The 57,671-nt window shown below is 60.9% G+C and carries 45 protein-coding genes, 4 tRNA genes and 1 pseudogene (2 of these 50 cut by a window edge); 31 read left to right on the forward strand and 19 right to left on the reverse strand.

Annotated elements, in window-relative coordinates; genetic code table 11:
* Positions 1-326: the start of a gamma-butyrobetaine dioxygenase gene (locus ACIQAL_RS28765; protein ID WP_401151480.1), read on the reverse strand. 829 nt of this gene lie to the left of the window's left edge; 326 of the gene's 1,155 nt are visible here — the first part of the coding sequence; its start codon is at positions 324-326; the stop codon falls past the left edge of the window.
* Between the two features lie 33 nt (positions 327-359).
* On the reverse strand, positions 360-1,331 hold the full coding sequence (locus ACIQAL_RS28770) for a DMT family transporter (RefSeq protein WP_401151483.1): 972 nt from the start codon (positions 1,329-1,331) through the stop codon (positions 360-362).
* Positions 1,332-1,639: 308 nt separating this feature from the next.
* On the opposite strand from ACIQAL_RS28770, the gene ACIQAL_RS28775 reads away from it, so the two are divergent.
* On the forward strand, positions 1,640-2,542 hold the full coding sequence (locus ACIQAL_RS28775; RefSeq protein ID WP_401151486.1) for a LysR substrate-binding domain-containing protein: 903 nt from the start codon (positions 1,640-1,642) through the stop codon (positions 2,540-2,542).
* A 6-nt stretch (positions 2,543-2,548) separates the two neighbouring features.
* Here the strand turns inward: ACIQAL_RS28775 and argC are convergent, their stop codons facing one another.
* Positions 2,549-3,472 (reverse strand): N-acetyl-gamma-glutamyl-phosphate reductase, encoded by a 924-nt coding sequence (argC, locus tag ACIQAL_RS28780; RefSeq protein ID WP_401151489.1) that lies wholly within the window; start codon positions 3,470-3,472, stop codon positions 2,549-2,551.
* A 113-nt stretch (positions 3,473-3,585) separates the two neighbouring features.
* Between argC and ACIQAL_RS28785 the strand changes: the two genes are divergently transcribed.
* Positions 3,586-4,470, forward strand: a complete 885-nt coding sequence (locus tag ACIQAL_RS28785) for a LysR family transcriptional regulator (RefSeq protein WP_401151492.1) — start codon at positions 3,586-3,588, stop codon at positions 4,468-4,470.
* 103 nt (positions 4,471-4,573) lie between these two features.
* Here ACIQAL_RS28785 and ACIQAL_RS28790 read toward each other — a convergent pair whose 3' ends face one another.
* On the reverse strand, positions 4,574-4,885 hold the full coding sequence (locus ACIQAL_RS28790; RefSeq protein ID WP_166598320.1) for a hypothetical protein: 312 nt from the start codon (positions 4,883-4,885) through the stop codon (positions 4,574-4,576).
* Between the two features lie 378 nt (positions 4,886-5,263).
* Between ACIQAL_RS28790 and yghX the strand changes: the two genes are divergently transcribed.
* The 6 genes from yghX (at position 5,264) to ACIQAL_RS28820 (ending at position 15,862) form a co-directional block, all read left to right on the forward strand.
* Entirely contained in the window at positions 5,264-6,151 is an 888-nt protein-coding gene (gene yghX, locus ACIQAL_RS28795) for a YghX family hydrolase (RefSeq protein WP_401151495.1), read from the forward strand.
* Positions 6,152-7,282: 1,131 nt separating this feature from the next.
* Positions 7,283-8,515 (forward strand): non-hydrolyzing UDP-N-acetylglucosamine 2-epimerase, encoded by a 1,233-nt coding sequence (gene wecB / locus ACIQAL_RS28800; protein WP_401151497.1) that lies wholly within the window; start codon positions 7,283-7,285, stop codon positions 8,513-8,515.
* A gap of 177 nt (positions 8,516-8,692) precedes the next feature.
* The gene (locus ACIQAL_RS28805) at positions 8,693-10,900 is read left to right on the forward strand and encodes a cellulose biosynthesis cyclic di-GMP-binding regulatory protein BcsB (RefSeq protein ID WP_401151500.1); all 2,208 of its coding nucleotides are present in this window, start codon (positions 8,693-8,695) and stop codon (positions 10,898-10,900) included.
* Between the two features lie 12 nt (positions 10,901-10,912).
* Positions 10,913-13,033, forward strand: a complete 2,121-nt coding sequence (locus ACIQAL_RS28810) for a glycosyl transferase family protein (protein ID WP_401151502.1) — start codon at positions 10,913-10,915, stop codon at positions 13,031-13,033.
* Positions 13,030-14,997, forward strand: a complete 1,968-nt coding sequence (locus tag ACIQAL_RS28815; RefSeq protein ID WP_401151505.1) for a tetratricopeptide repeat protein — start codon at positions 13,030-13,032, stop codon at positions 14,995-14,997. The genes ACIQAL_RS28810 and ACIQAL_RS28815 overlap by 4 nt, the downstream gene beginning before the upstream one ends.
* Before the next feature lie 19 nt (positions 14,998-15,016).
* Positions 15,017-15,862 (forward strand): hypothetical protein, encoded by an 846-nt coding sequence (locus ACIQAL_RS28820; RefSeq protein ID WP_401151507.1) that lies wholly within the window; start codon positions 15,017-15,019, stop codon positions 15,860-15,862.
* Between the two features lie 352 nt (positions 15,863-16,214).
* Here the strand turns inward: ACIQAL_RS28820 and ACIQAL_RS28825 are convergent, their stop codons facing one another.
* From ACIQAL_RS28825 to ACIQAL_RS28870, 10 genes are all read right to left on the reverse strand, one after another.
* On the reverse strand, positions 16,215-17,087 hold the full coding sequence (locus tag ACIQAL_RS28825) for an NAD(P)-dependent oxidoreductase (protein ID WP_401151510.1): 873 nt from the start codon (positions 17,085-17,087) through the stop codon (positions 16,215-16,217).
* Between the two features lie 70 nt (positions 17,088-17,157).
* A complete protein-coding gene (gene argE / locus ACIQAL_RS28830) occupies positions 17,158-18,306 on the reverse strand; it encodes an acetylornithine deacetylase (protein WP_401151513.1) in 1,149 nt (382 codons plus the stop codon).
* Positions 18,307-18,333: 27 nt separating this feature from the next.
* On the reverse strand, positions 18,334-19,008 hold the full coding sequence (locus ACIQAL_RS28835; RefSeq protein WP_401151516.1) for a DUF1028 domain-containing protein: 675 nt from the start codon (positions 19,006-19,008) through the stop codon (positions 18,334-18,336).
* 234 nt (positions 19,009-19,242) lie between these two features.
* Positions 19,243-20,115, reverse strand: a complete 873-nt coding sequence (locus ACIQAL_RS28840; RefSeq protein ID WP_401151519.1) for a phosphonopyruvate hydrolase — start codon at positions 20,113-20,115, stop codon at positions 19,243-19,245.
* A 163-nt stretch (positions 20,116-20,278) separates the two neighbouring features.
* A complete protein-coding gene (locus ACIQAL_RS28845) occupies positions 20,279-21,163 on the reverse strand; it encodes a LysR family transcriptional regulator (protein WP_401151522.1) in 885 nt (294 codons plus the stop codon).
* Between the two features lie 127 nt (positions 21,164-21,290).
* Positions 21,291-22,694 carry an MFS transporter gene (locus tag ACIQAL_RS28850; RefSeq protein WP_401151524.1) on the reverse strand — a complete coding sequence of 468 codons (1,404 nt, stop codon included), beginning with the start codon at positions 22,692-22,694 and terminating at the stop codon, positions 21,291-21,293.
* A 17-nt stretch (positions 22,695-22,711) separates the two neighbouring features.
* Positions 22,712-23,602: a DUF1932 domain-containing protein gene (locus ACIQAL_RS28855; RefSeq protein WP_341958810.1), complete on the reverse strand. Its 891-nt coding sequence runs from the start codon at positions 23,600-23,602 to the stop codon at positions 22,712-22,714.
* A 347-nt stretch (positions 23,603-23,949) separates the two neighbouring features.
* Positions 23,950-26,433: an EAL domain-containing protein gene (locus ACIQAL_RS28860; protein ID WP_401151527.1), complete on the reverse strand. Its 2,484-nt coding sequence runs from the start codon at positions 26,431-26,433 to the stop codon at positions 23,950-23,952.
* A 302-nt stretch (positions 26,434-26,735) separates the two neighbouring features.
* A complete protein-coding gene (locus ACIQAL_RS28865) occupies positions 26,736-28,223 on the reverse strand; it encodes a DHA2 family efflux MFS transporter permease subunit (RefSeq protein WP_401151617.1) in 1,488 nt (495 codons plus the stop codon).
* Between the two features lie 52 nt (positions 28,224-28,275).
* Positions 28,276-29,331: an HlyD family secretion protein gene (locus tag ACIQAL_RS28870; protein WP_401151530.1), complete on the reverse strand. Its 1,056-nt coding sequence runs from the start codon at positions 29,329-29,331 to the stop codon at positions 28,276-28,278.
* Between the two features lie 239 nt (positions 29,332-29,570).
* Here ACIQAL_RS28870 and gltX point away from each other — a divergent pair, with 239 nt between their 5' ends.
* From gltX to ACIQAL_RS28915, 9 genes are all read left to right on the forward strand, one after another.
* On the forward strand, positions 29,571-31,052 hold the full coding sequence (gene gltX, locus ACIQAL_RS28875) for a glutamate--tRNA ligase (RefSeq protein WP_166598337.1): 1,482 nt from the start codon (positions 29,571-29,573) through the stop codon (positions 31,050-31,052).
* A gap of 221 nt (positions 31,053-31,273) precedes the next feature.
* Positions 31,274-31,349, forward strand: a tRNA-Ala gene (locus tag ACIQAL_RS28880).
* Positions 31,350-31,435: 86 nt separating this feature from the next.
* Positions 31,436-31,511: transfer RNA gene (locus ACIQAL_RS28885), tRNA-Glu, on the forward strand.
* Positions 31,512-31,563: 52 nt separating this feature from the next.
* Positions 31,564-31,639, forward strand: a tRNA-Ala gene (locus ACIQAL_RS28890).
* Positions 31,640-31,691: 52 nt separating this feature from the next.
* Positions 31,692-31,767, forward strand: a tRNA-Glu gene (locus tag ACIQAL_RS28895).
* A 282-nt stretch (positions 31,768-32,049) separates the two neighbouring features.
* The gene (locus ACIQAL_RS28900; protein WP_401151534.1) at positions 32,050-32,589 is read left to right on the forward strand and encodes a TetR/AcrR family transcriptional regulator; all 540 of its coding nucleotides are present in this window, start codon (positions 32,050-32,052) and stop codon (positions 32,587-32,589) included.
* A gap of 83 nt (positions 32,590-32,672) precedes the next feature.
* A complete protein-coding gene (locus ACIQAL_RS28905) occupies positions 32,673-33,113 on the forward strand; it encodes an acyl-CoA thioesterase (RefSeq protein WP_401151536.1) in 441 nt (146 codons plus the stop codon).
* 66 nt (positions 33,114-33,179) lie between these two features.
* On the forward strand, positions 33,180-34,139 hold the full coding sequence (locus ACIQAL_RS28910) for a tRNA dihydrouridine synthase (RefSeq protein WP_401151538.1): 960 nt from the start codon (positions 33,180-33,182) through the stop codon (positions 34,137-34,139).
* Positions 34,140-34,253: 114 nt separating this feature from the next.
* A complete protein-coding gene (locus tag ACIQAL_RS28915) occupies positions 34,254-34,697 on the forward strand; it encodes an Hsp20 family protein (protein ID WP_401151541.1) in 444 nt (147 codons plus the stop codon).
* A gap of 623 nt (positions 34,698-35,320) precedes the next feature.
* Here ACIQAL_RS28915 and ACIQAL_RS28920 read toward each other — a convergent pair.
* Positions 35,321-37,417: pseudogene (locus ACIQAL_RS28920) on the reverse strand (putative bifunctional diguanylate cyclase/phosphodiesterase); the annotation flags it as partial.
* Positions 37,418-37,514: 97 nt separating this feature from the next.
* Positions 37,515-38,399, reverse strand: a complete 885-nt coding sequence (locus tag ACIQAL_RS28925; RefSeq protein ID WP_401151544.1) for a LysR family transcriptional regulator — start codon at positions 38,397-38,399, stop codon at positions 37,515-37,517.
* Between the two features lie 157 nt (positions 38,400-38,556).
* On the opposite strand from ACIQAL_RS28925, the gene leuC reads away from it, so the two are divergent.
* From leuC to asd, 4 genes are all read left to right on the forward strand, one after another.
* Positions 38,557-39,981, forward strand: a complete 1,425-nt coding sequence (leuC, locus tag ACIQAL_RS28930; protein ID WP_401151546.1) for a 3-isopropylmalate dehydratase large subunit — start codon at positions 38,557-38,559, stop codon at positions 39,979-39,981.
* Positions 39,982-39,991: 10 nt separating this feature from the next.
* Positions 39,992-40,630: a 3-isopropylmalate dehydratase small subunit gene (leuD, locus tag ACIQAL_RS28935; RefSeq protein WP_401151549.1), complete on the forward strand. Its 639-nt coding sequence runs from the start codon at positions 39,992-39,994 to the stop codon at positions 40,628-40,630.
* Between the two features lie 141 nt (positions 40,631-40,771).
* A complete protein-coding gene (gene leuB, locus ACIQAL_RS28940; protein ID WP_341958797.1) occupies positions 40,772-41,854 on the forward strand; it encodes a 3-isopropylmalate dehydrogenase in 1,083 nt (360 codons plus the stop codon).
* A gap of 262 nt (positions 41,855-42,116) precedes the next feature.
* Complete coding sequence (gene asd / locus ACIQAL_RS28945) at positions 42,117-43,229, forward strand: aspartate-semialdehyde dehydrogenase (RefSeq protein WP_341958796.1); 1,113 nt, start codon at positions 42,117-42,119, stop codon at positions 43,227-43,229.
* 250 nt (positions 43,230-43,479) lie between these two features.
* On the opposite strand, the gene ACIQAL_RS28950 is transcribed toward asd, so the two are convergent.
* A complete protein-coding gene (locus ACIQAL_RS28950; RefSeq protein ID WP_401151553.1) occupies positions 43,480-44,643 on the reverse strand; it encodes an acyltransferase family protein in 1,164 nt (387 codons plus the stop codon).
* Between the two features lie 364 nt (positions 44,644-45,007).
* On the opposite strand from ACIQAL_RS28950, the gene ACIQAL_RS28955 reads away from it, so the two are divergent.
* From ACIQAL_RS28955 to ACIQAL_RS28975, 5 genes are all read left to right on the forward strand, one after another.
* Complete coding sequence (locus ACIQAL_RS28955) at positions 45,008-46,024, forward strand: 2-dehydro-3-deoxygalactonokinase (protein ID WP_401151556.1); 1,017 nt, start codon at positions 45,008-45,010, stop codon at positions 46,022-46,024.
* Position 46,025: 1 nt separating this feature from the next.
* Positions 46,026-46,661 carry a 2-dehydro-3-deoxy-6-phosphogalactonate aldolase gene (locus ACIQAL_RS28960; protein ID WP_401151559.1) on the forward strand — a complete coding sequence of 212 codons (636 nt, stop codon included), beginning with the start codon at positions 46,026-46,028 and terminating at the stop codon, positions 46,659-46,661.
* A gap of 109 nt (positions 46,662-46,770) precedes the next feature.
* Positions 46,771-47,919, forward strand: a complete 1,149-nt coding sequence (dgoD, locus tag ACIQAL_RS28965; protein WP_074753428.1) for a galactonate dehydratase — start codon at positions 46,771-46,773, stop codon at positions 47,917-47,919.
* Between the two features lie 97 nt (positions 47,920-48,016).
* Positions 48,017-49,330 (forward strand): MFS transporter, encoded by a 1,314-nt coding sequence (locus ACIQAL_RS28970; RefSeq protein WP_401151563.1) that lies wholly within the window; start codon positions 48,017-48,019, stop codon positions 49,328-49,330.
* Positions 49,331-49,394: 64 nt separating this feature from the next.
* Positions 49,395-50,201, forward strand: a complete 807-nt coding sequence (locus ACIQAL_RS28975; protein WP_401151565.1) for an IclR family transcriptional regulator — start codon at positions 49,395-49,397, stop codon at positions 50,199-50,201.
* Positions 50,202-50,390: 189 nt separating this feature from the next.
* Here ACIQAL_RS28975 and ACIQAL_RS28980 read toward each other — a convergent pair whose 3' ends face one another.
* A complete protein-coding gene (locus ACIQAL_RS28980) occupies positions 50,391-51,443 on the reverse strand; it encodes an NAD(P)-dependent alcohol dehydrogenase (RefSeq protein WP_401151567.1) in 1,053 nt (350 codons plus the stop codon).
* A gap of 178 nt (positions 51,444-51,621) precedes the next feature.
* Here ACIQAL_RS28980 and ACIQAL_RS28985 point away from each other — a divergent pair, with 178 nt between their 5' ends.
* Complete coding sequence (locus tag ACIQAL_RS28985) at positions 51,622-52,527, forward strand: AraC family transcriptional regulator (RefSeq protein ID WP_341958788.1); 906 nt, start codon at positions 51,622-51,624, stop codon at positions 52,525-52,527.
* Between the two features lie 219 nt (positions 52,528-52,746).
* Here ACIQAL_RS28985 and ACIQAL_RS28990 read toward each other — a convergent pair whose 3' ends face one another.
* Entirely contained in the window at positions 52,747-54,411 is a 1,665-nt protein-coding gene (locus ACIQAL_RS28990; RefSeq protein WP_401151570.1) for an electron transfer flavoprotein-ubiquinone oxidoreductase, read from the reverse strand.
* 534 nt (positions 54,412-54,945) lie between these two features.
* On the opposite strand from ACIQAL_RS28990, the gene ACIQAL_RS28995 reads away from it, so the two are divergent.
* The 4 genes from ACIQAL_RS28995 to ACIQAL_RS29010 form a co-directional block, all read left to right on the forward strand.
* Positions 54,946-55,695, forward strand: coding sequence for an electron transfer flavoprotein subunit beta/FixA family protein (locus ACIQAL_RS28995; RefSeq protein ID WP_401151572.1), 750 nt, complete (start codon positions 54,946-54,948; stop codon positions 55,693-55,695).
* Entirely contained in the window at positions 55,695-56,624 is a 930-nt protein-coding gene (locus tag ACIQAL_RS29000; RefSeq protein ID WP_401151575.1) for an electron transfer flavoprotein subunit alpha/FixB family protein, read from the forward strand. The genes ACIQAL_RS28995 and ACIQAL_RS29000 overlap by 1 nt, the downstream gene beginning before the upstream one ends.
* A 141-nt stretch (positions 56,625-56,765) precedes the next feature.
* The gene (locus ACIQAL_RS29005) at positions 56,766-57,596 is read left to right on the forward strand and encodes a substrate-binding periplasmic protein (protein ID WP_401151578.1); all 831 of its coding nucleotides are present in this window, start codon (positions 56,766-56,768) and stop codon (positions 57,594-57,596) included.
* A gap of 22 nt (positions 57,597-57,618) precedes the next feature.
* Positions 57,619-57,671, forward strand: partial view of a DUF4398 domain-containing protein gene (locus tag ACIQAL_RS29010; RefSeq protein ID WP_401151620.1) — the beginning only. The gene runs 301 nt beyond the window's last position; only the first 53 of its 354 coding nucleotides appear in the window; the start codon lies at positions 57,619-57,621; its stop codon lies beyond the right edge, outside the window.

Genomic DNA, 57,671 nt, shown 5'->3' on the forward strand with positions numbered 1-57,671 from the left:
GCGTCGTCGTAGGCATGGGCACGCAGCCAGCCGGGGTCGAAGCGGCTTTCATGGCCGTCCTGCCACCGCACCCGCAGGGCGCCGAACTCATCGATGTCGGCAGCGCGCACCTCAAGGTCGAGCGGCACGTCGGCGATCTCGAACACCTGCTCGCGGGTGACGCTGTACACGCACGCCTCGCAGGGACAGTTATCCCGCAGCCACAGCAGGTGAAAGGGGCTGCGACGCTGGTCAGCCCACAGCACTTCAATCAGCTCGGGCGTGGCGGTGACGCTGAGCAGCGGGCTGATCAGCGGGTAGGTGCGATAGTCGGCGATGGCGTTCATGGACGAGGCTCCTTGGGCATGATGGGGCAAAGTTCAGGGCGTGGCGGGTTGTTCCGAGGCGAGGCGGGTGGGCGCGAGGATGACCCGGACGGCATACACAGTGCCGATCAGAATCAGCACCAGACCGACAGCTTCGGCCATGCTCGGCAAGCGCTCGTGGAACGCCAGGCCTAGCAGGCTGGCGAACAGCGATTCCAGTGCGATCAATTGCCCGGAGAGCACCATCGGCAGGCGTCGCGAGGCGAGGTTCCAGGCCCCGGCGCCGATCACCGACGACAGCAGCGCGATCAACGCGGCCCAGCCGTACAGGTGCAGGGCGTCGGGTGTGGTAGCCCCAAGAACCGGGAGACGCAACAGGTTCGCAGCCCACGCCAGCGGGGTCAGCGCGACGGCGGCAAGCCCTGCGCCAATGGTCATCAGGCAGGTCCACGCTGCCGTCGCCTGAGTGTGCAGATGCACCATCGCGGCCTGATTCACCACGCTGAACGCCAGCCACAACAGCACGGCACCGAAGGAAAAGGCCAGGCCGAGGCCCAACGGCGTCGGGCCGCGGGCGGATTCGTTCAACAGGTTTAGATTGATCGCTACCAACCCGAGGCACAGCACCATCACCGGCACGGCCAACTGACCCCAGCGCAGTGATCGCTGTGTCGCATTGCCGAGCAAGGCCTGCAACACCGGCACGGCACCGATGAACGCGGCGATCAGCAACGGCCCGCCGTAGATCACTCCACCCGCGATGCAACTGCTGTAGCCCAAATACCCCACCACACCGAGGCCCATGCCGGTCAGCCACTGCCGAGGGCGCAGGCCCCGCAACTGGGCACGGTAGAACGGCAGCACACAAACGCCGATCAGCCCGGCCATCATGAAACGCACGAGCATGAAGTCCTGAATGCTGTAACCCTGCAACACGTACGGCGAGATGAAATTGCTCGCCCAGCACAGCGTCGCCAGCACGGCGAAGGCGACGCCTTGGAGGAGGGTGGAGCGTGATGTGGGCATGGAAGCTCCTGTCGATGAAGGTCGCGTTTCTGCCGAAGGCGTAGGAGCTGTCTTGCCTGCGATCTGCCGGGCACCGGCAGTAAATCATGCGCATGCGGAGTGTCAGGCAAATCGGAGTCGCCAGATTTTGCTGTCGCTTCGCAACAGATCGCAGGCAAGCCAGCTCCTACGCCTTCGGGAGAAGCAGGCAGCGCTCCTACGGCCTTCGGCCAGAAGCGGGCACGCGTAAGTCCTGTTGAGCGCCATCTTGCCGATCCACCGCGCTGTGCTACAAATGATGTCTTCGTCGCGATGTATTACCTGAAATTATGAATAAGCTCGGCAAATCCCTCCCGCCACTGGCCAGTCTGTTGCCCTTTGAGGCGGCCGCTCGGCTGTTGAGTTTTTCCCGTGCCGCCGAGGAGCTGAACCTCACTCAGGCGGCGGTCAGTCGGCAGATTCGGGCCCTGGAAGACGATCTCGGTATCGCCCTGTTCCAGCGTCGCAACCGGGCCGTGTTTCTGACCGATGCGGGACGCGAGCTCAACCTCACGTTGGGTAATGCATTGCGCGACGTCGCCAGCACCTCGGACCGACTGCGCGGGGTGGCGGGGAAGAATGAAGTGGTGTTGCTGTGTCAGCCCTGCGAGGCGTTTCACTGGCTGATGCCGAGGCTGTCGAATTTCCATCAGCAGTACCCGGAAATCGAACTGAAGATGGTCACCTGGGCCAATCCACTGACCGACTTTCAGGGCTATTTCGACGTGGCGATGCAGAGCAGCAACCGCGACCACGGCCTGCACCCGTTGCTGTTCACGGCGGCCGACGACGTTTTCCCGGTGTGCAGCCCCGCCTACGCGAAAGGCCGAACGCTGCCCATCGCCCTCGACAATCTGCACGGCCACACGCTGCTGCACCACGATGCGCAGCCGGTCTATCAACTGGAATGGGACACCTGGCTGGCGACGTTCGGCGTTGACGTGCCGCGACAGTCGAGGGGGCTGGCGTTCGACAGCTACTCGCTGATGCTGCATGCGGCGGTCGAAGGGCATGGCCTGGCGATGGGTTGGCGACGCACGTCACAGCGCATGCTCGACAGCGGCGCCCTGATCGCGCCGTTCACCCAGAGCGTGCACCTGGACAACGCGCTGTCGGTCTACCGCCGCCACGGTCAGGCGCGCCGTGAGGAGGCGAGCCTGTTGGTGGCGTGGCTGAAGGCCGAATTGCGGTAGGGAAGGTCAGGCCCCGGTGAGCATCAGGTCGAGATTCTGCACCGCCGCCCCGGCCGCCCCTTTGCCCAAATTGTCGAAGACCGCCGCCAGCATCACGTGCCCGGCGTTTTCGAAGACCATCAAGCGCAATTTATCGGTGCCATTCAGCGCCCGTGGGTCCAGCCCGGACAGCGCTTTCGCCTCGTCCATGCCCATTACCTCGACAAACCCGCTGACTGCGTAATGCTGCGCGAGGCACGCGTGCAGCGCCGCGCCATCCACGCCCGGCGGCAACAAACGCACTTGCAGGGCGATGGTCAGCACGATGCCCTGACGAAACGAGCCGTAGGCCGGAATGAACACAGGCCGCTCGGACAACCCGCCGTACTGCTGAATCTCCGGCACGTGCTTGTGTGCCAGGCCCAACCCGTAAATCTGGAAGGGCGTCGCTTGGGCGGCATCCGGCCCTTCGAACTCCTCGACCCCGGCGCGCCCTTTGCCGGAATACCCCGACACCGCGTTGATCGTGATCGGGTAGTCGCGGGGCACCAGACCCGCGTCCAGCAGCGGCCGCAACAGGCCCACCGCGCCGGTGGGGTAGCACCCCGGATTGCTCACCCGCTTGGCCGTGGCGATGGCGGCCTGTTGCTCCGCGCTGATCTGCGCAAAGCCATACACCCATTCCGGGTCGGTGCGGTGCGCGGAGCTGGCGTCGATCACCCGCACGTTGGGGTTCTCGATGCTGGCAGCGGCGGCGCGAGCGGCGTCGTCCGGCAGGCACAGAATGGCGATGTCACAGGCGTTGATCGCGGCCAGGCGGCTTTGCGGATGCTTGCGCTGCTCGGCAGGCAAAGTGACCAGAGTCAGGTCGGTGCGCCCCTGTAGCCGCTGGTGTATCTGCAAGCCGGTGGTGCCTTGGTCTCCGTCGATGAAAACCACAGGAAGGGTCATGTCGGTGTCTCGCTGAATGCCGTTGATGGCAATCATCTTCCGACAGGGCGTAGGATAGAAAAAGTTGAATTTTATGACGCTGATCGTCAGCTTTTCTGAAGGATACATACGCCATGCGCGAAATCAGCCTCGACCGTTTGCGCACCTTGGTAGCGATTGCCGATCACGGCTCGTTTGCCGAAGCGGCGCGGGTGTTGAACCTGGCGCCGCCAACGGTCAGCCTGCACATCGCCGATCTGGAAGCGCGGGTAGGCGGCGCGTTACTCTCGCGCACCCGAGGCAAGGTGCAGCCTTCGGCCATCGGTGAAACCCTGATCGAACGGGCGCGGCGTCTGCTGGCCGATGCTGAACAGGCGCTCGAAGACGTGGAACGTCAGGTGTTGGGGCTGGCGGGCCGCGTACGCCTGGGGGCGTCCACCGGGGTGATCGCCCAGTTGATCCCTCAGGCGCTGGAAACCCTCGGCCACACTCACGGGGGCATCGATGTGCAAGTCGCCGTGCTGACGTCGCAGCAGACCCTGCAAAAACTCGTCGATGGTAGCCTCGACATCGGCGTGATCGCCTTACCGCAACCGCCCGTCAAAGGCCTGCGCATCACGCCGTGGCGGCGGGACCCGGTCATGGCGTTTTTGCCCGCGCGTTGGGACAGTCCCGAGGTGATCACGCCGTCGTGGCTGGCCGGGCAGGCGCTGATTCTCAACGACCCCTCGACCCGGCTTTCGCGTCAGGTGGGGGAGTGGTTCGCCAATGAAGGACCGCAGCCGACGCCGCGCATCCAGCTCAATTACAACGACGCGATCAAGAGCCTGGTGGCGGCAGGTTACGGCGCGACGTTGCTGCCCCACGAAGCGTCCACGCCGTTGCCGGACAGTCGCGTTGTCATGCGCCCGCTGCAACCGCCGTTGTCGCGGGAATTGGGGGTCGCGCACCGGGCCGGGGAGGTCGAGCGTTCGACCGGGCATGTGCTGGAGGTGTTGTGGGGCTTACAGGCGTGGTAGTGATGGCGGGTTTTGCTGGAGAGAGATTTGTCGGCGGCGATGCCTGAAGCGGTCATCGCCATCGACAGGTGCTGTTACGCGTAAAGACGTGCGTCAGCGGGTGTTAGCGTGGGTGGCATTCGCCGTCGTTCCACGCGGCCTTGTCCAGAGGAGTCAGCCCCGGAATCACGAACGCGCTGCAGGCGAATTTGCGGCCGCGAGCGGTGGTGGCGTCGTAAGTCAGCTTTTGTCCGCCGAGGGCGTTTTGCTTGGCGTACTGGATGTTGGTGACGGTGATCTCATCCGAGGATGCCAGGCCCAGGGTCTTGGCTGTGGCCGTTTGCACTTCGGTCATGTTGACCTGCGCAGAACCACACGCCGACAACAGCACACTCATCCCCGCGATCATCACGGCGCGCAATTTCCATGTAGTCATTTTCACTCTCCATCCCAAATAAAGTTCAGGCACGGGCGCACCTGAAATATCTACCGTGTTGTTCTTGATTTTGTTGAAAACCGACAGGGTTAAGCGCTCCGGCAGCTGTCGAGGCAGAGACGATAGGGGCATTGAGAGGGCTTCGCAACATAGAAGGGATCCAATAGCGTGACGCTGTTCTCATTTCTGAAACGGCTACTAGCACGTTGCCAGTAACTGTGATCGTCCAGATCGACGCTGCTGAACGTCTGCTGACAGGTCGATTCGTGGGGCAGCAAAGCGTCTGAAACGCTGCTTTAATGAGCGCTCATTGCAGCGCCGTCGCGCCGGTGGGTTCAGGTTCGGTGGCTATTCGACCATTGCTGAGGAAGTGCACAGATGACCCGTCTCACTGCCAAGGATTTCGCCCCCGAGTTGCTGGAGCTGTATGACTTCTACGTCCACGGCAAGATCAATCGCCGTGAGTTTCTCGACCGCGCGGCGGTCTTCACGCTGGGCGGCCTGACCGCCACGTCCATCCTTGCTTCGCTGACCCCTGATTACGCGCTCGCCGAGCAGGTGGCGTTCACCGACCCTGACATCGTGGCCGAGTACATCACGTACCCGTCGCCCAAGGGCAATGGCCAGGTGCGGGCCTATCTGGTGCGCCCGGCGAAAGCGTCGGCCAAGGTGCCTGCGGTGTTGGTGGTGCATGAAAACCGGGGCTTGAACCCCTATATCGAAGACGTGGCGCGGCGGGTGGCCAAGGCGGGTTTCGTGGCGCTGGCGCCGGACGGGTTGTCGTCGGTGGGCGGCTATCCCGGCAACGATGACATGGGCCGGGACCTGCAATTGAAGGTCGACCCGGAAAAGCTGATGAATGATTTCTTCGCGGGGATCGAGTGGTTGATGGGGCATCACGCGACAACGGGCAAGGTGGGGATCACCGGGTTCTGTTACGGCGGCGGGGTGGCGAACGCGGCGGCGGTGGCGTATCCGGAGTTGTCGGCGGCGGTGCCGTTTTACGGGCGGCAGCCTAAGGCGGAGGAGGTGAGCCGGATCAAGGCGCCGCTGTTGTTGCATTACGCGGAGTTGGACAAGCCGATTACGGATGGCTGGCCGGCGTATGAGCAGGCGTTGAAGGCGGCGGGGAGGACGTATGAGGCGCACATTTACAAGGGTGCGAATCATGGTTTTCACAATGATTCGACGCCTCGGTATGACGAGGCGGCGGCGAAGCTGGCGTGGGATCGGACGGTAGCGTGGTTTAACAAGTATTTGGTGTAACGGGGGCGGGATCTGGATCTGGATCTTGGATCTGGTGAATATCCATTCGCGGTGGTGTTGCTGATGTCGGTTCCGCTCTTACAGCGGGTCACTTTTGTAAGAGCGACAAAAGTAACCAAAAACGCCTGCTCCTGGTTTGGCCCTGACTTCGTCAGGGTTCCCTCTCTCCGGCGACGCTCCGTGGGCCCGCGCCGAACGGACATCCATGTCCTTGCGGCGCTCTCGCGGCATCCATGCCGCTCGGCCCACTCCGCGCCGCCTGCGTTCGGCCTGCACCCAAGTCGCGTTCTGCGGCGTCTGAACTATTGCGTAAGAAAATCAAAAGCTGCCTCGCTGGAGCTAACGCTCTTCGCGAGTGCGCAGATTTTTATGACACACCTCGATTCCCCTGTGGGAGCGAATTCATTCGCGAATGGGCGGTACAGCCGCCACATCTCCACCGCCAGATCCATTTTTCTTCGGAATACCGCCCACAATGTGGGCTGCTGTGTGGCCTGCGACTGCGGGTGTTCTGGCTGATATGTTCTTCAAACTTCCGCTCATCACAAAACAACACTTCCACGGCTGTTCCGTGTATCCTGCGAAACTTGTCGCCAAGTGCTCTAGAGACGATGTATACAATTTCTCTGTCACTTCTATGGCGTCAATGATTTGAAACTTGCCGGAGCCGGTCGTCTGTCTTTGGATCCCTGTTCGGTAATCACTGCTACATTGAACTGTAACTAACCTGTGGTGTTGGCAGATCCGCCCGCGACATTATTAATCCCCAATAAGTTCAACGCTTTACATTCAAGTGTGGACTGGCGCACACTCTTCCCTGTCCTGAAGTCCCCGCTGCACGGGTGATGGCGCAATGCCAAACCTTACATTGACCCTTCTTTTCGACAAAAGTTTAATCACTTCCTAAGTTGTTAAAAGCGTTATGAAACCTTTTGCAAAGTGTTTTTTATCTGCTAATAATCTGTCCTGTTTCGGGCACTAAGGACTGCTCCAGTTTCACAGTGAAGTGAACATCGAATTGATTTTCCGATTACCGCCGTCCGACCATTACTAGAACTTTCGAGCGACTTGAGCACTTTCGCTGCAAGTACGCTGCCGTGCGGCGCATGCAAATGCGCGGGAGGAATACGAATGGCTCGAGCTCACCCCAAACTCAAGGTGTTGTCGATTTTTGGCACACGCCCGGAGGCCATCAAGATGGCCCCGCTGGTCAAGGCGCTGGCTGCCGAACCTGGCATCGATTCGCAGATCTGCATCACTGGCCAGCATCAGAGCATGTTGCAGCAGGTGTTGGACATGTTCGAGCTCAAGGCCGATTACACCCTCGACGTGATGACGCCAGGGCAGACGCTGAACACCCTGACCGCCGCACTCTATGCGGCCATTGACCCGGTCCTCGACGCCGCCCGGCCTGACAAGGTGCTGGTGCATGGTGACACCACCTCGGCGATGGTTGCGGCGATGTCCGCGTTTCACCGGCGGATTCCGGTGGCGCACATTGAAGCGGGTCTGCGCACCGGTGATATTCATCAGCCGTGGCCGGAAGAGATGAACCGCCGCAGCATCGATCTGATTTCCGATCACCTGTTCACCCCCACGGCCCAGTCTCGCCGTAACGTGTTGGGCGAGCGGTTGCAGGGCACGTCGTTCGTCACGGGCAACACCGTGATCGACGCGCTGAAAATGACCGCTGAACGCATCGACAGCAACCGCCAGTTGCGCGTCGCCCTCGACCGTCAATTCAGCTTTCTCGACGCCAGTCGCAAGTTGCTGTTGGTGACCGGGCATCGTCGCGAGAACTTCGGTGACGGCTTCCTTGATATCTGCAAGGCGCTGCGCACGCTGGCCAGCCGCAACGATATTCAGATCGTCTACCCGGTTCACCTGAACCCCAACGTGCTGGGGCCGGTGACCGAGCATCTGGGCGATCTGCCCAATGTGCACCTGATCAAACCGCTGGACTATCTGTCCTTCGTGCGCCTGATGCAGCTGGCCCATGTGGTGCTGACTGACTCCGGCGGCGTGCAGGAAGAAGCGCCGTCCCTCGGCAAGCCAGTGTTGGTAATGCGTGACGTGACCGAACGCCCGGAAGCGGTGGCTGCTGGCACGGTCCGTTTGGTGGGCACTGACCCCGACACCATCGTGCGCGGCGTCTGCGCGCTGTATGACGATGAGCACCTGTGGCGCATGGCGTCGCAATCGGCCAACCCCTATGGCGACGGCAAGGCGTGCTCGCGCATCGTCGATGCGCTGATGGGCCGGCCGGTGGACGAGTTCGTCGTGGAGACGCCCGCTCGGCGATCCGAATCCGTCGAGGTGCAGCGCCCGCAGCCTCAGCTGCGTTCGGTGTCCAGTCTGCATTAGCGACGACACTGAGCGCCCGCTGAACGCCTGCCGTGGCGTTCAGCCTTCGGCGTAAAGCCCATAAAGAAAGCCCCGTGCCGCGAGCCCCGCGAAGAAGTCACGGCTGACCCTGTCGGCCGGGTCTTTCATGCGCCGGTCTCCCGTGTTTCGTCCGATTTTTGACCGAGATCTGCCTGAATGAAGTCTTCCGTTACCGTTCACTCGGGGGCGCTCAGTGCCCTTGCCTGCGGCATGAGCCTGCTGGCCGTCACGCCCGCCTTTGCCGCCGAGAGCCCGTTGAGTCAGGCCATCAGCCGCCTGGCCGCTGACACCCGTCAGCAGCGGGTCATTGACTTGAAGGACTTGGGCATCGACCGCCCGATCATCCTCAACGCCACGGACGCTCGCCGTGAGCTGTACCTACCCGTCCCTGCCGACGTGCCGCTGACCGATGCCACGCTGCATTTCGACGCGAGCTACCTGAACGGTGAATCCGGGCGCAACACGCTGCTGCTGTCCCTGGACGGTTACCCGGTGCGGGCCATGGGGCTGAACGAAGGGGAGGGCGACGCCAGCGCCACACTGGGGGTCGACAAGTCGCCCCGGGACAGCGGCTCGGTGCGTCTGGGCGTGGCGTGGTCGTCAATCATTTCCCGCATGCAATGCGAAGACGAACGCGCCATTGGCAACGTGCTGCGCATCGATCCTCACAGCCGTTTGAGCTACAGCTTCGACGCCAGCCAGTTGCAAGACGTCGGCGCCGCGTGGAATGCGCTGCCGGGCAAACCGGGGATTCTGGTTGCGCCGGGTGCGTTGTCCAGCGCCAGTTATGACGCCGCCTGGCGTCTCGGCGTGGCGCTTGAGCGCATCGGCAAGCAGGCGCGCATTGTGTCGTTCCCGTCGGTCAAGGACAGCATCGAGCTGGGCGACCTGAACATTCCGGCTGAACTCAAACAGATCCCCGCTTTCGCCAGCCTCGACGGCAAGGGGCTGCACACCCTCGACGACCCGGCGCAGATCGGCGCGCTGTTGGTGTTGGGCCAGACCCCGGCGCTCAATGCCGACCTGGCCATCAACGACCCTCAGTTGCTCAAGGCGGTGACCGAATCGCTGGACGCCTTGCAGGCACAGATTCAACGCCTCGACGCTTCGGCGGGCAGCGCGTTCACACAATGGCGCGACCGTCACGTCAACGGCGCGCTGGCTTCGGGCACCGACAACGTGCGCCTGGCCATGCTCGGCGCGCACCCCTTGCTGCTGATTAATCAGGACGCCGCTGGAAAAGCCATCGGCCTGTTCAGCGCCGCCTGGAACAAACTGGCCCGCACCCGCCAACTCACCGTCGGCGAAGAGGCGAACATGCCCCTGAGCGAAGACGGCCGCGTTGCGCTGTCCCGACTGGGCGGCAAGCCCGGCAGCGTCGATGTGCTGGCCAAGACCGACTGGAGCGCGAGCTTCCCGTTGGGCGCCGTGGCCTACGACGGGCGCGTGCCGGTCAGTGCGGCGGTGGACGTGTCCGCTGCACCTGGCGCTTCCGGCACGCCACCGATTGCCAGCCTGTTCCTCAACGACTATTTGATCGGCGCCAAACAGCTCGATGCCGATGGCCAGAAAGAACGCATCGAAGCGCGCATTCCGCGTTACGCCTTGGGTTCGCAGAACATTCTGCGTGTGTCGTTCCAGCGTCAGCCGGTCAGCGACCTGTGCCGTGAAACGCCGCAAGCGTTCCCGGTTGCGGTCCTGCCGAGCAGCCACATCACCCTGGACAAGGCGCCGCTGGACAGCGACTTCTCCGGCATGGCCGCGCGCTTCGCGGCGGGTGCTCAGGTCGTGGTCCCGCAAAGCTACCTCGACCGCCCGGCGGCCAGCCTGCCGCAGGTGATCCGCATCGCCAGCGCCAGTGGTGTGTCGCCGTTGCGTGCCGACTTCAAGGTCAGCAGCGACGCCAAGGCCGCGCTGTCGCCGGACAAATCGTTCCTCGCCTTCGAAGTGCCAGTCAAAGACAGCACGGAATCGGTACAGGTCAACGGCGAAGGCCACCTGCTGATCAACCAGAAGGAACAAACCCTGCTGGACCTGAAAACCCTCAATCACCTGGCCGCCCTGCAAGTGGTCGATTCGGGCAGTCAGCACGGCATGATCTACCGCACCCTCGGCGGACAGGCGCCGAACTTCGCTCGCCCGGTCCTGCTGGAGCGCGGCAACGTCACGGTGCTAGGTGACAACGGCCCGCTGACCACCTTCGACGCGAAGGACCCGACCGGCAGCCAGATGATCGACGACGAAGAACCGAAAGGCTTCGACGCCTGGCGTAAACCGTCGGCCCTGTGGCTGATTCCTGCGGCCGTGATCGCCTTCCTTCTGTTGTTGCTGGCCGGCCACCGCGCCCGTCGCAATCGCCAGTAAACGGGAGCCGCGATGACCTCGCTTTATTGGCCTTACTGGCTGGCCCATTACTACAGCGCGCTGGAAGTCGCGACCATCGTGGTCGCGGCGATCATCCTGATTTCCAGCCTGGACGATCTGTTCATCGACCTGTGGTACTGGGCGCGACGCCTCTACCGCAAGTTCACGGCCGAGCGCCGCTACCGTCCGTTGACCGCTGAACAGTTGATCGCCCGCGACGAGCAGCCGCTGGCGATCATGGTCCCGGCGTGGCTGGAATACGACGTCATCGCGCCGATGATCGAGAACATGGTCTCGACGCTGGACTACCAGAACTACGTGGTCTTCGTCGGCACCTACGTCAACGATCAGCGCACCATTGACGAAGTCGAGCGCATGCGCCGTCGCTACAAACAGCTGCACCGGGTGGAAGTGCCCCACGCGGGTCCGACCTGCAAGGCGGACTGTCTGAACTGGGTGATTCAGGCGATCTTTCTCTATGAAAAGACCCACGGCGTGAATTTCGCCGGGGTGGTGTTGCACGACAGCGAAGACGTGCTGCACCCGCTGGAAATGCGCCTGTTCAACTACCTGCTGCCGCGCAAGGACATGATCCAGCTGCCGGTGGTGTCGCTGGAGCGCAATTGGTACGAGTGGGTCGCAGGCACGTACATGGACGAGTTCGCCGAGTGGCACGGCAAGGACCTCGTGGTACGCGAAAGCATGACCGACAGCGTGCCATCGGCGGGCGTCGGCACCTGTTTCTCGCGTCGCGCCCTGCAAGTGTTGGCGGACGAAAACACCAACCAGCCGTTCAACACCGACAGCCTCACCGAAGACTACGACGTGGGTGCGCGACTGGCCCGTTACGGCATGAGCGCAATCTTCGTGCGCTTCCCGGTGCAGTACCGGGTGCTGCGCAAATCGTGGTTCCGTGAGCCGTACGAATCGACGCTGGAAATGCCGCTCTGCGTGCGGGAGTTCTTTCCCGACACCTTCCGCACGGCGTTCCGGCAGAAAGCCCGCTGGACGCTGGGCATCGGTTTGCAAGGCTGGGAACAGATGGGCTGGAGCGGTTCGTTGGCCAACCGCTATCTGCTGTTTCGCGACCGCAAGGGCATCGTGACGTCGTTCGTCAGCATCATCGCTTACCTGATCCTCGCGCAATTGCTGGCGCTGATCGTGCTGCGCGCCAGCGGCCTGTGGAACACCAGCTTCCCGACGCCGTTCGAGACCAACGGTTTCGTCGGTTTCCTGCTGGCGGCCAACGGCATCGCGCTGCTGTGGCGCATGGCGCACCGCTGCTACTTCACCACCATCATTTACGGCTGGCAGCACGGCCTGCTGTCGATGCCGCGCATGGTGGTGGGCAACTTCGTCAACTTCATGGCTGCCGCCCGGGCCTGGCGTCTGTTTCTGGTGGGCAAGGTGCTCAATCGCAAACTGGTCTGGGACAAGACCATGCACGATTTCCCCTCCACCGACCTGGTCGCCCGTGCGCCGCGCAAACTCGGCAGCGTGTTGCTGTCGTGGCAAGCGATCAACGACGAAAACCTGCAAAGCGCGCTGGACGAACAACAGACCCGGCAAATGCCGCTGGGCCGCATCCTGCTCAGCCACGGCTGGCTCGACGACGAAACCCTCGCCGAAGCCATCGCTTTCCAGAACGACCTGCCACGGGTGTTTGACCTCGCGGCCAAAGTGCAACCGCAGTCGGCGCTGGCGGATGAGTTCTGCCTGCGCTGGCGCGTTGTGCCTTTGGCGCTGGACATTGACGGCCGCCCTGAAGTCGCCGTGGCCAGCCCGCTGTCGGACGAAGGCGTGCAGCAGATCACCGAACAGATGGGCGCTGAGCCCGTGCAGCTGATTGCCCGGGAAAGCGAGATCGTCGAGCAATTGCGCCGTCTCGACGTGGTGGCGGGTCAGCCGTTGCCATCGGCCACGCCGCTGCTGGGCGACTTGCTGATCGAGCAAGGCCTGCTGGACCGGCAGACCTTCAACCGCGCCATGTTGCAGTACCGGCCCCATGTGCATGGCCGCATCGGCGATTACCTCGTCGACACCGGCGTGCTGTCGCGGGAAACCATCGAGCAGGCCGTGGCCCGGCAACACCGCCATTCCTCACCGGACGCCTCAACGGAGCAGCCCTCATGAGACTTCGACTTTTTCTGGGCCTGAGCGTCCTGCCTGCGCTGTGCCACGCCGAGTTCAACTCGACCACGCAACCGCAGATCCTGCCGCTGGCCCTGACCGGCCCGGCATTCGAGATCGCCAATCAGGCCTACGCCGCCTACAACGACAAGGATTACGACCTCGCCATCGCCAAGGCCCAGGAAGCCTTGCGTCAGCGCGCCGATGTTGACCGCTTGCGCAAACTGATTCTGCTGGCGGAGCGGGACAAGGATCGTCGCGATCACCCCGAGCGTTATCCCGGCAACAAGAAGGGCTTCCAGAACGGCGACCGCTCGTTGCGGGCCTACGCCAACGGCGATTACAACCGGGCAGCGGAGTTCGCCCGAAAAGCCATCGCCGAGTCGCCGAAGAACCCGGACTACCGGATGATGCTGATCGAAGCCCTGCAACGTCAGCAAAACCTGGACGGGGCCGAAGCCGCCATCAACGACGCCGTGGCCGTGCTGGGGGACTTGCCGCAACTGACCCGTCGTCGAGAGGCGCTGCACGAACAACGGGCAGTCAACATCGCCGCAGCGGGGTACGCCTCGCTGGCCCGTGGCGACAACGACGGCGCCGTCAGCTACGCCCGCGACGTGGTGCACCAGTACCCGCAGGAAATCGCCTACCGACGCCTGCTGGTCAGCGCGTTGATCGCTCAGGAGCAATACGCGGCAGCCCGTTCAGCCGCCACCGAAGCACTGGCCCTCAAAGGCAACGATGCGCCGCTGCTGGCCCAGCGCGGGCAGATGCGCATGCGCCTGGGCGACAAGCGCGGCGCGCAGCAGGATTTCAGCCAGGCGCTGGCCGTCGGCACCTTGCCGCTGCGTGATCAGTCGTCGCTGTATGCGGCGCTGGGTCAACCGAAAGAGGCCTTGGCGCGCATGCAACAGGCGCGGGCCAAGGGCGAGCTGAAGCGTGGCGACGAAGTGCAGATTGCCTACTTTCTGAGTCAGGCGGGGGATGATCGCGGCGCGCTGGCAGAATTCAAACGCGTGGACCGCACCCAGGGCCTGAGCCTCAAGGAAACCCAGGACGCCGCCTACAGCGCCATGCGTGCGCCGGACGATGTGCAGGCCATCGCCTATTTCAAGCGCGTGCTGGATTACCAGGAGACCGGCGATCTGAAGATGCCCGATCAACAGGTGTTCGACACCCGCCGCGCGGTGTCCGACCTGTCCCGCCTCTGGGGGGTGACCAACACCACGACCTATCGCGGCGCCAGCACCTCCAATGGTTTGAGCGGCGCACCAAGCAGCAGCAACGACAGCGTGCAGAACAGCACCGAAATTTTCTGGCGTCCTGAAGGCTATCGCGATGCGCGCTTCGTCGAGCTGTACGGTCGCGTGACCGACACGTTGTGGAACAAGGAAAGCGGCAACGATAAGGGCCTGGATGCCTTGCAAGGCGCGGTCGGGATTCGCGTCAAACCGTTCACCGAATACAACGTGATGGCTGCGTTCGAACGCACGTTCCCGTTGGCGGGCAGCAATGTCAGCGGCGACTGGCTGGTGCGTCTAGGCTACGGTTCGAGCATCGGCACGGACCTGCGGGTCGATGTGCCGAGCTGGTGGACCTCGCAGTTCTACGCCGAAGGCGGGCGCTACCTGCGGGACAAGCGCAACTACTTCAACAGCGAGTGGCAACTAGGGCGCAGTATTCGCCTGGACCGGGTCAGCCCGCGTCTGGTGATCTTCCCGCACGTCGTCCTCGCGGCGGATTACGACTCGAAAATGCACAGCTCGGTGGATGCCATGGGCCGCAACAAGACGTCCTCCGATAACGCGGGCGGTGCGGGTGTCGGGATTGGCGTGCGCTACTGGTTCCGCGAAACCAAACACAAGGCGCCGCAGTCCTACATCGACTTCTCCGTGCAATACCGGGAGAAGATTTTCGGGGACGACAGCGCGCAAGGGGTCTTTGCCCGCATGACCTATTCGTGGTGACGTTTTGCAAGGATCTGCCATGTCACGCCTGCTGAAAACCTCCCTCGCCGCGCTGTTGATCGGCGCGCTGGGCGTGGCCATCGATGCGCTCTACGAACTGGGGCAGGGCACGCGGCCGAACATCGTCGGCATCGTCTGGCAGCCGGACAACGCCACGGTCGGGATTCACGGGGACTGGCAAAAACTCGGCGTGCGCGAATTGCTGGTGCAGTGGACGGCAGTGGACGGGCAGGCGTTCGTGCCCGGTTCCGGCCTGCCTGAAGTGCCGGTGCTGCCGGACTGGGCGCGCATCGCCAAAGCGCCTTGGGCGCAGGACGCGATTGTCGGGTTGGCCGGGTTCTTCAGCGAAAACCGTTCGCGGGACAACATTGAAGAACTGGCGACGCTGTCCGAACGGCTGGCCAAGGTGAAGACGCCGCTGAACGTGACGGGCTGGTATTTTCCGGCGGAAGTCGACCCCAGCTGGAGCCGCGCCAAAGAACTGCCCGCGCTGCTGGCCCGCCTGCCGAGGCCGTTGTGGATCAGCGTCTACGACGGCGCCAACATCGGGCCCGAGGCGACGGCTGACTGGCTCAAGACCTGGCTGCCGGACGACATCGGCGTGTTCTTTCAAGATGGCGTCGGCGTATACGCCCGCACCGCGCCCGTGGCCCGAACCTATGCCGACGCCTTGCGCAAAAAACTCGGGAAACAGCGGGTGAAAATCATCGTCGAAGCCTTCCGCCCGCAAGTGGGCGGAGGGTTCCGACCGGCGACCGTCGATGAACTCAGGCCACAACTTGCTGCGTACCGGGGCTACCCGCTCTACCTGTTCGACGGCCCGCATTACGTCCCGCCGGACGTGGTGGAGGGGTTGGCGAGGTAGCGCCCGCGTTCCTTCAGACACACCGCGTATTCAGGGTTTACTGCCGCTGCGGTCGGACGCGACCCCGGGCTGATCGCAGGCAAGGTGGAGCGCCACCCCGGCAGCTCCTACGGCCTCCGGCCAGAATCAGAGACTGAGCCGTGCCTCAATCCGCTTCTGCCGAAGGCGTGGGAGCAAGCTTGCTCGCGATCTGTCGCGAAGCGGCAGCAAAATCAGACTCCCTCGGCTTCGTCAGACACACCGCATGCGCAGATTCTACTGCCGGTGCCCGGCAGATCGCAGGCAAGCCAGCTCCTACGGCCTTCGGCCAGAATCAGAATCGCTGTGACCTTTCACACCCTCCGCAATCCCATCACTGCGGATTACGCCGCTCTTCCACTTCAGCCAACACCGCCAAATCCATCTCCCCCTGACCGTGATCCACCGCGTCCTGCAAATTGTCGCGGACCCGCTCGGCGGTCGGCATCTCAACCGACACCTGCTGGGCCGCCGCCAGCACTAAATCCACGTCCTTCAACCCCAACACCGCCTTGAACGCTGCCGGCTCATACCGACGCTCACCGATCAACCCGCCATACCCCGCATACACCGGGCCGGGGAAGATGGTGTTGGAAATCAGGTCGACGAAGTCCTTCGACTCCAGACCATGCCGCGTCACCAGCACCGCCGCTTCGCTGACCGCCTGCACCGCAGACACGATCATGAAGTTGGCCGCCAGCTTCATCGCGTTCGCCGCCGACGCTTTCTCTCCAAGCGGCCAGGTTTTACGACCGATCAAATCGAACAGCGGCTGAACCTTGGCAATCGCCTGTTCAGGCCCTGCGGCCAGGATATTGAGCTGCGCCGCCGCTGCCACGTTCGGCCGACCCAACACCGGCGCCGCAATGTAATCCACGCCCTGCGCCTTGTGCCGTTCAGCCAGCTCATCGGCGAATTCCACCGAAATGGTCGCCATGTTGACGTGGATCAGCGGCCCTTTGAGCTGTTGCAGCAGCCCCGAATCCAGCAACACCGACCGCAACGCCTTGTCGTCGGCGAAGATGCTGAACGCCACGTCGACGGCGAACGCCTGAGCCGGGTCTGCTGCCGCCTTGGCGCCCAGTTCGACCAATGGCTCAGTGGCCTTCGGCGAGCGGTTCCAGACCACCAATTCGTGGCCGCCCTTCAACAGATTGGCCGCGATGGCCTGACCCATGTTGCCCAGTCCCAAGAAACCGATTTTCATCCGAAGTGCCTCCAGAAAGTGATGCCCGCAGGCCACGCACTGTAGCACCTCGACCGGTCAACGCACGCGGTCAGCCCTGCAACGTCTCGGTGATCCGCCGCAGCATCGCGTCGCACGCCGCCAGTTGCGCCACGCTGACGAACTCGTCTGGCTTGTGCCCCTGATCCATGCTGCCCGGCCCGCACACGACGGTGGGGATGCCGATGGCGTCGAACAGCCCGCCCTCGGTGCCGAACGCCACCGTGGTGAACGCGTCCGAACCGCAGAATTGTGCGATCAACTGCGCGGCCTGACCCTTCGCGTCCGTCGCCAGACCGGGGTACGCCGACAACTCGGTGAACCGGATGTCGCTGCCCGGATGCACCGCTTGCATGCGCGGCAGGACCTGGTCCTTGGCGTAGTCCTGCAACTGTTGCGCGACGTCGAGCGGGTCATGGGCGGGCAGGGCGCGCACCTCGAAATCGAAGCGGCAATCGGCGGGCACGATGTTCAAGGCCTTGCCGCCGCTGATCACGCCGGTCTGCACCGTGGTGAACGGCGGATCGAAGCGTGCGTCGTGCAGTTCTGGAGCGCGCAACGTCGAACCAATGCGGCCCAATTCGCCGATCAGTTCGGCTGCGTATTCGATGGCGTTCACGCCCTGAGGCGCATAAGCCGAATGGCAGGCCGCGCCGTGTACGTCGCAGCGCATGGCCAGTTTGCCTTTGTGGCCCAACACCGGCTTGAGTTCGGTGGGTTCGCCGATGATGCACAGCAGCGGTTTGACTGGGCGTTGCTCCAGTTCCGCCAGCAACGAACGCACGCCGAGACAGCCGACTTCTTCGTCATAGGACAGCGCGATGTGCACCGGCATTTTCAGCGGCGCGGCCAGCAAACCGGGCACGGCCGCCAGCACGCAAGCGATGTAGCCTTTCATGTCCGCCGTGCCGCGCCCGAACAGCTTGCCGTCATGCTCGCTGAGTTCGAACGGCGCCACGGTCCACGGCTGGCCGTCCACCGGCACCACGTCGGTGTGGCCCGACAGCACGATACCGGGCAGGTCCGCAGGGCCAATCGTCGCGAACAGATTGGCCTTGCTGCGCGACGCGTTGTAAATCAGCTCGCAGGGCACGTCGAGCCCGGCCAGATAGTCCCGCACGAACTCGATCAAGTGCAGGTTCGATTCGCGGCTGGTGGTGTCGAACCCCACCAGCGCGGCCAACAAGTCCCGGCTGTTCATGCTGTGCACCCTCGGTTCATTGACGCGTCATTCATCGCCCGGCACACCATAACGGGGGGCCTTGGTCGGGTCGAGGGCGCGGGTCAGGTAATCCTGCATCTGCGGGCGGTAATCGCGCCACAGGTTTGCCAGTGTGCCGATGGGGTCTTCCTCCGCCCAATCGACGCGCAGATCGACGATGGGCCAGCTGTGATCACCGACCACCACCAGCGCCGCCGAATGCACCGGACCGGCTTCACCCCCGGCTGCAACGGCCGCTTGCATTGCGGCGATCAGCCGGTCGGCGAGCAGGCCGTCATGGGTTTCGAAAGCGTGAACCAGCGCCTCGATCACCGCTCGGTCCGCGAGCATGTTGCCCGCGCCGACGCACTGTTCCCCCGATAACGCCTGGTGCGTGCCGAGGGTTTCGCTGCCGCTGAAATGCGCGGTTCGACCGAGGTGGTCGATGGCCGTGAGCTGACGAAACTGGCGGTACTCATCAAGGCTCAGCGCCTGCGCCACCGCCTGCTCAGAGGACAGGCCGTTTTCCATTTGATCGAGTGAGAGCGCGCCAAGGGCGGGGAGAGTGATGTTCTGGGTCGACACGGCGCCAACGCCGGGCCGCAGCCACGGGCAACGGGCGCCCACGGCAATGCTCGACGAGCTGATGGCGATGCCCAGTTGGCCGGTGTCGGCGCAGCGGCCAACGATGGAAAACGTCATGGTGTGTTCATCCTGTATCGTCCTGACCTGCCATTCACCGCTCCGATACGTGGCGGAAGGGATGGCCCATGACGGCATTCTGGAGCGGTGCCGTCGCGGACGAAACGAGGATTTTCGTGAGCGCTGGTTCGGGAAAACCGTATCAGCCTGAACGTGATGCAGGCAGACGAGGCTCTTCGGTGCGCTCCGTCCATCACACGCAATGTCGCCAGTCCGAATCGTCGGGTTCGCCCGTCAACGCAAGTAGCGTCGCTCGATGTCACGCATGCGTTCATCACCTTGCAACATGATGATCTCTTTCACGGAGGGAAGATGCGCGTCCACGTGTTGGATACCGCGGTCTTTGATGATTTGCGCGAACGTTGTGCGCATCGCGCCCACCGCCGCTCTGATCGCGTGATTGCCATAAATCACGATCCCGACCTTGCCCAAGGCTTCGATGTCTTTCTCGGTCAGTTGAGGGTACGCGGTGGGCACGAGCACCAGCGGCACAGTACCCGACCATGCCTTCACGAATTGAAGGATTTCATCGGGCGTCGACTGCTTGGAGTGAATGAGGATGGCATCGGCGCCCGCCGCCTCGTACGCCAAGGCTCGGGTAATCGCTTCCTCTTGTCCCAGCCCTGCGATCAAGCTTTCAGTGCGTGCAATGACGACGAAGTCCTTATCGGATTTCGCCTGCACCGCGGCGGCGATCTTGCCTTGAAACTCTTCGAGACGAACCAGTTCCTGCCGCCCATCGGCGCGCAGGCTGGTGTCTTTCGGAAATGTCTTGTCTTCCATGACCACCGCCGAGGCACCCGCCGCCTCATAAAGGGGGACGACGTAACTGACGTTGACGGCATTTCCGAAGCCTGTGTCGATGTCTGCAATGAGCGGGATGGACGTAACCGAGGCAATGGCGCGCATCATGTCGAGGTGCGTACCGCTGGATAGAATATTCGCGTCAGGCACCGCGTAACTGGCAGACAGTTCGAAGCCACTGCCCCAAATACCGTGAAAGCCCGCTTCTTCAGCCAGGACCGCTGACAGAGGATTGTGTGCCGCCATTGCCGTGAACAACTGGCGGCTGTCGAGGGCTGCGCGAAGGCGTTGATGCTTGCTCATATAAACTCCTGAAGTGGCGTTGGAACTTGCCCTTTATAACGAGGGCAGAGTCAGTGTTGACGCGACATCACTCACCGCGCTCGGGACTGAGGCGGCGGAACGATCGGTCAGCGTGAGTAAAACCGGCAGTCCTGTTTCAGAGGACGGCTTCAAACATGCGTTTTCAGAACAGTGTTGTCAGGCATCTCTCGACCATACTCAGCCCTTCGCAGACTTCTGCTGAAGGTTGTTTGTGCGTGATCTTGAAATACTTGCGGGCGGGCGGCGCGTCTTTGATCGGCTCGACGACGAACTCATCGGGCCGGATTTTCCTGACCCATTCGCCTACCGAATTCACGACAATCGACCATTGCTGCTCATCCACCAGCAAGTCAGGAATCAGACTGGCCATGTCCAGCTGTACCCGCCTGACCTGCAGGCTGCCCAACGTCCGCTCATGCCATAACTGAAAGTCCTTGCTCCAGCGCCAGAAGATTTCCTTTTCAGGATCAAGCTGAGCGACATTGACTTCCGTTGGTTCCTCACGGGAGCGTCCTGAACGGCGTAGCAGGCAAAACCCTTCTTCCGTGAACGGTGACATCAGCACATTGGACGGCACCGAAACTTCGCGTGCGAGAAAGGCGATATCCATGACTTTCGTGGACACCGACTCAACGGACTCTTCGGTATGTTCCGTGTGAATGCGAAGGGTCATGCGAGGCGCACACTGATAAAGCATTGAATACAGGGGCGGTAGCAAATACATGTTCATGCTGTTTGGCGCACTGATATTCAAATGAAGATTGAAGTTCGTGACGCCAAACCGGTCGATATCGTTCAGCACGTCCTGGAAGCGTTCGGCCAGCGGCAAAAACGCCTTTCCCGAGGCGGTGACCCTGATACTATCGACGCCCTTATGGCGTTCGATCAACGTCACGCCCAGCTTCTGTTCAAGTTCTTTCAAGCGATAACTGATGGCCGACGGCGAAACATGAATACTGTCCGCCGCCGCCCTCAGACTTTGCTCTTTGACGATGGCAAGAAATGCACTCACGCCCAAGTAATACATGCCACCTCCGCACGCTGGATTAAAGCAATGATGGGCGCCGATAACGCATCCTTGCGACGTCATGACAGGGCGCATTGCAGGTCGCCGCAGCATAGCAAACGTCCTCCGGACCCGAAGGATGTGCAGGTCATACTGTCGTGCGCGAAACGGGGGTTGGCGTGTCGGTGACGGTCGGCGCGGGCGTCACATTACGGCGATTCATCTTCAGCACCTGAATGTGCGCGAGAATGCAAAACAGCACGCAGAGCAGCGACCCGCCGAACAGCACCATTATTCCGCCATCCCAGCCCATGCGGTCGACGGCGATGCCAATCAACGTCGTACCGGCGGTTGCGCCGACGATGTAGCTCATGAAGCCGCGAAGCCCGGTCATTGAACCCACGGCGAAGGACGGGACGATTTCCATGCCCTGGACGCTGGCCAGAAACTGCGGGATGTAAATCAGGCAACCGATCATCGCGGTAAAAATGACCACCGATACGACGCTCGTGGCTTTCCAGTAGCCGACGATGCAGACGATGATCATCAGCGTCGAGATGATCGCCAGTGGCATGCGCTGGCCTTTGAAAAACGTGTCGGAAATCCAGCCCGCCAGCAGCGTGGACGGAATGGCGGCCCATTCGAACAGCAAGAATGCGACTGACATTTCGGCCATGGAGAAGTGTTTGTATTCCGTCAGATAAAGCGGCATCCAGGACACCATGCCGAAACGAATGACATACACGCAGGCATCCACCATCGCGGTGTACCAGGCGGATTTGTTCGGCAGCACGTACCGACGGAAGATCTGCCACGTGGACAATTCACGGCCGGGATGCGCTTCATCCCCCGGCAAGGGCTTACGTGCCGTGTGAACGGAAGGGTCCTCTTCAAGAGGGGTGAATCCTTCGGCGCGTGGGGAGTCCTTCCCAAGCACCAGAACCAGAGGGACAACCGCCAGGGCAAGCATGGCAGGCAACACATAGACAGCGTATTGCCAGCCGCCGACCCCGAAGAAAACGATCCCGGCGGTGATCACCGGCGCCACGATGCCTCCGCCGATGTTGTGCGAGATATTCCAGAGCGCGCCGACGCGTCCGCGCAGCCTTTTGGGAAACCAGTTCGCCATGGTGATGTAGGCCGGTGCTGCCCCGGTGCCCTGGAACAGGCCAAGTAATGCCAGCAGGATGACGAACTCCCACAGGCCCGTGGTAAACACGAACGCGAGGTTGACCAATGCACAGCAAGCAAGGCCCACGGCAAGGTATTTCCTGGGACTGGCCTTATCGGCCAACGCACTCATGAAACCCTTGCTGAGCCCGTAGGAAATCAGCAGGACGCTGCTGAGCAAGCCGATTTGTGTGGACGTCAAACTTAGATGCTGTTTCAGATAAGGCGTCGACAGAGCAAAGTTGTTGCGGACGATGTAATAGGACATATAAGCGAGAAAGCATGAGGCCACCGCACTGATGCCATATTTTAGAAACGTTCTACCGCCCGCTCGGTGTTGAGCATGTTCGCTGCGTTGTTTTTCTTGTAATAGAGAGATCATGTAAATGCCCCGACGTGTTATCGATGACTGTTGAGCGCTGTACGCATTACATTGATGGCCTGCGATACGCCATCCACCGGCTGCGCCCGGGTCTGATGACTGAGTTGCAAATCGGTGGAGCGCTTGAAGAACGCCAGCGTTCCCTGTGTGACACACGGCGTGACGTGCAACTCCTCCAGCGTTTCTACCACCTGTTGCATCTCGAAGTAGCGGCGTTCACACGCATTCAAATGACTGACGATCCAGTTGCTCGCTGTCTTTTCAAACGGCGTATGCGTCACGGTGTGGACAATATCGGCCCAGAGCGCCTCATCAACTCCGGACTCGGTCGCGGCCAGCATCGTCTCGATGAGGATGGCCTCGATGCCCTTGGAAAAAACACTGCGCAACATTTTGAAGGTGGACGCCTGGCCCAGTGTCGGGCTGAAGAACCGGGTGTTCAAACCGGCACCGTTGAGGCGTTCACTGAGTTCGCTGGCCTGCGCGCCCCCCAGTAGAATCTTGGTGTCTGCGCCCGTTGCACCCAGTGCACCTAATATCGCGCCCTCCACAAAGAGGGCTGCGGACGGCTGGATGATGTTGAAGATGGCTTGTTTGATCGAAGGCGAAGTGGAATTCAAGTCGACGTAGTACTGCCCTGGCCTCAACTGCTGTGCACTTCTTTGCGCAACGTTCAGCGCGGCCTGCGTCACCACGGTCGATAAGACAATGTCACAGTGCTTAAACAACGCCTCAAACCCCATGACCGTCACTGGCGTTGAGCCTATTCGATCTTTCAGTGTTGCCAATCCGCCTTCCTGTTCGGCCAATACATCATGCACAACAACGCTGCATCCGTTTTCCGCCAGGCGTCGAGCAAAATGAGAAGCCACTTCACCGTAGCCGATAAAGCCCACATTAAGTTTCATACGTGTTCTCTTATTCAAAGTAAGACGGTGCGTCCTTCCCTAATTGCAGGGCATTTCGTTCGCGCGAGTTTTAGCGACTTAGTTCGATTATTTATCGCTAAGTGACTGGCAAAATCCATGAACGATGTGGACGCGGGATCAAGGCTAATGTGAGGGGAGGAGGGGGTAAAGTGAATTGATTGGGGTATTAATCACTGATTTTTTGCGAGGTCCGCGCGCGCTGGGCGGATTCTTATCGCAACTTCTGACCATGGTGTGGACGCCTGGGTGAGCCAGTGTCCGAAAGAGGTCGAGTGAACGCAGGCCGGGTGCGTCAGTTCCTGGCCTGCATGGGAACGTACGCCCTTCTAGAGGTCGTCCTTCAACGTGATCAGCCGCTCATCCGCCGGCACCGGTCGGCCAAAGAAGAAGCCCTGAAAGTGCGAGCAGCCTTCCGCTTGCAGCTGAAGCATCTGTTCGTGGGTTTCCACACCCTCCGCCGTGGTCTCGATCAGCAGGCTGTTGCCCATGCCGGTGATCGCCCGAATGATCGCCAGCGCCTCTTTGTTCTCGGCCATGTCCTTGACGAACGAGCGGTCGATTTTGATGCGGTCGAAGGGGAAGGAGCGCAGGTAACCGAGGGACGAATACCCGGTGCCGAAATCATCCAGCGAAATCGCCACGCCCAAGGCCTTAAGGGCGCGCAGCGTCGAGACGTTCTCGTCGCTGTCCCCCAATAACACCGATTCAGTAATCTCCAGTTCGAGACGTTCGGGCGCCAGGCCCGAGTCCGCCAACGCCAGTTCGACGATGGCGATCAGCCCCGGGTTCTTGAACTGGATCGGTGACAGGTTCACCGACACCGTTTGCAGTGTGCCCCAGCCAGCGGCTTCCTGGCAGGCGAGGTTCAAGGCGCGGGTGCCGACTTCGTGGATCAGCCCGGTTTCCTCGGCCATCGGGATGAAGTCCATCGGTGGAATGATGCCCTTGATCGGGTGAATCCAGCGGATCAGCGCTTCGTAGCCGGAAATGTCCTGACCGTCCCGGCTGACGATGGGCTGGTAATGCATCTTCAACTGGCCGAAATGCAGGGCGGTTCGCAAGTCGGCTTCGAGGGTCCGGCGCTGGCGGGCGATCTCGTCCAGTTCCTGACGGAAACGCTCGAAACGGTTGCGACCATTGCGTTTGGCTTCGTACAGCGCCATGTCGGCATAGCCCATCAGCTGCTCGGGTTTGACGTGGTCTTCGGGCGACAACGCGATGCCCACGCTGACGCCGACCGAGCAGCTGTGGCCGTCGATCAGGAACGGTGGCCGGATGGCCTGAATCATCCGTTGCGCCGCCAGCTCGGCGGCTTCCTGGGTGTCCAGCTCCGGCAGAATCACGGCAAATTCATCGCCGCCCAGGCGCGCGAGGGTGTCGCGGTCGCGCAACTCTGAGCGCAGGCGTTCGCTGAGGGCGCGCAGCAGCTTGTCCCCGAACGCGTGGCCCAGCGCGTCGTTGACGTCCTTGAAATCGTCAAGGTCCAGGCACAGCGTGCCGGTGATTTTTCCTGAACCGGTCGGCCCGTTGGAGCGTGCGAGCGCTTCCTTCAAACGCTGCTGAAACAGCGTCCGATTGGGCAACCCGGTCAGCGCGTCGTGGTGGGCCATGTGGTGAATCTTGGCGTTGGCCGCCAGCTCATCGGTCACGTCTTCGGCCACAAACAGCACGTAATCCGAATGGCTTTCGGTGTCCTGATTGAGCACCGTGCGGCTGCGCAGCGTCCGCAGCCCTTGTGCCGTGTGGACCTGCATCTCGGAGGTCCGGACCTCGCCCATCGACAGGGTCTGGTTCATCTGCTGATTGATGTAATCCGCCACCTCCGGCCGCAGGCATTCACTGGCAAAACGACCGACCATTTTGGTGGCGGCGAACAACCGTTCCGCCTGCTGATTCACCAGCAGGATCTTGTGCGAGCGTACGTCCTGCACGATCACGCTGGCCGGAATGTTGGCGATCACCGAGTCGAGGAAGCGCGACAGCGTGGCCATCTCGGCGCTGCGCTTCTCCGCCAGCTCCTTGGCTTCCAGCAATTGCAGTTCGGTCTTGCGGCGCTCGGTGATGTCCCGGGTGATCTTGGCGAAACCAATCATCTCGCCGTCGTCATCGTGGATGGCGTCGATCACGACGTGGGTCCAGAAGTGCGAACCGTCCTTGCGCTGACGAATGCCTTCCGCCTCGAATCGGCCTTCCCGGCGCGCGGTCTCCAGCCCTTTGGACGGCAGCCCGAGGGCGCGATCTTCCGGCGTGTAAAACACCGAAAAATGCTGGCCGACAATCTCATGCTCCTGATACCCCTTCGCCCGTTGGGCCCCGGCGTTCCAGTTCACCACGTTGCCGTCCAGGTCCAGCATGTAGATCGCGTAATCGCTGACGCCTTGCACCAGCAAGCGGAAACGCCGTTCATGCTCGCGCTGCACCTGCAGCGCCTGATGCTGTTCAGTGCAGTCGCGGGTGATCTTGGCGAAACCCAGCAAATCGCCCGCGTCATTGCGAACGGCGTCGATGATCACGTGCGCCCAGAACGCGCTGCCGTCCTTCTTCAACCGCCAGCCTTGGGCCTCGAACCGTCCCTCAGTCCGGGCGATCCGCAGGTTCTGGCCCGGCAAATCAGCGCGTCGTTCGTCCTCGCTGTAAAACAACGAAAAATGCTGCCCCACGATCTCCACCGCCGTGTACCCCTTCGCCCGCTGCGCCCCAGGGTTCCAGTTCGCCACGATGCCTTCCGGCGTCAGCATGTAAATCGCATAGTCCACGACGCTCTGAATCAGCAGTCGGTACATCGCGTCGGAATCCTGGAGTAACGGCATTCAAAGCACCTGAAAGGGTGGAAAAGCGTGATGTGGCGGAGTATGGCGTGAAAGTGATGCAAAATCAGGTTGCTGTATAGGTATCGGCTGGGGCACAGCGGTGTTGAGGGCGCGAGAGCGGAGAAAGATGTAACAAAAACCCGCTATTCATATTCCGGTTCAGGTGTGCAGCGGCTCATAGAGACGTGCATAAAGCCCCATCCTTTTCCTGAGTTTTGGAAGTCAGGGGCAGGTGCCGGGCTGAGCGCCCGAAACAGAAGTGTGTCGTGAGTGGCCTGAGCTGTTCGCCGCTCAGTAGAGAGTCAGTGCGCGGCCCCACCCTTGACCCCGCCCGGCAATTTTTTGGTCAGCATCACCGCCACCATGCTGATGCCCAGTGCCAACCCGACAAAATGGAACGCGTCGTTGTAGGCCATGATCGCCGCCTGTTGATGGGCGATTTCACTGAGTTTGCCCAGCGCTGCTGTTTCGTTGCCCAATCGCTCGGTCAGTTGCGCCATGCGTTCGGCGACTTGAGGATTGGCGGGGGAGATCGATTCTCGGAGGTAGTCGAAGTAGGTCTTGGTCCGGGCGTCCAGCAGGGTGGCGAGCAGCGCAATGCCGATGGCGCCGCCGAGGTTGCGCAGGATATTGAACAAGCTCGATGCAGACCCTGCGTCCTGTGGCTGGATGAACGCCGTGGCGATCAGCGAGATGGTGACCATGATCAGCGGTTGCCCCAGCGCGCGGACGATCTGAATGTGGTTGAACTGCGGCCCGGCGAAGTCCGGGTTGAGCACCCCTGAAGAAAAACTGGCGATGCCGAACAGGCCGAAACCGAGGGTGCAGAGCACTTTGGGCGGGATGATTTTCATCAATTGAGGAACGAGGGGAATCAGGAACAGCTGCGGCACGCCCATCCACATGATCACTTCGCCGATCTGTTGCGCGTTGTAGCCCTGAATCTGCGCGAGGTACAGCGGCAGCAGGTAAATCGAGCCGTACAGCCCGACACCCATGCCGACGCTGGAAATGCTCGACAAGCCGAAGTTGCGGTTGCCGAGGATGCCCAGGTTGATCAGCGGCTTGGGTTTGGAGAACTGGATGATCACGAAGGTGATCAGGCTCAGCAACGCGACGCTGCCGAGGGTGACGATCAGGTTCGATTCCAGCCAGTCCTTGCGGTGGCCTTCTTCCAGAAACACTTGCAGGCAGCCGAGTCCGACGCCGAGGGTGACTATTCCCGCGTAGTCGGTGCTTTTGAGCAATTCCCAGTGCGGCGCCTTTTTCTCCAGGCCGTACAGCAGCCCGGCGATCATCACCAGCCCCGGCGGGATGTTGATATAGAAAATGTATTCCCAGCCGAAGTTTTCCGTCAGCCAACCGCCCAGCGTCGGGCCGATGGAAGGGGCGAAGGTCGCGGTCATGGCGAACAGCGCCATGCCTTTGGCCCGGTGGTGTTCCGGGAGTTTGATCAGGGTCAGGGTGAATGCCAGCGGGATCAGTGCGCCGCCCGTGAAGCCTTGCAAGGCGCGGAACACGATCATGCTTTCCAGGCTCCAGGCCATCGAGCACAGCAGCGACGAAATCAAAAAACCGAGCGACACCCACACCGCCAGCCTGCGTGCCGAGAGCAACTGCACCAGCCACGCAGTCAGCGGGATCATGATGATTTCCGCCACCAGGTAGGACGTGGAAATCCACGAGCCTTCTTCCAGCGTGGCGGACAGCGCGCCCTGGATGTCCTTCAGCGAGGAATTGGTGATCTGGATGTCCAGCACCGCCATGAACGCGCCGAGCATCACGCTCATGACCGCGATCCAGTCGCGCCGGGTCGGTTCGCCGACCGGGCGAATCAGCGCGTCACCGGCCACTGTGTGGGTCGTTTGCCGGTTTGATATTGACCGAGACCGTCACCGACATGCCCGGACGAATCTTGCCGTGCAACGGGTTGTCGGGTGCGAACGTCAGCTTCACCGGAATGCGCTGCACGACCTTGGTGAAGTTGCCGGTGGCGTTGTCCGGCGGCAGCAGGCTGAACTGCGCGCCCGAGGCGGCGAACAGGCTGTTGACCCGTCCCTGAATCGGCGTGCCGGGGAAGCTGTCGAACGTCAGCTCGGCGGACTGGCCAATCTCCATGTGCTCGATCTGGGTTTCCTTGAAGTTGGCCTGCACCCAGATGTCTTCGTCCGGCACGACCGACAGCAGGTACGCCCCGGCCTGCACGTACTGGCCATTGCGCGCCGCTCGCTGACCGATCAGGCCGCTGATGGGCGCGTGAATTTCCGTGCGTTGCACGTTGATGTCGGCCTGAGACAGGTCGGCGCGGGCGGTGGCGATCTGCGCGTCCAGCCGTTTGATTTCAGCGGTCAGGGCGTTGACCTGCTGGCGCTGACTCTGGGCATCGGCTTGAGCTTTCGTGACCTGCGAACGGGCCACGTTGCTGTCGGCGGTCATGGTGGTGACCTGTGCCTCGGAGACGAATCCCGGCGTGCGCAATTTCTGCAACCGCGCGAGATCGAGCTGGGTGCGGCCCAAGGTCGCCTGATTGGCCTGGACTTGCGCGTCACTGGCGGCGATCAAACTCGATTGCTGGGTCAATTTGCTCTGCGCCTGCACCCGCTCGGCTTCACGTGTGGCCAAAGTGGCTTTGGCGCGGTCGATGGCCAGACGGAAATCATCCGGCTCCAGCTTCACCAGCAACTGGCCTTTCTCCACGTGCTGGTTGTCCTGCACCAACACCTCGCTGACCCGCGCGCCGAGCTGGCTGGACACCCGGGTGATCTCACCCTGCACGTAAGCGTTGTCGGTGGTTTCGTAAAAGCGTCCTTTCAAGTACCACTGGGCGAAGAACGCGAGGGCGATCAGCAGGACCACCCCGAAAAAGATGAACAGGCGGCGTTTGAGTTGGGCAGGCATGGTCGTTCTGGATTTTTTGAATGTAAGGAAATTTATCAGCTAACCGAGTCTGGCACCTAGCCATCGTTGCAATAATGACTCGAATTGATAATCGAGTATTCATTCCCTGGCGTAACGCCATGGCCTGACTATGGTGCATGCCCATCCCTCGAAATCCGCTCGCCTGCACGCCGACGCTGGAGCCGCAAGGGCCGTGCCTGTTAAGATTCGCGGCTTGTTCGACCTATCCGGAATTTTCCATGACCACCGTTCGCACCCGCATCGCGCCATCGCCCACCGGCGACCCCCACGTTGGCACGGCTTACATCGCACTCTTCAACTATTGCTTTGCCAAGCAGCATGGCGGCGAATTCATCCTGCGCATTGAAGACACCGATCAGTTGCGCTCGACCCGCGAGTCCGAACAACAGATTTTCGACGCCCTGCGCTGGCTCGGCATCGAGTGGAGCGAAGGCCCGGACGTCGGAGGTCCTCACGGCCCGTATCGCCAGAGCGAGCGGGGCGACATCTATAAGAAGTACACCCAGCAACTGGTCGATGCCGGTCATGCCTTCCCATGCTTCTGCACCGCCGAAGAGCTGGATCAGATGCGTGCCGAGCAGATGGCCCGAGGCGAAACCCCGCGTTACGACGGTCGTGCGCTGCTGCTTTCCAAGGAGGAAGTCGAGCGCCGTCTGGCCGCAGGCGAACCCCATGTCATCCGCATGAAAGTGCCGAGCGAAGGCGTGTGCGTGGTGCCGGACATCCTGCGCGGCGAAGTCGAAATCCCGTGGGACCGCATGGACATGCAGGTCCTGATGAAGACCGACGGGCTGCCGACTTACTTCCTCGCCAACGTCGTTGATGACCACCTGATGGGCATCACCCACGTGCTGCGTGGCGAAGAGTGGCTGCCGTCGGCGCCGAAACTGATCCTCCTGTATGAATACTTCGGCTGGGAAAAACCGGCGCTGTGCTACATGCCGCTCCTGCGTAACCCGGACAAGAGCAAACTCTCCAAGCGCAAGAACCCGACCTCGGTCACGTTCTATGAGCGCATGGGCTTCATGCCCGAAGCGATGCTCAACTACTTGGGCCGCATGGGTTGGTCGATGCCGGATGAGCGCGAGAAGTTCTCGCTGCAGGAAATGGTCGAGCACTTCGACCTGAACCGCGTCTCCCTCGGCGGGCCGATTTTCGACATCGAGAAACTGTCCTGGCTCAACGGCCAGTGGCTGCGCGAGCTGCCGGTTGAAGAATTTGCCGCCCGCGTGCAGAAGTGGGCGTTCAACAGCGACTACATGATGAAGATCGCGCCCCACGTGCAGGGCCGCGTCGAAACGTTCAGCCAGGTTGCGCCGCTGGGAGGATTTTTCTTTGCCGGTGGTGTGAACCCGGACCCGAAGCTGTTCGAGCACAAGAAGCTGTCACCTGAGCAAGTGCGTCAGGTGCTGCAGCTGATCCTCTGGAAGCTTGAGTCGCTGCGTCAGTGGGAAAAAGACACGATCACCGGTTGTATTCAGGCGGTGGTCGAACATTTGGAGCTCAAACTGCGTGATGCCATGCCGCTGATGTTTGCCGCCATTACCGGTCAGGCGAACTCGGTCTCGGTGACCGATGCGATGGAAATCCTCGGCCCGGACCTGACCCGCTACCGTCTGCGTCAGGCGCTAGACCTGCTGGGCGGCGTGTCGAAGAAAGAAAACAAAGAGTGGGAAAAGCTGCTCGGCGCTATTGGCTGAGGGGCGCTTTGTCGTTGCGTGCCGCTTGAGTGCGGCATGCAGCGAGCGAAAGGTCGAGGTTTTCCGGGGGAGGGCGGTAAGTGATTGTTATCCCGGAAAATTCTTTTGAAATATGTTTAAAAAAAGTTTGACAGGTATTCGGGTCGCACTTAATATGCGCCCCGTCCACACGGCAACACAGAAACACCGCGGCAACGCAGTGTGATGTGACAGTGTAATGTGGGGCTATAGCTCAGCTGGGAGAGCGCCTGCATGGCATGCAGGAGGTCAGCGGTTCGATCCCGCTTAGCTCCACCAATTTAGAAGCTTCAAGGTCGGCTACACTGCCTTGGAGTTTGTACCGCAAGTCGGAACCAGCACCGATCAGGTACACAAAGGGTTACGTCCCCTTCGTCTAGTGGCCTAGGACACCGCCCTTTCACGGCGGTAACAGGGGTTCGAGTCCCCTAGGGGACGCCAGCTTTACCGAGTGATACCGTAAGGTTGATCTCCGCCGCGAGGCGCTAAATCTGGGGCTATAGCTCAGCTGGGAGAGCGCCTGCATGGCATGCAGGAGGTCAGCGGTTCGATCCCGCTTAGCTCCACCAAATTTGCCAGGGTTCGTCATCAGTGAATGACGGATTCGACTGAAGGTTTTGCGTCCCCTTCGTCTAGTGGCCTAGGACACCGCCCTTTCACGGCGGTAACAGGGGTTCGAGTCCCCTAGGGGACGCCACGATTTCTCGCTCTGCGAGACCAAGGGTCATTCGATTATTGAATGGCCCTTTTGTTTTTTTGAGGTTTTATTTTCCTTTCCTCGATTTTCTGATCCGGACACCGCCACTGAACCTGTGGGAGCGAATTCATTCGCGAATCGGCGTTTCAGGCAATGCATTCTCTTCGGTTGGACGGCCCTTTCGCGAATGAACTCGCTCCTACAGGTTCGGGCTCAGCGCATGGCGCCCTTGCCATCCCCCATGATGCAGATAATATTACTGCCATCATCCCGGAGGCGGACATGAACGATAAAAAAGCACAAACCCGTGAACGCATTCTCAACGCGGCCAGTTCGGCGCTGATTGCTCGCGGTCCCGTGGAGCCCAGCGTCAATGAGATCATGGGCGCAGCCGGGTTGACGGTGGGCGGTTTTTACGCGCATTTCGACAGCAAGGAAGCCTTGATGCTGGAGGCGTTCAACCAATTGCTCGCCGAGCGCCGGGAGATGGTCGCGAAAATTGACGATCAATTGCCAGGCGACGAGCGACGTGCCTTGCTCGCCGCGTTTTATCTGTCTCGCAAACACCGTGACGCCGAAGAGCACGCCTGTCCGCTGCCCACTGCGATTGGCGAGATGGCACGTCTCTCCGATGATTTCCGCGGTGCGCTGTCGGAACACGTCGAGCTGATGGTCGCGCAACTGGCCTCAAGTCCGGAAGAAACCGACAAGACCCTGGCCGATATCGCGCTGATGCTCGGCGGTCTGGCGTTGGCCCGTGCCTTGGGGCCGAATGAACTGTCCGATCGCGTCTTGCGGGCTGCCAAGTCGGCCATGCAGTGAGGCGTTCCTGACAGGTGCGATCCCTCTCTGATGCTTTTGGTTACACTGCCCCACGAACGTATTCATGAGGGGCAAGAACGAGCATGGTTTGGGATCTGGCAACGCCGTTCGTCATCGATCTGCATGTGAACGAGGACGACATCGATGGACTGGGGCACGCCAACAACGCCGTCTACGTCACTTGGCTGGAACGTTGCGCGTGGCGCCATTCGCAACAGTTGGCATTGGACCTGACCGAGTACCGGCGTCTGGACCGGGCGATGGCCGTGGTTCGGCACGAAATCGACTACCTGGCCAGCGCTTATCAGGATGACGAACTGCAATTGGCGACCTGGATCGTCGATTGGGATCAGAAGCTGAAGATGACCCGGCGCTTTCAACTCAAGCGACCCAGCGATGGCATCACGCTGCTGCGGGCGCAAACCACGTTCGTCTGCATCGAACTCTCGACCGGCAAACCGAAGCGGATGCCGAGCGAGTTCATCGACGGCTACGCGCCCGCATTGCAGGCAGGCGTTTCCTGACGCGCGGCCCGTTCACAATCGGCACGCCTCTGCGTAAACTGCCGGACTTTTTTTCGAGTGTGACCCATGCAAATTGCTCTGGCACCCATGGAAGGCCTGGTCGATGACATTCTGCGCGATGTGCTGACGCAGGTCGGCGGCATCGATTGGTGCGTGACCGAATTCATCCGGGTGACCGAGCGTCTGTTGCCTGAGCATTACTTTCACAAACTCGCCTCCGAGTTGCTCAATGGCTCGAAGACCCGTGCGGGCGTGCCGTTGCGGGTGCAATTGCTCGGCTCTGATCCCGTGTGCCTGGCCGAGAATGCCGCGTTTGCCGCCGAGTTGGGCGCGCCGGTTATCGACCTGAACTTCGGTTGCCCCGCCAAGACGGTGAACAAATCCCGAGGCGGCGCGGTGCTGCTGAAGGAGCCGGAGCTGCTGCACTCGATCCTCGAACACGTGCGCCGTGCCGTGCCTGCGCACATTCCGGTGACGGCCAAGATGCGACTGGGTTATGACAGCACCGAACCCGCGCTGGACTGCGCGCGAGCGCTGGAGGCGGGCGGCGCCGAGCACATCGTGGTTCACGCACGGACCAAGGTGGACGGCTACAAGCCGCCTGCGCATTGGGAGTGGATCGGCAAGATTCAGGACGTGGTGAAGATCCCAATCATTGCCAACGGCGAAATCTGGACCGTGGACGACTGGCGCCGCTGCCGGGAAATCTGTGGCGCCCGCGACATCATGATCGGTCGCGGGCTGGTGGCCCGTCCGGACCTTGGCCGACAGATCGCGGCGGCGGAGGCAGGGCGGGAAGTCGTCGAGATGACCTGGCAGGAACTGCAACCCTTGATTCGCGATTTCTGGCTGCAAGCACTGGCCAAAATGACCCGTGTTCAGGCGCCGGGCCGTCTGAAGCAATGGGTGGTGTTGCTGACCAAGAGCTACCCCGAAGCGACGGTGATGTTCGATTCGCTGCGGCGTGAGACTGATTGCGAGCGGATCAGCCACATGCTGGGTGTGACTGAGTCGGCAGCGGCCTGAGAAAATTTTTCATAGCGACTCTTGAAACAGAAGTGACTGTCCTTATCTAAGGGTTACGCGATGCCGAAGTCGGGTCGCGGAGATAAACACTTGCTGATATTTCAGGAGATTCACATGACTACCGCATTTTCTCTGGCTCCACTGTTCCGTTCTTCCGTGGGCTTTGACCGTTTCAACGACCTGTTCGAGTCGGCGGCCCGTAACGAATCGGCCAGCACTTACCCTCCCTATAACGTCGAGAAGCACGCTGACGACCAGTACCGCATCGTCATCGCGGCGGCCGGTTTTCAGGAAGAAGACCTGGAGTTGCAGGTTGAGAAGGGTGTGCTGACCGTTACCGGCAGCAAGCGCGACAAGGCTGCTGAAGGCGTGACCTTCCTGCATCAGGGCATTGCCCAGCGCGCGTTCAAGCTGTCGTTCCGCTTGGCCGATCACATCGAAGTGCAGAACGCTGCACTGGTCAACGGCCTGCTGAACATTGACCTGCTGCGTCTGGTGCCTGAAGAGGCCAAGCCAAAACGCATCCAGATCAACGGCCAGAAAACCCTGGCGCATTGATTCGCAGTCGATAGCAAAAAGGCGTCCTTCGGGACGCCTTTTTTGTTGGGTTGAAGCGGTGTTGGGCTGACCGGCTTGTGGCTTGTGGCTTATGGCTTATGGTTTATGGCTTATGGCTTATGGCTTATGGCCTATGGCTTGTGACTGGTGGCTTCTGGCCGAAGGCCGTGGGAGCTGGCTTGCCTGCGATCTGCCGGGCACCGGCAGCAAATCCGGCACACGCGGTATATCTGGCAGAACAAAGTCATCAAGTTTTACTGCCGCTTCGCGCCAGATCGCAGGCAAGCCAGCTCCCACGGCCTTCGGCCAGAAGCATGAGCCAATTCCCACGGCCTTGGTCAGAAGCATGAGCCAATTCCCGCGGCCTTGGTCAGAAGCATGGGCCAGCTCCCACGGCCTTCGGCCAGAAGCATGAGCCAATTCCCACGGCCTTGGTCAGAAGCATGGGCCAGCTCCCACGGCCTTCGGCCAGAAGCACGAGCCAATTCCCGCGGCCTTGGTCAGAAGCATGGGCCAGCTCCCACGGCCTTCGGCCCGAAGCATGGGCCAATACCCACGGCCTTGGCCAGAAGCGTGGGCTAATTACCACGGCCTTCGGCCAGAATCAAAAGCAACCAGGGTTCCTACGCTTTTGGGAGCACCGGCACTACACGCTCCCGCAACAACGCCTCAAATTGCTTAAGCACCAACGGCTCACTGAACAGAAACCCTTGGTAAAACTGGCAATTCAGTTGCGCCAGGAAGTCCAGTTGCTCTTGCTTCTCTACGCCTTCGGCAATGATCGCGAGATTGAGGCTCGCGGCCATGGCGATGATGGCGCGGACGATTTCGGCGTCGTTGGGGTCAGTAGTGGCGTCGCGAACAAAAGACTGATCGATTTTCAGCGCGTCCACTGGCAGGCGCTTGAGGTAAGTGAGTGACGAATACCCGGTGCCGAAATCGTCCATCGCGAAACTGATGCCCATGCGCTTGAGTTCCAGCATCTTGGCGATGGTGTCTTCGAGGTTCTGAATGACGATGCCTTCGGTGATTTCCAGTTTGAGCATGCGATGGGGCAGGCCGCAGGTGCGCAGGCAGCGCTCTACCCGGTCGACGAAATCTGCCTGACGAAACTGCCGGGGACTGATATTCACGCACAGGCTGAAATCATGGCCGTCGATCAGCCCCTTTCGCAGTAACTCGCCACCGGTCTTACAGGCTTCTTCCAGAATCCAGTTGCCCACCTCTAGGATCATCCCGCTTTCTTCCATGACCTGAATGAACTGCTGCGGCGGTAGATTTCCCAAACTCGGGTGCTGCCAGCGCAACAGGGCTTCGGCGCCGACGATGCGGTTGCCACGAATGTCGACCTGGGGCTGGTAGCTGAGGCTGAATTCGCCCCGGCTCAGGGCCAGACGCAGATCGTTTTCCAGACGCAGCCGATCACTGGCGGCTTTCTGCATCGTGCTGTGAAACAGCTGCGTGGCGTTGCGCCCGGAATCCTTCGCTCGGTACAGCGCAATGTCGGCGCGTTTGAGCAGGTCGGCCGGGGTCGAGCCATGGTCGGGAATTAATGCGACGCCGATGCTGGGCGTGACTTGCAGCCGATGGCCGTCGAGAAACATCGGCTCGGCCAGCAGTTCGCGCAGGGTGTCGGCCAGCCCGCGCACCTGATCGATGACCTGCTCCTGCGAGCCTTCCAGACCGCTGATCAGCACCACGAACTCATCGCCGCCCAGGCGCGCAACCGTGTCTTCCAACCGGACACTGGCTTCGAGCCGTGCGGTGACGATCTTCAGCACGCTGTCGCCGACCGGATGGCCGAGGGAGTCGTTGATGTGTTTGAAGTGGTCCAGGTCCAGAAAGAGCAGGGCGCCGCGCAGGTCATGGCGCTTGAGCAAAGAAATCTGCTGGCTCAGGCGGTCCATCAACAGCGCGCGGTTGGGCAGGTTGGTCAGCGAGTCGTGGTAGGCCAGGTGCTGAACCTGCGCCTGGGTGCTCTTGAGCAAACCAATGTCCCGGGCGGTGATCAGCAGGCATTGCATGCCGTCGAGCGTCAGCGGATCGATCGACACGTCAACTGTGATGATGTCGCCGTTTTTGTTGCGGCCGAGCAGCTCGCGGTTGTGCACCTTGCCGTGTTCTTCCACGTCTTGAATCAGGCGCATGCGCTGGCTGATGTCGGCCATGATGACGAACTCGAACACCGTGTGGCCCAGTACTTCGCTGGCGCTGTAACCGGTCAGGCGGCAGAAGCCGTCGTTGACCTCCAGATAACGGCCGGTCGCCTTTTCGGTGATGATGATGGCGTCGGGACTGGAGTGAAACGCCTTGGCGAACTTTTCCTCGCTGGCTTTCAGCGCCAGTTGGGCACGACGGTGCTCGGTGTTGTCGATGAAGGTGCTGAGCAGGTAGCGGCCGTCGGTCAGCTCGATCTTTTGCGTGTGCAGCGTGCCGTCGAGGATACGACCGTCCCGAGCGTGCCATTGGGTTTCGAGGGTCACCGGTTCGCTGGATGCAAAGGTTTTGTCGAGTGCTGTCTGACGGTGTTGCGGGTCGGCCCAGAGACCGATGTCGAGGGTCGAGCGGCCCATACAATCCGCCATCGGCCAGCCAAACGCTGACTCGAAATGGCGATTGGCGTTGCAGATCAGGCCGTCTTCGAACCGTGTCAACAGCACCACATTGGGGCTCAGGTTGAACAGCGTTGCGAAATGCGTTTCCGACTCCTTCGCCGTCAGGGCCAGGCCGGTCGTGTGAAACGGTGCGCTGTCGGCGGTTATGGGCATGTGATCACGAGCCTTGTAGGAATAAAGCTGGTATGTCGATCAATGAGCATCACTGCCCAGGAGCGTCCGCCTGAGCATCCAGCAGCGCCATGAACGCCCGGGCGGCGTTCGACAGCGTGCGTTCCGTGTGGACAATGTAGCCTAGCTGGCGGTGCAGCTGTATGTCCGGCAGCGGAATACGCGCAACTTGTTCGTCGAGCATGGTTCGGGGGAGCACACTCCATGCCAGCCCGATGGACACCATCATCTTGATCGTCTCCATATAGTTGGTGCTCATGGCGATGTTCGGCTTGAGGCCTTCCGCCTCGCACAACCCGCTGACGATGTGATGGGTGAAGGTGTTGCCGCCGGGAAAGACTGCGGGATACGCCGCGATGTCGGCCAGTGTCACAGTGGGCATGTTGGCCAGCGGGTGTTCCGGAGCAGCGACGAAGTCCAGCGGATCGTTCCAGACCTGCACGGCCTTGACGAGCGAATGGGGTTCCGGGGCGAGGGTGATGACCGCCAGCTCGGCACGGCCGTGAAGAATCTCATCGTAGGCGACCTCGGAGTCGAGAAATTCGATGTCCAGCGCCACCTCGGGATAGGTGCGGGTGAAGGTCCTTAATAAGGAAGGCAGGCGATGCAGGCCGATGTGATGACTGGTTGCCAGGCTCAACCGGCCGCTGACTTCGCCGGTCAGGTTGGTCAGGGCGCGGCGCGTGTCATCCAGCACGTTGAGGATCTGATAAGCCCGAGGCAGCAGGGCGCGACCGGCTTCCGTCAGGCTGACTTCCCGGCCCAATCGGTCGAACAGGCGAACATTGAGCTGCTGTTCCAGACCGGCGATGCGCTTGCTGACCGCAGGTTGCGTCAGGTGCAAACGCTCCCCGGCGGCGGAGAAGCTCCCTGTTTCGGCAATGGCAATAAAGGCATTGAGGTTTGCCAAATCCATCTCGAATTCCTGTTGGTTATCCAAAGCATGAAAAATATGAATTTGAGTTATTTAAGCATATTCCATAGCATCTACCCCACAAGCCAAGGGGTCTTTGATGCGTCGCCGTGACGCAATGGCCCGCGGCATAGAAACAAGCTGATGAGGAAACCGTCTGATGGCCGGCAAAACGCTCTACGACAAGCTCTGGGATTCGCATTTGGTCAAGCAGCGCGACGATGGTTCGGCGCTGCTGTATATCGATCGTCACATCATTCACGAAGTGACGTCGCCACAAGCGTTCGAGGGGTTGCGCCTGGCGGGCCGCAAACCATGGCGCATCGACGCCAACGTCGCGACCGTTGACCACAACGTGCCGACCACCCCTGACCGTAAAGATGGCGTCAATGCCATCGTCGATCAGGTCTCTCGTCTTCAGGTCCAGACCCTGGACGACAACTGCGACGAATACGGCATCACCGAATTCAAGATGAACGACGTGCGTCAGGGCATCGTTCACGTGATCGGCCCGGAGCAGGGCGCCACCTTGCCTGGCATGACCGTGGTCTGCGGCGACTCCCACACTTCGACCCACGGCGCGTTTGGCGCACTGGCTCACGGCATCGGCACCTCCGAGGTCGAGCACGTGCTCGCCACTCAGTGCCTGGTCGCCAAGAAAATGAAAAACATGCAGGTGAAAGTCGAAGGCAAATTGCCGTTCGGCGTCACTGCCAAGGACATCGTCCTTGCGGTCATCGGCAAGATCGGCACCGCCGGGGGTAACGGCCATGCCATCGAGTTCGCGGGCAGCGCCATTCGCGATCTGTCCGTCGAAGGCCGCATGACCATCTGTAACATGTCCATCGAGGCAGGCGCCCGCGTCGGTCTGGTGGCCACAGACGAAAAGACCATTGCCTACGTCAAGGGTCGCCCGTTCGCACCGACTGCCGAGCAATGGGATGCTGCCGTCGAGGCGTGGAAAGACCTGGTGTCTGACGACGACGCGGTGTTCGACACCGTGGTCGAGCTGGACGCTGCGCAGATCAAGCCGCAAGTCAGCTGGGGCACCTCGCCGGAAATGGTCCTCGCGGTCGATCAGAATGTGCCTGATCCGGCGCAGGAAACCGACCTGGTCAAGCGTGGCTCCATTGAGCGCGCGCTGAAGTACATGGGCCTGAAGGCCAATCAGGCGATCACCGACATTCAGCTGGATCGTGTGTTCATCGGTTCCTGCACCAACTCGCGGATCGAAGATTTGCGCGCCGCAGCGGACATCGCCAAAGGCCGTAAAGTGGCGTCTACCATCAAGCAGGCGATTGTGGTGCCGGGTTCGGGTCTGGTGAAAGCCCAGGCCGAGAAAGAAGGGCTGGACAAGGTCTTCATCGAGGCCGGTTTCGAATGGCGTGAGCCAGGGTGCTCCATGTGTCTGGCGATGAACCCGGACCGCCTGGAAAGTGGCGAGCATTGCGCGTCCACCTCCAACCGTAACTTCGAAGGCCGTCAGGGTGCCGGTGGTCGTACCCACCTGGTGAGCCCGGCGATGGCAGCTGCCGCAGCGGTCAATGGCCGTTTCGTCGACGTTCGCACCCTGAGCCAGCACTAAGGAGCCCCGCATGAAGCCTTTTACTCAACACACCGGGTTGGTCGCTCCGCTGGACCGCGCCAACGTCGACACCGACCAGATCATTCCCAAGCAGTTCTTGAAGTCGATCCGTCGCACTGGCTTCGGTCCGAACCTGTTCGACGAGTGGCGTTATCTGGACGTGGGTCAGCCGTACCAGGACAACTCCAAGCGTCCGCTGAACAAGGATTTCGTCCTCAACCACGAACGTTACCAAGGCGCCAGCGTGTTGCTGGCCCGTGAGAACTTCGGCTGCGGTTCGAGCCGCGAACACGCGCCGTGGGCCCTGGAAGAGTACGGTTTTCGCAGCATTATCGCCCCGAGCTACGCCGACATCTTCTTCAACAACAGTTTCAAGAACGGCCTGCTGCCGATCATCCTGAGCGAAAGCGAAGTTGATGAACTGTTCAAAGCCGTGGAAGCCAAGCCGGGCTACCAGTTGAAAGTGGACCTCGCCGCGCAGACCGTTACGGCGGAAAGTGGCAAGGTGTACAGCTTCGAGATCGACGCCTTTCGCAAGCATTGCCTGCTGAACGGCCTGGACGACATCGGCCTGACGCTGGTGGACGGCGATGCGATTGCTGCGTTCGAAGGCAAGCACCGCGCGTCGCAGCCTTGGCTCTTCCGTTAAGAAGCAGCTGCGAGCTGTAAGCTTCAAGCGACAAGCTGGACGTGGCCCGACTGCTTTTTCTTGCAGCTTGCAGCTCGAAACTTGTTGCTCCCGAGTCGGCCCCGCAGCAGGGGCCGAACGCCATTTTGAAACGAGGGTTCTATGAGCAAGCAGATTCTGATTCTCCCCGGTGACGGCATTGGTCCTGAAATCATGACCGAAGCGGTCAAGGTGCTGGAGCTGGCCAGCGAGAAGTATCAGTTGGGTTTCGAACTGAGCCACGACGTGATCGGTGGCGCGGCCATCGACAAGCACGGCGTGCCACTGGCCGACGAAACGCTGGACCGTGCCCGTGCGGCCGACGCGGTGTTGCTGGGCGCGGTGGGCGGCCCGAAATGGGACGCCATCGAGCGTGACATTCGCCCGGAGCGCGGCCTGCTGAAAATCCGTTCGCAACTGGGTCTGTTTGCCAACCTGCGTCCTGCGATCCTCTACCCGCAACTGGCCGACGCTTCCAGCCTCAAGCCGGAAATCGTCGCAGGCCTGGACATTCTCATCGTCCGCGAGCTGACCGGCGGTATCTACTTCGGTGCGCCACGGGGCACCCGCGAGCTGGAAAACGGCGAGCGCCAGTCTTACGATACGCTGCCGTACAGCGAGAGCGAGATCCGCCGTATCGCCCGTGTCGGTTTCGACATGGCCCGCGTGCGTGGCAAGAAGCTGTGTTCAGTGGACAAGGCCAACGTTCTGGCCTCCAGCCAGCTGTGGCGCGAAGTGGTCGAGCAGGTGGCCAAGGATTACCCGGATGTCGAGCTGAGCCACATGTACGTGGACAACGCCGCGATGCAACTGGTCCGCGCACCGAAGCAGTTCGACGTGATGGTCACCGACAACATGTTCGGCGACATCCTGTCCGACGAAGCGTCGATGCTCACCGGTTCCATTGGCATGCTGCCATCGGCGTCGCTGGATTCGAACAACAAGGGCATGTACGAGCCTTGCCACGGTTCGGCACCGGACATTGCGGGCAAGGGCGTTGCCAACCCGCTGGCGACCATCCTTTCGGTGTCGATGATGCTGCGTTACAGCTTCAACGAACACACCGCAGCGGACGCCATCGAGAAGGCCGTGAGTCTGGTCCTCGATCAGGGCCTGCGCACCGGTGACATCTGGTCCGAAGGCAATGCCAAAGTCGGTACGCAGGAAATGGGTGACGCCGTAGTCGCCGCGCTGCGCAATCTGTAATATCTCGGGCCCGCTTCTGCAAGATCGAGTCGAAAAAACTCTCGAACAGAGTGTGTAAAAGCGTCACGAGCGAAGATGAGGCAAGGCAAAAACAGGCGAAAAGCGGCCGGGGTCGCGATCGACTCTAGGTGTTCTAAATAAGCATTTTTCGCCTGTTTTTAACGCAGCATCATGTGCGTAACGCCGAAGGCGCTCAGCCCGCAGTAGCTTTTACGCAGTCTGGGCAGAGTGGGGTCCCACATTTAATGAAGGTGTAGTTGCGATGAAACGTGTAGGTCTGGTCGGTTGGCGCGGCATGGTGGGTTCCGTGCTCATGCAGCGAATGCTGGAAGAGCAGGATTTCGATCTCATTGAGCCGGTTTTTTTCACCACCTCCAACGTCGGCGGCCAAGGCCCGTCGGTGGGCAAGGACATTGCGCCGTTGAAAGATGCGTACAGCATCGACGAGCTCAAGACCCTTGACGTGGTGCTGACCTGCCAAGGCGGCGACTACACCAACGAGGTGTTCCCGAAGCTGCGCGAAGCGGGCTGGCAGGGTTACTGGATCGACGCAGCCTCGTCCCTGCGCATGCAGGACGACGCGGTGATCATCCTCGACCCGGTCAACCGCAAGGTCATCGACCAGCAGCTGGATGCGGGCACCAAGAACTACATCGGCGGCAACTGCACCGTCAGCCTGATGCTGATGGGGCTGGGCGGTCTGTTCGAGGCCGGTCTGGTCGAGTGGATGAACGTGATGACCTATCAGGCGGCCTCGGGCGCCGGCGCGCAGAACATGCGCGAGCTGATCAAGCAGATGGGCACCATCAACGCAGCGGTCGCTGATGATCTGGCGAACCCAGCCAGCGCGATTCTGGACATTGACCGTAAAGTGGCCGAGGCCATGCGCAGCGACGCGTTCCCGACCGAGAACTTCGGCGTGCCGTTGGCCGGTAGCCTGATCCCGTGGATCGACAAGGAACTGCCGAACGGTCAGAGCCGCGAAGAGTGGAAAGGGCAGGCGGAGACCAACAAGATTCTGGGTCGCTTCAACCGTCCAATCCCGGTCGATGGCATCTGCGTGCGCATCGGTGCGATGCGTTGCCACAGCCAGGCGCTGACCATCAAGCTGAACAAGGACGTGCCGATTGCCGACATCGAAGGCATGATCAGCCAGCACAACCCATGGGTGAAGCTGGTGCCGAACACCCGTGAGGCAAGCATTCAGGAGCTAAGCCCGACGTCGGTGACCGGTACGCTCAACATTCCAGTGGGCCGTCTGCGCAAGCTGAACATGGGTTCTCAATACCTGGGCGCGTTTACCGTGGGCGACCAACTGCTGTGGGGCGCGGCCGAACCGTTGCGTCGCATGCTGCGGATTCTGCTGGAGCGTTGATCCGACGTTTTTGCCAGATACGAGAAAACCGCCTCTTGGGGCGGTTTTTTTATGGGTTCTTGCAGAGGTTCGAACGTGAGCGGCATGCCGGTTATGGGGCGAATCGTGCACAAGAGTCATGGCCGATCAAATAACCCCTGTGGGAGCGAATTCATTCGCGAATCGATGGGGCAGACGATGCATCCCTATCGCCTGGACTATCGTTCGCGAATGAATTCGCTCCCACAGGGTGTCTCCGGTGTATGCGCCTTCAAACTCCCTCAACCGGCGGATCATCCTTGCGCCGACGCATCAACGTCCGGTGCTTCCAATGCTTGCCAAACCTGATCCCCGGCGCTTCGATGTAGCAGTGTGTCAGCATCGAGACCACGACCACCGCCACCACCACAAAGAGCATCAGCAAGTTATCGTTCAGCGCACTGCCGGTACTCAAATACCGCACCATCGTCCCGGTCGCTTCACTTGGTTTGTCCACCAGTAACCCATACCCGCTGAATTTCGCCACGACGGTCAGTGCAGTCGCCAGCACGAAAATCACCGCCGCGTGGGTCAGGTAAATCGACAGCCACAATTTCCCCAGCGCCGGAAATGGCCTGAACGAGAGTGCTCGTGAGATGAGGCCCGCTTCAAACGCGAAGATCAGGATCGCCAAGCAGAACAGCAGCCCCAGTTCAATGGTCAGCGGCAGCTCGCCCTCGGTCATCACCCAGTAAATAGCGCCTAATACCGCCACTTCCAGCAGCGTCGCAATCACCGGGCCCGGCATCCAATCCCGCACCCGTGCGTAAATGCGGTACGTGATCGCCCCGGCAAAGAAACAGGAAATGCCCCACAACACATTGTGCGGAATCGGACCGAAGTCCTTGTACAGCGCGATAAACGCCAACACGCACAGCAACGTGATCAGCTTGCGCGCCAGGCGGGGGAGTGCGTACAGAATCAGCGCGAAGATCATCCAGACATAGAACTCGACGCTGATGAACCACGATGGGTAGTTGAACGACAGTGCGTTAAACCCCGGCCACCATGCCTGAATCAACAGCAGGTTGGGCAGGATTTCCCCTGGCGCACGGTCACCGCTGAAGGCCGGGTAGTTCAACGACAACCCGCGTCGCTCAAGCACCCATTTCAGGCATTCGAAGCCGATGAAAAACAACAGCACCGCGACATGCATCGGCACCACCCGGCAGGCGCGGGTCACCATGAATTCGCCTACATGGCGGGGCGTGTGCAGGTGGTCGCTGTAGCGCCGGTAGATCAGAAACCCGCTGAGAGCGAAGAAAAATCCCACGAACTGGCTGACATTTCGGAAGAACGTCAGCTCGGTGATGCTGCGTTCGATGTGCGAGTGATGGACGATAAAAGCCAATGCGCAGAGGCCGCGAAAGCTGTCGAGCACGGGGAAACGCTTCATCTGACGGGTCCTTTTGTAGATGAGTGTAGAAGGTGGACGGCAGTGCGGGCAGCGCAGGCGTGCGCGTCCGGGCCCCCGGAAACGGGGAAGACATACAAAGAAACGGGGAAGTTACCACCTCGGCGCGAATGGCCGATGAGCGGGGTGTGGGATGTGAGAGTCGATCCAGCGAAGTCGGCAGTATGCCCCAGTCGTTGGGGACCGCACCAGACCGCCCGGCCCGGCAGGATCAACATTCGTCGCAAAACGCATTGATGGCTTTCTGTCCCACAATATGGGACTGTAATTTACATATTGAGATAACCCCGTTTTGAGGTTTATAGTTCGCCTCGCATTCACTCATAAATAACAATCAGGTGAAGCCATGCAGGCGCAATTGATCGCGCTCGATTGGGGAACGACGTCCCTTCGTGCGTATCGACTCGGCGAACACGGCCGGGTTCTGGAACATCGCTCGCTCAGCGCGGGCATCATGCAATTGCCGTCCGAGCCTCGGCCGATTGCAGGGCAACTGTGCAGCGACGGCTTCGAACTGGCCTTCGACGAAGCCTGTGGCGACTGGCTCGACGCTGAACCCCATTTGGCCGTGATCGCGTGCGGCATGGTCGGCAGCGCTCAGGGCTGGCGCGAAGCGGTTTATCAGGAAACGCCCGCCAGCGTCGGGGCCTTGAGCGATGCCTTGGTGACCGTTCGCAGCGTGCGCGGGGTCGACGTCCACATCGTGCCGGGCGTTTTGCAGCGCTCCGCCCTGCCCAACGTCATGCGTGGCGAAGAAACCCAAGTCCTTGGCATCCTCAACTCCCTCCCTGCCGCCGACGCCCGCCAATCGCTGTTGATCGGCCTGCCTGGCAGCCACTCGAAGTGGGTGAGGGCGGTGGACGGCTGCATCGTGCATTTCGATACGTTCATGACCGGCGAGGTCTATGCCGCGCTGTCTGCTCACACCATTCTGGGTCGCACGATGCAGCGCAGTGAGGCGTTCGATGTCGCTGCCTTTGATCGCGGGGTGGCCGTATCGCTCTCGCCCGAAGGCGCTGCGGGGCCACTGTCCACCATCTTCAGCACGCGGACCTTGGGCCTGACCGGTGCGCTCGATGGCGCTTCACAACCCGATTACCTCTCCGGCCTGCTCATCGGCCACGAAATCGTTGCCTTGACGCACCTGCTGAAACACACCGAAACCCCGTTGCCCTCGGTGATTCTGATCGGCAGCGGCGCGTTGCTCGAACGCTATCAACGTGCGCTGGACGCCAACGGCTTCCCACACGTGACCTTCGCTGAACAGGCCACCGAACGCGGTCTGTGGCAGGTCGCGGTGCAAGCCGGTCTGACGACTTCTCTTTCTACGGCCGCTCCCCGGCCCTTCCACGTCGAGAACTGACATGCTCAAGCAAGCCCTCGCGCAAAACGGCCTGGTGGCGATCCTTCGCGGCCTGCGCCCTGAAGAAGCTCCGGCCATCGGCGACGTCCTGTATGCCGCCGGATTCCGCGTCATTGAAGTGCCGCTCAATTCCCCGCAGCCGTACGACAGCATCCGCCTGCTGCGTCAGCGTCTTCCTGCCGACTGCCTGATCGGTGCGGGCACGGTATTGACCGCCGAGCACGTGCGTCAGGTGAAAGAGGCGGGCGGCCAGGTCATCGTCATGCCTCACAGTGATCCTGACGTGCTGCGCGCCGCTAAGGCCGAAGGCTTGTTGTTGTCGCCGGGTGTGGCGACGCCAACCGAGGCGTTCGCCGCGCTGGCCAATGGCGCCGACGTGCTGAAACTGTTTCCTGCCGAACAAATGGGGCCCGCCGTGGTGAAGGCCTGGCTGGCAGTGCTGCCTGCGGGAACGATTCTTCTGCCTGTGGGCGGCATCACGCCGGACAACATGAAGGTGTTTCTGGACGCCGGTGTGCGTGGCTTTGGCCTGGGTTCGGGCCTGTTCAAGCCGGGCATGAGCGCTGACGACGTCGCGGAGCGAGCCAAGGCTTATGTGGCGGCCTGGAATCAGGCGCGTCCGTCGAAAGATCAATAACCCTAAGATTTATGCGGCCGTCCCGGACGTGCCTGGAACAAGCGTCTTCGAATAACCATCTTCGAATAAGCAGCTTCGAATAAGCAGCCCCGAATAAGAGAGAACCGAGATGAAAATCACCAAACTCACGACCTTCATCGTCCCGCCGCGCTGGTGCTTCCTGAAAGTGGAAACCGATCAGGGCGTCACCGGTTGGGGCGAGCCTGTGGTCGAAGGCCGTGCTCACACGGTGGCCGCAGCGGTTGAGGAGTTGTCCGACTACCTGATCGGAAAAGACCCGCGCAACATTGAGGACATCTGGACCGTGCTGTATCGCGGCGGCTTCTATCGCGGCGGCGCCATTCACATGAGCGCACTGGCCGGTATCGACCAGGCGTTGTGGGACATCAAGGGCAAGGCGCTGGGCGTCTCGGTCAGCGACCTACTGGGCGGTCAGGTGCGAGACAAGATCCGTGTCTATTCGTGGATCGGCGGCGACCGGCCTGCTGACACCGCACGCGCGGCAAAAGAAGCCGTTTCCCGTGGCTTTACCGCCGTGAAGATGAACGGCACCGAAGAGCTGCAATTCCTCGACACCTTCGAGAAGGTTGATCTGGCGCTGGCCAACGTCGCCGCCGTGCGTGATGCCGTCGGCCCGAACGTGGGCATTGGCGTGGATTTCCATGGCCGGGTGCACAAGCCCATGGCCAAGGTGCTGATGAAGGAACTGGACCCGTACAAGCTGATGTTTATCGAAGAGCCGGTGCTCAGCGAAAACTACGAAGCTCTGAAGGAACTGGCGCCGCTGACCAGCACGCCGATTGCGCTGGGGGAGCGGCTGTTCTCCCGCTGGGACTTCAAGCGCGTATTGAGCGAAGGCTACGTTGACATCATCCAGCCGGACGCTTCCCACGCTGGCGGTATCACCGAGACCCGCAAGATCGCCAACATGGCCGAAGCCTACGACGTGGCGCTGGCCCTGCATTGCCCGCTTGGGCCGATTGCGCTGGCGGCGTGCCTGCAACTGGACGCGGCCTGCTACAACGCGTTCATTCAAGAGCAGAGCCTCGGCATTCACTACAACGAGAGCAATGACCTCCTCGATTACATCAAGAACCCCGAGGTCTTCGATTACGACAAGGGCATGGTGAAAATCCCGAACGGCCCGGGCCTGGGAATCGAGATCAACGAGGAATACGTCAAGGAACGCGCCGCCATCGGTCACCGCTGGCGCAACCCGATCTGGCGCCACGCCGATGGCAGTTTTGCCGAGTGGTGATTCGGGCCTGATCGCTGATCGTTCCCACGCAGAGCGCGGGAACGATCTGTCCAAAAAAACACACGACCTCAGACAACCATAAAAAGAGGCACTCCCCATGCGCACACAGACCTTGCCGGAGGCGCGGGCGATCACGGCCACGCCGACCCGCAAACGCTTTTTCATCATGGTGCTGCTGTTCATCACCGTGGTGATCAACTACCTCGACCGCAGCAACCTGTCCATCGCCGCACCCGCGCTGACCAGCGATCTGGGCATCGATCCGGTCCACGTCGGACTGGTGTTCTCGGCCTTCGGTTGGACCTACGCGGCCATGCAATTGCCCGGCGGCTGGCTGGTGGACCGGGTGCCGCCGCGCATTCTCTATACCGTGGCGCTGGCCCTGTGGTCCGTCGCCACCATTTTCCTCGGTTTCGTTGGCAGCTTCGTCGGCCTGTTCGTGCTGCGCATGGCCGTGGGCGCGCTGGAAGCCCCGGCTTATCCGATCAACAGCCGCGTGGTCACCGCATGGTTTCCTGAAAAAGAACGCGCCACAGCGGTTGGCTTCTACACCTCCGGCCAGTTCGTCGGCCTGGCGTTTCTGACCCCGGTACTGGCCTGGCTGCAAGCCACGTTTGGTTGGCACATGGTGTTTGTCGCGACCGGTGGCGTGGGCGTGATCTGGGCGGCGATCTGGTACATGGTCTATCGCGAGCCCCGCGATTTCAAAGGCGTGAATCAGGGCGAAATCGACCTGATCAAAGAGGGCGGTGGTCTGGTGGACATTCAGACCGACACCGATAAAGCCAGAAGCGGTTTCAGTTGGGGCGACCTCGGCATCGTTCTCAGCAAGCGCAAACTGTGGGGCATTTACCTGGGGCAGTTCTGCCTCAACTCGACACTGTGGTTCTTCCTCACCTGGTTCCCCACCTACCTGGTGAAATACCGTGGCATGGACTTCATCAAGTCCGGGCTACTCGCCTCGCTGCCGTTTCTTGCGGCATTCGTGGGTGTGCTGTGCTCAGGGTTCTTTTCGGATTGGCTTATCCGTCGCGGCTACACCGTGGGCTTTGCCCGCAAGCTCCCGATCATCGCCGGCTTGCTGATCTCCACCTCGATCATCGGCGCCAACTACGTTGAATCGACGCCACTGGTGATTGCGTTTCTGGCGTTGGCGTTTTTCGGCAATGGTCTGGCGTCGATCACGTGGTCGCTGGTTTCAACCTTGGCCCCGGCGCGCTTGCTGGGCCTGACGGGCGGCACGTTCAACCTGATCGGCAACCTGGCAGCCATTGCGACACCCATCGTGATCGGCTTCCTCGCGTCGGGCGATTCGTTCGCCCCGGCGATCACCTACATCGCCGTGCTGGCGTTGCTGGGGGCGTTGTCCTACATCCTGTTGGTGGGCAAGGTCGAGCGGATCGAGCTGTAACCCTTGGACTGACCTGCGCTGGCGACGATAATGCCGCCAGCTCTCCGATTCGATAAGGCGCGATATGCACGACTCTTCCGACACAGCGGGCGCAGCTGGCAAAGACGCCGCCCCCACCGGCACGCAAACCCTGTTGCGCGGGCTGGGCGTGGTGCAGGCCGTGGCCAGCGGCGCGCGCGACCTCAAGGAAATTGCCCGGCTGATCGGCACCACCCGCAGCACGACCCATCGTCTGGCCAGTTGCCTGGTGGAAGAACGCTATCTGCGCGTCTTGCCGCAAATGGGTTATGTCTTAGGGCCGAAGCTGATCGAGCTGGGATTCCAGGCGCGAGAAGAGCTGCCATTACCAGCGTTGGCGCGACCCTTTCTGGATGAGCTGTCGGCGCTGACCGGTGACACCGTGCACTTGGCGATCCGCGAAGGCGACGAAGTGCTGTACCTGCACAAGAATCCTGGCCGCAACGGACCTGAAATGCGCTCGCGGGTGGGGCATCGGATGCCGCTGGCACGCACAGGCATCGGCAAGGCGTTGCTGCTGGACAGTCCGGAAAGCGAGTGGCAGCGGCTGTACGACGTCAGTGTGCCGGAGGTGGCGAAGAACCCGCTGTGGCCCGCGCATCAGGAACAGACCTGGGCGCAGGTGCGCGAACGGATGCACGAATACGTGAAGGGCGGGTATGCGTTCGATCTTGAAGACAACGAACCGTCGATTCGTTGTGTGGCTGCACCGGTTCGCGATGCCAGTAAACACATTGTTGCCGGGATCAGCATCGCCAGCACTGTGCCGTACATGCCACTGGAAAAGATGGCCGAGCTGGTGCCGGTGATCAAGGAGGCCGCAGCGCGGTTGTCGGCTGAGCTGGGTGGGTAAACGAGCTGGTTGGGTAGACGCATCTGTCCGGCGCTGCCAAAACATGTGGGAGCGAATTCATTCGCGAGACGTAGGCACGGCCGACAGAAATGTGTCGGATGTACTGACCCATCGTCGGAATGCCGCCCAGAATGAATTCGCTCCCACAGGAGGTGCCCCGCAATACTTGCTATGCGGGGCGAGCAACGATTACGCCTTCAACGTCGCCATATCAATCACAAAACGATACTTCACGTCGCCTGCAATCATCCGGCTGTACGCCTCGTTGATGTTCTTGATGTCGAGCATCTCGATGTCGCAGCTGATGTCGTGCTCGGCGCAGAAATCCAGCACTTCCTGAGTTTCCGCGATACCGCCGATCAGCGAACCTGCCAACACACGACGCTTCATCACCAGGTTCGCAGCGTGTACAGCGGGGTCGATCGGTTCGATCAGGCCTACCAGAATGTGCACGCCGTCGAAACGCAGGGTGTCCAGGTACGGGTTCAAATCGTGTTGCACCGGGATGGTGTCCAGCAGGAAGTTGAAGTGACCGGCAGCGGCCTTCATCTGCTCGGCGTCGGTGGACACGATTACATGGTCCGCGCCCTGACGACGGGCTTCTTCCGCCTTGCTCGCCGAACGGGTAAACAGCGTCACTTCCGCCCCCATGGCCTTGGCGAACTTGATACCCATGTGGCCCAGACCGCCCATGCCCAGCACGCCCACTTTATCGCCCGCCTTGACGCCGTAGTGCTTGAGCGGCGAATAGGTGGTGATGCCTGCGCAAAGAATCGGCGCGGCAGCGGCCAGGTTCAGTTTCTCAGGGATACGCACCACGAAGTGCTCGCTGACCACGATGCTGCTGGAATAGCCGCCCATGGTGTTGCTGCCATCGACGCGGTCCGGCGCGGCGTAAGTCAGGGTCGGGCCTTCCAGGCAATACTGCTCCAGATCTGCAGCGCAGGCCTCGCAATGACGGCAGGAGTCGACCATGCACCCGACGCCGACCAGATCGCCGACTTTATGCTTCGTGACCTTGGTGCCGACTTCGGTGACCTTGCCGACGATCTCGTGGCCCGGCATCAGCGGGTAGACCGCGATGCCCCATTCGTTGCGTGCCTGGTGGATGTCGGAGTGGCAGACGCCGCAGTACAGAATCTCGATGGCCACGTCGTCCGGGCGCGGGCTGCGGCGGTTGAAGGTCATGGGGGCGAGGGGTGTGGTGGCCGATTGAGCGGCATAACCGATTGCTGTGTACATGTGATACCTCGCTAAAACGATGACGGTTGAGGCCGTGCATTCTGCGGAGCGAAGCCCCCAGCGGCCATGACCATTCCTCCGCGTGTCATGCCTATTCCTCCGGAACTTCCCCGCATAGTGCTGCGTTGTGCGGCGAATCTGCGATGATGCGAGTGTCTAATCCTCTGTCCGGTTGCCCATGTCACTGACCCTTCATTCCGACGCCAACGCCACGTTGGTGTCCCTGATCAAACCGCTGGCGCCTTGCCCTGGCTTCGTCGATACCCGCGTGCCGGGTGTGCAGGCCATGTCCTGGAGTCACTACGTCGCCAGCAGCCCGCAAATCTACGAGCCGAGCCTGGTGATCCTCGCCCAAGGCAGCAAACTGGCGCGCCTCGGATCGAGGACGCTGGAATACGGCGCGGGCCATTACCTCGTGCAGGCGCTGTCGGTGCCGTTCATGTGCGAGACCTTTGCCACTCAGGAAGAGCCCCTGTACGGCGTTGCCGTGTCGATTGATCGAACGGTATTGGGCGAATTGGTGCAGGCCATGGGACAAGCACCCGGTGTGACGGTCAAGGCGCAGACGCCCGAGTCGATGAGCTCAGCCGAACTGGACAGGTCAATGCGCGAAAGCGTGGAGCGTCTGTTGCATTGCCTGCACGACCCCCTGGACGCCCAGGTCATGGGCGCGGCGCGGGTGAGGGAGGTTTTGTACGCGGCGTTGCGCGGACCTCAAGCCGGTGTGTTGCGGGCGCTGGTCGAACAGCAGGGGCACTTCGCCCGAATTGCCGCGGCGTTGCAGCACCTGCGCGACCATTACAATGAAGCCTTGAGCGTCGACGAACTGGCCCGGCGCGCCAACATGAGCGCGTCGACCTTTCATGAGCATTTCAAGCGCAGCACGATGCTGTCACCGGTGCAGTACCTCAAACGCCTGCGTCTTCTCAAAGCCCAGCAAATGCTGATCGGCGAAGGCATGGGGGTGGCGCAAGTGGCACACAAAGTCGGGTATCAAAGCACGTCGCAGTTCAGTCGCGAATATAAACGTTACTTCGAACGCAATCCGGGAGAAGAGGGGGCGTTGTTGAGAGTGTCGGCGTAACGCCTCGCCGTTGCGCATCCTTGTAGGAGCGAATTCATTCGCGAAGCGGTGGTTCAGGCGATAGAAATGCTTCGTCCGTACTGACCCCTCGCGAATGAATTCGCACCCACAGGAGTCGGGGCAATCCACCAAGCCGGTGGCAGGTTGTAGCTCACAAAAAAGGCGCCATGATCGGCGCCTTTCTCTTATCGCTTGCAGCTCAACACGTGCCGCCGCTTGTTACATATTCGGGTAGGTCGGCCCACCCGCGCCTTCCGGCGTAACCCACGTGATGTTCTGCGAAGGGTCCTTGATGTCACAGGTCTTGCAGTGCACGCAGTTCTGCGCGTTGATCTGGAAGCGCTTGCTGCCGTCTTCCTGCGTCACCACCTCATAGACACCCGCCGGGCAGTAGCGCTGCGCAGGCTCGTCGTATTTCGGCAGGTTGACGCTGATCGGGATGTTGGGGTCCTTCAGCTTCAGGTGGCACGGCTGCTCTTCTTCGTGGTTAGTGCCCGAGATGAACACCGAACTCAGTTTGTCGAAGCTCAGCTTGCCGTCCGGTTTCGGGTAGTCGATCCGCTTGGAGTCGGCTGCCAGCTTCATGCACGCATAGTCCGGCTTATTGTCGTGCAGGGTGAACGGGATCTTGCCGCCGAACAGATTCTGGTCGATGAAGTTGAACGCGCCACCCAGGATCGGGCCGAACTTGTGGATCGCCGCACCGAAGTTACGGCTGGCGAACAGCTCTTCATGCAGCCAGCTGCCTTTGAACGCCTCGACGTAGGTGTTCAGTGCATCGCCACCCTCATTGCCCGCCAACAGCGCGTCAGCAACGGATTCCGCCGCCAGCATGCCGGACTTCATGGCCGTGTGGCTGCCCTTGATCTTGGCGAAGTTCAGGGTGCCGAGGTCGCAACCGATCAGCGCGCCACCGGGGAAGACCATTTTCGGCAGCGAGTTAAGGCCGCCCTTGCAGATGGCGCGGGCGCCGTAGCTGACGCGCTTGCCGCCTTCCAGGTACTGCTTGAGGATCGGGTGATGCTTGAGGCGCTGGAACTCGTCGAACGGCGACAGGAACGGGTTGGCATAGGACAGATCGACGATCAGGCCGACCACCACCTGATTGTTTTCCAAGTGATAAAGGAAGGAGCCACCGGTGTTCTCGGTGCCCATCACGTCCAGCGGCCAGCCGGCGGTGTGCACCACCAGGCCTTGCTGATGCTTGGCCGGGTCGATTTCCCAGATTTCCTTAAGGCCGATGCCGTAATGCTGGGCGTCGGATTCGCTGTCCAGATTGAAGCGCTTGATCAACTGCTTGCCAATGTGGCCACGGCAGCCCTCGGCGAACAGCGTGTACTTGCCGCGCAGCTCCATGCCGGGGGTGTACATGCCGTCCTTCGGGTTGCCTTCGCGATCGACGCCCATGTCGCCGGTGAGAATCCCGCGCACCACGCCGTTCTCGTCGATCAGCGCTTCCTGAGCGGCGAAGCCCGGGTAAATTTCAACGCCCAGGTTCTCGGCCTGCTGCGCCAGCCAGCGGCACAAGTTGCCCAGGGAAATAATGTAGTTGCCTTCGTTGTGCATGGTCTTCGGCACGAACGCGCCCGGCACTTTTGTGCCAGCGTCGGCACTGGTCAGCACATAAATGTCGTCGCCTTTGACCGGCGTGTTCAGCGGTGCGCCGAGTTCCTTCCAGTCAGGGAAGAGCTCGTTCAGAGCGCGAGGTTCGAACACCGCGCCGGAGAGAATGTGCGCGCCAACTTCGGAGCCTTTTTCAACGACGCAGACGCTGATCTCCTGGCCAGCTTCGGCGGCCTTTTGTTTCAGACGGCATGCGGCGGAGAGCCCGGCTGGACCGGCTCCGACGATGACGACGTCGAATTCCATAAATTCGCGTTCCACTGGCTATCTCCTGATCAAAGGCTCAACGGTATTTTTTTATAAGTAGTGATCAATCCACGCTCGGCGACGGTGTCATCCCAGCGTCATCTTCAAAGGGGCGCATTATATCTACACCACCTCTCAGGTCCAATACAAACGTTTGTTTGAATCAGCTGAAACCCTGATAAAACATAGGGAGACGGCTTGCGACTGGCGTTTTTGTCGTATTGACCCGAATAGGCGTTCCGGTCAAGATACGGGCGGTTTTGCGCTCGCCGTAGGCTGACCGTTGGCAAGCGAACGCCTCTGAAAGCAGTGCCAGTACCGCGCGGCAAAACCGCTCCATCCCCCCCGGGGAATGTGCAAGCGGGGAGCAGTTTACACGCCCGGCCTGCGTATGACTTGGCCTGGAGCGGAGGTGTCAGCGTTTTTTGCTGAACTCACCGTTAAGTAACGACGAATACGCTGTTTTCAAAGGTGTTCTTTACACTGACGTGTACCCATCGCCGGGCCGGGCCTGGCGATTTCTTTTCACCGGAGAGTAACGAGGAATCCATGAAGGTTCTTGTAGCTGTCAAACGAGTGGTCGACTACAACGTCAAGGTTCGCGTCAAAGCGGACAACTCCGGCGTCGATCTCGCTAACGTAAAAATGTCGATGAACCCCTTCTGCGAAATCGCCGTGGAAGAAGCCGTACGCCTGAAAGAGAAGGGCGTCGCGACCGAGATCGTCGTCGTTTCCATTGGCCCGACCACTGCCCAGGAGCAACTGCGTACTGCGTTGGCATTGGGTGCTGATCGCGCCGTCCTCGTTGAATCCGCTGACGAGCTGACCTCTTTGGCCGTGGCCAAGCTGCTCAAGGCTGTCGTCGATAAAGAGCAGCCGCAGCTGGTCATTCTCGGCAAGCAAGCGATCGACAGTGACAACAACCAGACAGGCCAGATGCTGGCCGCCCTGAGCGGTTACGCCCAAGGCACCTTCGCGTCCAAGGTTGAAGTCTCTGGCGACAGCGTCAGCGTTACCCGTGAAATCGATGCCGGTGCTCAGACCGTTTCCCTGAAGCTGCCTGCCATCGTCACCACCGACCTGCGCCTCAACGAGCCGCGCTACGCGTCGCTGCCGAACATCATGAAAGCCAAGAAGAAGCCTCTCGAAGTGCTGACGCCTGACGCTTTGGGTGTGTCCACGTCCTCCACCAACAAGACCCTGAAAGTCGAAGCCCCGGCTGCTCGCAGCGCTGGCATCAAGGTCAAGTCGGTTGCAGAGCTGGTCGAGAAACTGAAAAACGAAGCGAAGGTGATCTGATGACTACCCTGGTAATCGCTGAACACGAAAACGGCGCGATCGCTCCCGCCACCCTGAACACCGTTGCCGCCGCCGCCAAGATTGGTGGCGACATTCACGTGCTGGTCGCTGGCCAGAACGTCGGCGCTGTCGGTGAAGCCGCTGCGAAAATCGCAGGCGTTGCCAAAGTGCTGGTCGCTGACAACGCGGCCTACGCGCATCAACTGCCGGAAAACGTCGCCCCGCTGGTGGCCGAACTGGCTTCCGGTTACAGCCATGTGTTGGCTGCTGCCACCTCCAACGGCAAGAACATCCTGCCGCGTGTGGCTGCACAGCTGGACGTCGACCAGATTTCCGAGATCATCTCGGTTGAATCGGCTGACACCTTCAAGCGCCCGATCTACGCCGGTAACGCCATTGCGACCGTTCAGTCGTCGGCGGCCATCAAGGTCATCACCGTTCGTGCGACCGGTTTCGACGCTGTCGCCGCTGAAGGCGGTTCTGCCACTGTTGAGGCCGTGAGCGCTGCTCACGACGCAGGTAAATCGTCCTTCGTCAGCGAAGAGCTGGCCAAGTCCGACCGTCCTGAGCTCACCGCTGCCAAAATCGTCGTTTCCGGCGGTCGCGGCATGCAGAACGGCGACAACTTCAAACACCTGTATGCCTTGGCCGACAAGCTGGGCGCTGCCGTCGGTGCTTCCCGCGCCGCCGTCGACGCCGGTTTCGTGCCGAACGACATGCAGGTCGGTCAGACCGGCAAGATCGTTGCGCCACAGCTCTACATCGCGGTCGGTATTTCCGGCGCGATCCAGCACCTGGCCGGCATGAAAGACTCCAAAGTGATCGTTGCGATCAACAAGGACGAAGAAGCGCCGATCTTCCAGGTGGCCGACTACGGCCTGGTCGCTGACCTGTTCGAAGCCGTGCCTGAGTTGGAGAAGCTGGTCTAATCCAGCCGCCTGACTTATAAAGAGAACCCGTTCGTTTCGGGGCTGTTTGAGAACGTCGACCATCGGAAGAAACCGATGATGTGCGCTTTCCGCAGCCTCGAATGAGCGGGTTTTTTATTGGATTGGAAAAAGGACGTCGCCATGTCGTTGCCGAAGCGGACGCTGACATCGCTGGTTGCAGGATTGTTGCTGGTGCCATCGATGGCTGTGTTGGCAGCGGGCAAATGTGAGCGGCTGGTGGTGACCGGCAGCCCTGATGCGCCTCCTTATATGTGGCGTGATCCGCAGGACCCCAAGCACCTCATGGGTGCCAATGCGGACCTGCTTAAGGAAGCTGCGACGCAGATGGGCATCAAGATTGAGTTGCTCTATGCAGGTAAACGCAGCCAGGCGTTGGAAGAGGTGCGCACGGGGCGCATGGACCTGCTGGCCGACACGCCGCTAAACAGCAATGAACTTGAATCTCTGGATTTCATTCATCCGGCGATCACCCAGAATGAAATCATGGTCTGGACGCGAACCGGCCATGCACAGCCTTTCAATTCATTGGCCGATTTGCACGGCCACGCGGGTGCTATCTCCGAAAAGACGCGGATCACGCCCGGGTTCGACCTCGCGGTGAAAGAACACCTGACCCTCGAAAAACAGCCCAACCTCACTCAGGCATTTCAGAAACTGATGCTGGGCCAGGCTGAGTTCGTGCTCGCGGGCCGCTACGCGGGCATGGCGCTGACCCAGACGTTAGGGATGTCCAAGGACTTGGTTTCACAGCCTCTGCCGCTGGATCGACCGGGTCTGTACCTCGCGCTTTCGTTCAACTCGGCCTGCAACGAGCCCTGGTTGCGCGGACAGTTGGCGAAAAAAATGACAGAATTGGCCGCTTCGGGCCGTTCTGCTGACGCCATCTCCCGCAACCTTGAGGTGTGGAAGGCACAGTTGCAGCAGCCGGCCAGCGCCGCCGTCACCCAGTAGGAATGTTTTTTTGAGCGTTTTTTTGAGAATTCGACCTTTATTTGCAGCCATCGCGATCACCTCCTTGTTTGGCTG

The organism is Pseudomonas sp. NPDC088368, from assembly GCF_044753445.1.
Classification (GTDB): domain Bacteria; phylum Pseudomonadota; class Gammaproteobacteria; order Pseudomonadales; family Pseudomonadaceae; genus Aquipseudomonas; species Aquipseudomonas bambusae.

Coding starts and splice junctions, on each gene's coding strand:
- ACIQAL_RS28905 (WP_401151536.1), top strand. CDS start 32,673: ATGGTTTGGGATCTGGCAACGCCGTTCGTCATCGATCTGCATGTGAAC.
- ACIQAL_RS28955 (WP_401151556.1), top strand. CDS start 45,008: ATGCAGGCGCAATTGATCGCGCTCGATTGGGGAACGACGTCCCTTCGT.
- gltX (WP_166598337.1), top strand. CDS start 29,571: ATGACCACCGTTCGCACCCGCATCGCGCCATCGCCCACCGGCGACCCC.
- dgoD (WP_074753428.1), top strand. CDS start 46,771: ATGAAAATCACCAAACTCACGACCTTCATCGTCCCGCCGCGCTGGTGC.
- ACIQAL_RS28770 (WP_401151483.1), bottom strand. CDS start 1,331: ATGCCCACATCACGCTCCACCCTCCTCCAAGGCGTCGCCTTCGCCGTG.
- ACIQAL_RS28820 (WP_401151507.1), top strand. CDS start 15,017: ATGTCACGCCTGCTGAAAACCTCCCTCGCCGCGCTGTTGATCGGCGCG.
- ACIQAL_RS28870 (WP_401151530.1), bottom strand. CDS start 29,331: ATGCCTGCCCAACTCAAACGCCGCCTGTTCATCTTTTTCGGGGTGGTC.
- ACIQAL_RS28865 (WP_401151617.1), bottom strand. CDS start 28,223: ATGAGCGTGATGCTCGGCGCGTTCATGGCGGTGCTGGACATCCAGATC.
- ACIQAL_RS28815 (WP_401151505.1), top strand. CDS start 13,030: ATGAGACTTCGACTTTTTCTGGGCCTGAGCGTCCTGCCTGCGCTGTGC.
- argE (WP_401151513.1), bottom strand. CDS start 18,306: ATGAACAGCCGGGACTTGTTGGCCGCGCTGGTGGGGTTCGACACCACC.
- ACIQAL_RS28835 (WP_401151516.1), bottom strand. CDS start 19,008: ATGACGTTTTCCATCGTTGGCCGCTGCGCCGACACCGGCCAACTGGGC.
- ACIQAL_RS28855 (WP_341958810.1), bottom strand. CDS start 23,602: ATGAAACTTAATGTGGGCTTTATCGGCTACGGTGAAGTGGCTTCTCAT.
- ACIQAL_RS28790 (WP_166598320.1), bottom strand. CDS start 4,885: ATGACTACATGGAAATTGCGCGCCGTGATGATCGCGGGGATGAGTGTG.
- ACIQAL_RS28980 (WP_401151567.1), bottom strand. CDS start 51,443: ATGTACACAGCAATCGGTTATGCCGCTCAATCGGCCACCACACCCCTC.
- wecB (WP_401151497.1), top strand. CDS start 7,283: ATGGCTCGAGCTCACCCCAAACTCAAGGTGTTGTCGATTTTTGGCACA.
- ACIQAL_RS28845 (WP_401151522.1), bottom strand. CDS start 21,163: ATGTATTACTTGGGCGTGAGTGCATTTCTTGCCATCGTCAAAGAGCAA.
- ACIQAL_RS28995 (WP_401151572.1), top strand. CDS start 54,946: ATGAAGGTTCTTGTAGCTGTCAAACGAGTGGTCGACTACAACGTCAAG.
- leuB (WP_341958797.1), top strand. CDS start 40,772: ATGAGCAAGCAGATTCTGATTCTCCCCGGTGACGGCATTGGTCCTGAA.
- ACIQAL_RS28785 (WP_401151492.1), top strand. CDS start 3,586: ATGCGCGAAATCAGCCTCGACCGTTTGCGCACCTTGGTAGCGATTGCC.
- ACIQAL_RS28985 (WP_341958788.1), top strand. CDS start 51,622: ATGTCACTGACCCTTCATTCCGACGCCAACGCCACGTTGGTGTCCCTG.
- ACIQAL_RS29000 (WP_401151575.1), top strand. CDS start 55,695: ATGACTACCCTGGTAATCGCTGAACACGAAAACGGCGCGATCGCTCCC.
- ACIQAL_RS28925 (WP_401151544.1), bottom strand. CDS start 38,399: ATGGATTTGGCAAACCTCAATGCCTTTATTGCCATTGCCGAAACAGGG.
- asd (WP_341958796.1), top strand. CDS start 42,117: ATGAAACGTGTAGGTCTGGTCGGTTGGCGCGGCATGGTGGGTTCCGTG.
- ACIQAL_RS28915 (WP_401151541.1), top strand. CDS start 34,254: ATGACTACCGCATTTTCTCTGGCTCCACTGTTCCGTTCTTCCGTGGGC.
- ACIQAL_RS28975 (WP_401151565.1), top strand. CDS start 49,395: ATGCACGACTCTTCCGACACAGCGGGCGCAGCTGGCAAAGACGCCGCC.
- leuD (WP_401151549.1), top strand. CDS start 39,992: ATGAAGCCTTTTACTCAACACACCGGGTTGGTCGCTCCGCTGGACCGC.
- ACIQAL_RS28825 (WP_401151510.1), bottom strand. CDS start 17,087: ATGAAAATCGGTTTCTTGGGACTGGGCAACATGGGTCAGGCCATCGCG.
- ACIQAL_RS28775 (WP_401151486.1), top strand. CDS start 1,640: ATGAATAAGCTCGGCAAATCCCTCCCGCCACTGGCCAGTCTGTTGCCC.
- yghX (WP_401151495.1), top strand. CDS start 5,264: ATGACCCGTCTCACTGCCAAGGATTTCGCCCCCGAGTTGCTGGAGCTG.
- ACIQAL_RS28950 (WP_401151553.1), bottom strand. CDS start 44,643: ATGAAGCGTTTCCCCGTGCTCGACAGCTTTCGCGGCCTCTGCGCATTG.
- ACIQAL_RS28860 (WP_401151527.1), bottom strand. CDS start 26,433: ATGCCGTTACTCCAGGATTCCGACGCGATGTACCGACTGCTGATTCAG.
- ACIQAL_RS28805 (WP_401151500.1), top strand. CDS start 8,693: ATGAAGTCTTCCGTTACCGTTCACTCGGGGGCGCTCAGTGCCCTTGCC.
- leuC (WP_401151546.1), top strand. CDS start 38,557: ATGGCCGGCAAAACGCTCTACGACAAGCTCTGGGATTCGCATTTGGTC.
- ACIQAL_RS28960 (WP_401151559.1), top strand. CDS start 46,026: ATGCTCAAGCAAGCCCTCGCGCAAAACGGCCTGGTGGCGATCCTTCGC.
- ACIQAL_RS28840 (WP_401151519.1), bottom strand. CDS start 20,115: ATGAGCAAGCATCAACGCCTTCGCGCAGCCCTCGACAGCCGCCAGTTG.
- ACIQAL_RS28900 (WP_401151534.1), top strand. CDS start 32,050: ATGAACGATAAAAAAGCACAAACCCGTGAACGCATTCTCAACGCGGCC.
- ACIQAL_RS29005 (WP_401151578.1), top strand. CDS start 56,766: ATGTCGTTGCCGAAGCGGACGCTGACATCGCTGGTTGCAGGATTGTTG.
- ACIQAL_RS28850 (WP_401151524.1), bottom strand. CDS start 22,694: ATGATCTCTCTATTACAAGAAAAACAACGCAGCGAACATGCTCAACAC.
- ACIQAL_RS28970 (WP_401151563.1), top strand. CDS start 48,017: ATGCGCACACAGACCTTGCCGGAGGCGCGGGCGATCACGGCCACGCCG.
- ACIQAL_RS28810 (WP_401151502.1), top strand. CDS start 10,913: ATGACCTCGCTTTATTGGCCTTACTGGCTGGCCCATTACTACAGCGCG.
- ACIQAL_RS28910 (WP_401151538.1), top strand. CDS start 33,180: ATGCAAATTGCTCTGGCACCCATGGAAGGCCTGGTCGATGACATTCTG.
- argC (WP_401151489.1), bottom strand. CDS start 3,472: ATGACCCTTCCTGTGGTTTTCATCGACGGAGACCAAGGCACCACCGGC.